Here is a 57,671-nt window from a genome sequence, read left to right on the forward strand (position 1 = left end):
CCTCGCTGAAGATACGGAACATGCTGCCGAAGTAGCGGAACTGGACGAAGCGCGAGGCGATGGTGAAGTACAGACCGAGGCCGATCAGCATCACGATCAGCAGCTTGCTCCAGATCAGGTCATTGAGAATATCGAGCATGGAGTCTCTCTCTTTCTTATATTTATCGGAGGAATAATGGTGATGACGCCGCAGCGCCGCCCGGGTAGGGCGACGCTGGCGGACGGCACGGGTGGTCCATGTGCCGGGAGCCTGTGCAGTCGGTAGGTTGCGCGGGTTGTGCGCCGACACAGGAAATCTGCGGCGGCTCATGGCACGCCAAAAGCCGCCGCAGGAGGAGCGCGGCCGAGCCGACTGAACGGGCTTCAGGCACTACGGCAGCGGGGATGGCCTGCTGCCGGGTGGAGAGAGACGACCGGGGTCGAATGCGTTCATGGGTTCACCCTGTGTGGTTACTTTTATTGGTATGCCCTGGATGCCTATGGGCATCTCGTTGGCTGCCGATTCCTGACGGCGTTGCCGCTGCACCGGGTTGGCGCAGAAGCCCCGCAAGTCCTTGTGCGGGTGTTGCTCGTGATCACAATGCCGCGTTACTCGGGGTTGGCGCTGTTGTAGATGTCCCGATCCAGTTCCTTCTCGCTGGTGCCAACCAGGGTGGTGGTCATCAGGTCGCCGGCGACGTTGACCGTGGTGCGCGCCATGTCGAGGATGCGGTCGATGCCGGCGATCAGCGCCACTCCTTCCAGCGGCAGGCCGACCGAGGTCAGCACCAGACCGAGCATGATCAGCCCGGCGCCGGGGATGCCGGCGGTGCCGATCGACGCCAGGGTGGCGGTGAGGATGATCATCAGGTACTGGCCGGCATTCAGGTCGACGCCGAAGGCCTGGGCGATGAACAGCGCCAGCACACCCTGGTAGATGGCGGTGCCGTCCATGTTGATGGTCGCGCCGACCGGCAGCACGAAGCCGGCCACGCCCTCGGACACGCCGAGGTTCTTGCGCGCGCATTCGATCGACACCGGCAGGGTGCCGGCGCTGCTCGAGGTGCTGAAGGCCACCGCCAGTGCCGGGGCGATGCCCTGGAAGAAGCGCAGCGGGCTGAGCCGTGCGAGCAGGCCGAGCAGGCCGCCGTAGACCAGCAGCACATGGGCCAGGCTGGCCAGGTAGATCACCCCGATCACTCCGGCCAGCGGCAGCAGCACCTCGGCGCCGTGGCTGCCGACCACTCCGGCGATCAGGGCGAACACGCCGTAGGGGGCGCAGCGCATGATCAGGTCGGTGAGCTTGTAGAAGGTCTCGGCCAGGCTGTCGAACAGCTTGATCGCCGGCGCGGCCTTGTCGCCGATCAGGTTCAGACTCACGCCCAGGGCGATGGCGAACACGATGATCTGCAGGATGTTGCCCTCGGCGAAGGCGGTCACCGGGTTGCTCGGCACCAGGCCGACCAGGATCTGCACCAGCGAAGGCGCCTGCTTGGCCTCGGTGGCACCACTGGCGACCATGTGCATGCCCTCGCCAGGGGTAAAGAGCGTGCCAAAGAGCAGGCCGATGCTCACCGCGAAGGCGGTGGTGACCAGGTAGATGGCGATGGTCTTGACGCTGATGCGGCCGAGCTTGGCGCTGTCCTGCATGGAGGTGATGCCGGCCACCAAAGAGACGAACACCAGCGGCACGATGAGCATCTTGATCGCATTGAGGAACAGCGCGCCGAGTGGCGCCAGGATCAGGGCATCTTGCTTGAACGCGACACCGGTGGCGACGCCGAGGGTCAGGCCAATGAGGATTTTCTGCCATAGGGGCAGGCGCCCCCAGAGGCGCCATGGGGCGGTGAGGGTCGTGCTCTGGTTCATGCGTTCTACCGTCTGTTGTTGTTATTGGGCTGACCGTCTGCGCGGTCTGGCGGGGCGGCGCTCGGCGAACCGGGCGCCGTTTCAGGCGTGGGGTCGCGCCGGGGTCAGGCCTTGAGCGGCACCAGGCGCGGGGCGATCATGTTTTCCGGGCTGAGAATGTCGGCCAGGGTGGCGTCGTCCAGCAGGTTCTCTGCGCGCACCAGCTCGAGTACGCCGCGGCCGCTGTCCAGGGCCAGCTTGGCGATGCGGGTGGCGTTCTCGTAGCCGATGTAGGGGTTCAGGGCGGTGATCAGGCCGATGGAGTTTTCCATCAGCGCCCGGCAATGCGCCTCGTTGGCAGTGATGCCGACGATGCAATGCTCGCGCAGCATGTCCATGGCGCGCTGCAGCAGGCGAATCGAGTCGAAGATCTTGTAGGCGATCAGCGGTTCCATGACGTTGAGCTGCAGCTGCCCGCCCTCGGCGGCAATGGTCAGGGCCAGATCGTTGCCGATGATTTCAAAGGCCACCTGATTGACCGCTTCCGGGATCACCGGGTTGACCTTGCCGGGCATGATCGAGCTGCCCGGCTGGCGCGCCGGCAGGTTGATCTCGTTGATCCCGGTGCGCGGACCGCTGGACAGCAGGCGCAGGTCGTTGCAGATCTTCGACAGCTTGACCGCGGTGCGCTTGAGCATGCCGGAGAACAGCACGAAGGCGCCCATGTCCGAGGTGGCTTCGATCAGGTCGGCGGCCGGCACCAGCGGCTGGCCGCTGATGGCAGCGAGGCGGTCGACGGCCAGTTGCTGGTAGCGCGGGTCGGCGTTGATCCCGGTGCCGATCGCGGTGCCGCCCAGGTTGACTTCGGTGAGCAGCTCCGGGGCCAGGCTTTTCAGGCGCGCCAGGTCTTCGCCGAGGGTGTTGGAGAAGGCGCGGAATTCCTGGCCGAGGGTCATGGGCACGGCGTCCTGCAGCTGGGTGCGGCCCATCTTCAATACATGGGCGAATTCCTCGCCCTTGGCCGCGAACGCGCCGATCAGGCTGTCGAGGCTGGCCAGCAGGGTGTCGTGACCGAGCAGCAAGCCGAGGCGGATGGCGGTCGGGTAGGCGTCATTGGTCGACTGCGCCATGTTCACGTCGTTGTTCGGGTGCAGGTACTGGTACTCGCCCTTGGCGTGACCCATGGCCTCCAGGGCGATATTGGCGATCACCTCGTTGGCGTTCATATTGGTCGAGGTGCCGGCGCCGCCCTGGATCATGTCGACCACGAATTCTTCATGGAAGTCGCCGCGGATGATGCGGGCACAGGCTTCGCTGATCGCCGCGTGCTTGGCCGCACTGAGGTGGCCTAGTTCGCGGTTGGCGTCGGCGGCCGCCTGCTTGACCATGGCCAGCGCGGTGACGAACTTGGGGTAGTGCGCCAGCGGCACGCCGGACAGGCGAAAGTTATGCACGGCACGCAGGGTCTGGATGCCGTAGTAGGCTTCAGCAGGGACTTCGAGGGTGCCAAGCAAATCTTTTTCGACGCGGAAGGATGCAGCAGCGGACATGGTGGGGATATCTCTAGGGGAATGCGGCTAACGCCGCGATGTCCCGTAGACTAAGGGTTGTGGCCGGAAACTGGCCAATGCTGTTAAGCGCTACGGTATGCATAATCGGCATAATGTCGGCGTGACGCCGAATTGTCGGCGAGCGTAGACATAGGGTGGATGACGCTTTATCCATCCACCATGGCTGGGGTGGACGGTGGATGAAAAGAGCGTCATCCACCCTACGCAGTTGAGGTGCTCTGGATGAAAAGCAGCGAAATCGCAAGGAACGACCCATGAACCTGGAAACCAAATGGCTGGAAGACTTCGTCGCCCTGGCCGCCACCCGCAGCTTCTCTCAGGCCGCGCAGAAGCGCTTCGTCACCCAGCCGGCCTTCAGTCGACGGATCCGCAGCCTGGAGAACATGCTCGGCCTGACCCTGGTCAACCGCGCCTGCACGCCGGTCGAGCTGACCGAGCCCGGCCAGCTGTTTCTGGTCACCGCGCGCAGCCTGGTCGAGCAACTGGGCGAGGTGGTGCGTCACCTGCACAACCTGGAAGGCAAGCAGGGCGAGGTGTTGCAGATAGCCGCCGCGCACTCGCTGACCCTGGGCTTCTTCCCCGAATGGATTGCCCGCTTGCGCCGTGAAGGTCTGCCGTTGAACACCAGGCTGGTGGCAACCAATGTCGGCGAGGCGGTGCACTCGCTGCGCGAAGGCGGCTGCGACCTGATCCTCGCCTATTACGACCCGGATGCCGCGCTGCAGATGGACCCGGAGATCTTCCCTTCGCTGCACCTGGGCGTGACCTCGATGCTGCCGGTGTGTGGGGTTGGCGATGACGGTCAGCCGCTGTTCGATCTCGACAGCGGTCAGAGCGTGCCGCTGCTGGCCTATACCGCCGGCGCCTTTCTCGGCCGCTCGGTCAATCTGCTGCTGCGCCAGCGCGCGCTGCGTTCGACCACGGTGTACGAGACGGCGATGGCCGACAGCCTGAAAAGCATGGCCCTGCAGGGCATGGGCGTGGCTTGGGTGCCGCGCCTGTCGGTCACCGCCGAACTGGCCCGTGGCGAGCTGGTGGTGTGCGGCGACGAACAGTGGCAAGTGCCGCTGGAGATCCGCCTGCACCGCTGCGCTCTGGTCCGAAAGGCCTCGGTGCGCCTGTTGTGGCGCAAGCTGGAAAGCGGCGAGGTCGGGCGTTGAGTGTAGGCGCGGGGGCGACGCCTAGTCCCATGCCCACGAGGCCGCTATACATCGCGCGCATGACCTGCCCCTGCGGAATAGCCATTCGACGTTTCCTCAGGTGCCGGACTTGATCCTGGTCCAGGCCCGGGTGCGGATGCGCTCGATCCGCTGCGGCAGCGGTTGCAGCACGTAGAGGGTCTGTTGCGCCGCGGCGGTCGGGGTCAGGTCGGGATTGTCGCGGATCTCCGCGGCCACCAGCGGCATCGCGTCCTTGTTCGGGTTCGGGTAACCGAGGAAATCGCTGATCGGTGCGACCACCTGCGGGTCGAGCAGGTGGTCGAGGAAGGCGTGGGCCTCGTCGACGTTCTTGGCGCTGGCCGGGATGGCGAAGGAGTCGTACCACAGCGGTGCGCCTTCCTTCGGCAGGCGCCAGTCGACCACCACGCCGTTGCCGGCTTCCTTGGCCCGGTTGGCGAACTGGTAGAAGCTGCCGGAATAGCCGATGGCCACGCAGATCTCGCCGTTGGCGATATCGGTCATGTACTTGGCCGAGTGGAAGTAGCGCACGTGCGGGCGGATCTTCAGCATCAGTTCGGTGGCCTTCTCATAGTCCGCCGGACGGGTGCTATTGGGGTCCAGGCCCAGGTAGTGCAAGGCGATCGGCAGGATCTCGTTGGGCGAGTCGAGCATGGTCACGCCGCACTGGGCCAGCTTGCTTACATATTCCTCCTTGAAGATCAGGTCCCAGCTGTTCACCGGGGCATCCGCGCCGAGGGCGGCCTTGACCTTCTCCGGGTTGAAGCCGATCAGGGTGGTGCCGTACAGGTAGGGCACGGCGTACTGGTTGCCGGGGTCGTTGACGGTCATCAGCTGCAGCAGGGTCGGGTCCAGGTGCTTCCAGTTGGGCAGCTTGGTCTTGTCCAGCTTCTGGAACACCCCGGCCTTGATCTGGGTGTCGAGGAAGGTGTTGCTCGGCACCACCAGGTCATAGCCGGAGTTGCCGGTGAGCAGTTTGGCTTCCAGGGATTCGTTGGTGTCGAACACATCCCAGGTCAGCTGGATGCCGGACTTCTGCTGAAACTCCTTGGGCACCGACGGCAGCATGTAGTCGGCCCAGTTGTACACCCGCAGCTGACGCTGCTCGGTCTGGGCCACCGCGGCAGGCAGGCTCGCGGCGCAGAAGGCGGCAGCGAGCAGGGTCGAGCCGAATAGCTGGGTGAGTCTGTTCATCGAGGTCACTCCAATCTTGTTGTAATTCAGTCGCTGCGCCCGGGAGCGCGGTATTCGCGTAGGGTGGATGACGCTTTATCCATCCACCAGGGTGGTCCCGGTGGATGAAAAGAGCGTCATCCACCCTACGTTTTGCTCGCTTCGAAACCTTCCAGCACGTTCACCGCGTTGACGCCGATGGCCTCCACTGCATAGCCACCTTCCATGACGAACAGGGTCGGCAGGCCGAGGGCGGCGATGCGCTGGCCCATGCGCAGGTAGTCCGGGCTGTCGAGTTTGAACTGGGAGATCGGGTCGTCCTTGAAGGTGTCCACGCCCAGCGACACCACCAGCACCTCGGCGCCGTAGTCGGCGATGCGCTGGCAGGCGTCGTCCAGCGCCGCGCTCCAGGCGGCCCAGTCACTGCCCATGGGCAGCGGGTAGTTATGGTTGCAGCCCTCGCCGGCACCCACGCCGCATTCGTCGGCATAGCCGAGGAAGAACGGGAATTCCTCCGCCGGGTCGCCATGAATCGAGGCGAACAGCACGTCGCTGCGCATGTAGAAGATGTCCTGGGTGCCGTTGCCGTGGTGGTAGTCGACGTCGAGGATGGCCACCTTGGTGTGGCCCTGATCGAGGAAGGCCTGGGCAGCGATGGCGGCGTTGTTCAGGTAGCAGTAGCCGCCCATCACTTCGCTGGCGGCATGGTGGCCCGGCGGGCGGCACAGGGCGAAGGCGCTGTGGGCGCCGGCGGCGATCGCGGCCTGGGCGCTGAGGGCGACCTGGGCGGCGCTGTAGGCGGCCTGCCAGGTGCCGGCGGTGATGGGCGCGCCGCCGTCGAAACTGTAATAGCCGAGCTGGCCGTGCAGGTCCCGGGGGATCACCGCGCGCAGGGTGCGCGCCGGCCAGGTGAAGGGCAGCAGGTCGCCGCTGCCGTTCTGCGCCTGCCAGCGCGCCCAGGCGCCCTGGAAGAAGTCCAGGTAGGCGGCGCTGTGGATGCGCTCGATCGGCCCACGACCGAAGTCGGTGGGGCCGCGCACCTCGCCGAGGCGGCGGTCCTTCACCCGCTGGAGGATATGGTCGGCGCGCTGCGGTTTCTCGAAACAGGGCAGCAACCGGCCATCGATCAGCTCGCAGTTACCGTGGTGCAGGTGATGGTCGTCGCTGTAGTAGGTCAGCATGCAGTTGGCTCCCAGGCTTGTTGTTCTGGCAGCCATTGTTTGCAGCAAAGCCGTTGCGAATGAACGCTGGCAACGGCCAATAGGGGATCGAAGTGGCCAAGTTTCACGGCCACCGTGCTCATGTCATAGGGGCGCCGTGTGTTCAGGGCGTGGCGCGCAAACGGCTGGTGCGCGTGGCGCACCCTACGGGCAGGTCAATATTGACGGGGCATGGATGATCAGGCGCGAAAACGACTTGGCGCCACCCCGCTCCAGCGCTGGAAGGCATGGCGGAAACTGGCGCTTTCGCTGAAGCCCAGTTCCTCGGCGATGCGGCAGATCGGCCAGTCCTGCTGGCCGAGCAGGGTCTTGGCCCGTTCGAAGCGCAGTTCGTCGAGCAGTTCCTGGTAGTGCGTGCCCAGCTCCTGCAGGTGCCGGCGCAGGGAGCGCGGCGAGCAGTGCATCTGTTGCGCCAGTGCCTCCAGCCCTGGCGGCTCGGCCAGGTGGCAGGCCAGCATCTCGCGTACGCGCTGCAGCCAGGCCTGGCGGGTGGTGAACTCGCTGTTCTGCTTGCGGCAGCGGGCGAGCATCTCCTGGTGGGTGACCGGGTCGGCCAGCGGCAGGCGCCGCTGCAGCCACTCGGCGGGGAAGGCGAAGGCATTGCGCGCGGCGTCGAATTGCAGCGGACAGGCGAAGCTGGTGGCGTAACGCTCGGCGTAGGCCGGTCGGGCATGGCTGAACTGCGCCGCGGCCAGCGGCAATGACTGGCCGAGCAGTTCGTCGCCGATCAGCCTGAGCGAGGCCAGGCACATTTCCACATTGAACTGCTCGAGCGTCTGAACATGCCGGTACTCGCTGGCGCTTACCCAGGCCAGTTCGCCTTCGACGCTCAGATCCAGCTTGAAGTAGGTACCGAGCAGCGCCGGATACTGCAGCAGCAAGCGCCAGGCGTCACCAAAGGTGGCACTCGACAGCGCGGCGTAACCGAGCAGGCCGTAGGACGACACATGCAGGCGTTGGCCCAGCGCCAGGCCGAGATCGGTGCGCAGGGCCAGGGCGTTGGCGCATACCTGCAGTTCCTGGGTGCGGGTGATGCGGTTGTCGGCGCTGGCCAGGTCGCCGGCCTGGATGCCACTGCCGGCGAGCAAGGCCTCGATCGAATCGGGCTGTTCGGCGAACAGTTCGAGCGTCAGCGAGACCACATGCAGGGTAGTCAGATTGGCGTGCAGCATCGGCGATATCCGCGATTTTAAGATCGCTGAAATAAGGCAAGAAGCATGCCGCAGCTATCGCACAGCTTCTCAGAACTGCATCACCACTCGCCCCTCGATCTTGCCCGCGCGCATCTGTTCGAACACCTGGTTGATGTTGTCCAGCTTGTCGCTGTGGATGGTTGCCTTGACCAGGCCTTCGGCGGCGAAGTCCAGCGCCTCCTGCAAATCCGCACGGGTGCCGACGATGGAGCCGGTGATGCTGATGGCCTTGAGCACCACGTCGAAGATCGGTGTCGGGAAATCCCCAGGCGGCAGGCCGATCAATGCCACCGTGCCGCCACGGCGGGCCATGCCGATGGCCTGGCCGAAGGCGCTGTTGGACACTGCGGTGACCAGCACGCCATGGGCGCCGCCGATATCGCGCTGAATCACCTCGACCGGGTTTTCCTTCAGGGCGTTGACCGTCAGGCTGGCGCCGAGCTTGCGGGCCAGTTCCAGTTTGGCGTCGTCGACGTCGATGGCCGCGACATGCAGGCCCATGGCCTTGGCGTACTGCACCGCGACATGGCCGAGCCCGCCGATGCCGGAAATCGCCACCCATTGGCCCGGTCGTGCGCCCGTCACCTTCAAGCCTTTGTAGACGGTGACGCCAGCGCAGAGAATTGGTGCGATTTCCGCGAACTCGACGTTTTTCGGCAGTATTCCGACGAAGTTCGGGTCGGCCAACACGTATTCGGCGTAGCTGCCATTGACCGAGTACCCGGTGTTCTGCTGGCTTTCGCAGAGGGTTTCCCAGCCGGTCAGGCAGTGCTCGCAGCAACCGCAAGCGGTATACAGCCAAGGCACGCCGACCCGGTCGCCTTCTTTGACGCGCTTGACGCCGGCACCCACCGCCGCTACATAGCCGACGCCCTCGTGGCCGGGGATAAAGGGCAGGCTGGGTTTCACCGGCCAGTCGCCTTCGGCGGCGTGCAGGTCGGTATGGCAGACGCCACAGGCTTCGATCTTCACCAGAATCTGCCCAGGACCGGGTAGCGGCACCTTGACCTCCTCGATGCGCAGCGGCTGGCAAAAGGCATGGACGACGGCGGCTTTCATGGTTTGGTTCATGGTGCGATCCTCGTTCGATATGCAAAGAGACAAGAACTGTGCGCCGATGAGGATGGCAGGTGTTGTTTGAGGGCAATGTTTGGGCTTGCGTAGGGTAACTCTGGACAAACGGTAGTAGTGGCTGCTCGCCAAGCCTGGCTTTACGGTATACTGCGCGGCCTTTTTCGCACACAAGCCACGCCGGTCATCCCGCGTGGCTTGTTGGTTTTTGACGCGCCGCCACAGCGACGCACACTTTTGCTGCGCCGCGAGGCGCCCAATAGAAGAGGCACGACGATGAGCGCACTGGTTGGCGTGATCATGGGCTCCAAGTCCGATTGGTCCACCCTTAGCCACACCGCCGAGATGCTGGACAAGCTGGGCATCCCCTATGAGGTCAAGGTGGTTTCCGCCCACCGCACCCCGGACCTGCTGTTCCAGTACGCCGAACAGGCCGACAGCCGTGGCATCCAGGTGATCATCGCCGGTGCCGGTGGCGCGGCGCACCTGCCGGGCATGTGTGCGGCCAAGACCCACCTGCCGGTACTCGGCGTGCCGGTGCAGTCGGCGATGCTCTCGGGCGTCGATTCGCTGCTGTCGATCGTGCAGATGCCGGCCGGTATTCCGGTCGCCACCCTGGCCATCGGCAAGGCCGGTGCGATCAACGCGGCCTTGCTGGCGGCGAGTATTCTCGGTCACCAGCACCCGCAGTTCCACGCGGCGCTCAAGCAGTTCCGCCAGGAGCAGACCGATACCGTGCTGGATAATCCGGACCCGCGTCAGGCTTGATTGCCGGCCAGGCATTTCTGGCCAGGTCAAGGCATCGCGGGCCCGCCCGCTGTCATGGGTTGTGTACCGCGCAGGCGCGTGCGGCATTAAAAGAGGTAGACGCATGAAAATCGGTGTAATCGGTGGCGGCCAACTGGGTCGCATGCTGGCCCTGGCGGGCACCCCGCTGGGGATGAACTTTGCCTTCCTCGACCCGGCGCCGGACGCGTGCGCCCAGGCCCTCGGCGAGCATATCCGCGCCGACTACGGCGACCAGGATCACCTACGTCAGCTGGCCGATGAGGTCGATCTGGTGACCTTCGAGTTCGAGAGTGTACCGGCCGAGACCGTGGCCTTTCTCTCGCAGTTCGTGCCGGTCTACCCCTGCGCCGAGTCCCTGCGCATCGCCCGCGACCGCTGGTTCGAGAAGTCGATGTTCAAGGACCTCGACATTCCCACCCCGGCGTTTGCCGATATTCACTCGCAGGCCGACCTGAATGCCGCCGCCGCCGCCATCGGTCTGCCGGCGGTACTCAAGACCCGTACCCTGGGCTACGACGGCAAGGGCCAGAAGGTCCTGCGCCAGGCGCAAGACGTGAGCGACGCCTTCGCCGAGCTGGGTAGCGTGCCCTGCATCCTAGAAGGCTTTGTGCCTTTTACCGGTGAAGTGTCGCTGGTCGCCGTGCGTGGCCGCGATGGCGAGACGCGCTTCTACCCGCTGGTGCACAATCGCCACGACGGCGGCGTGCTGGCCCTGTCCATCGCCAGCAGCGATCACCCGTTGCAGGCTCTGGCCGAAGACTATGTCGGTCGCGTGCTGGAGAAACTCAACTACGTCGGCGTCATGGCCTTCGAGTTCTTCGAGGTCGATGGCGGCCTGAAAGCCAACGAAATCGCCCCGCGCGTGCACAACTCCGGACACTGGACCATCGAAGGTTGCGAGTGCAGCCAGTTCGAGAACCACCTGCGCGCCGTCGCCGGCCTGCCATTGGGCTCGACCGCCAAGATCGGCGAAAGCGCCATGCTCAACTTCATCGGCGAAGTGCCGCCGGTGGCTGCCGTCATCGCCATCGACGACTGCCACCTGCACCACTACGGCAAGGCCTTCAAGGTCGGGCGCAAGGTCGGCCACGCCACCCTGCGCTGTGCCGACCGCGCCACCCTGGACCGGCAGGTCGCTGCCGTCGAGGCGCTGATCGGCAAGGCCTGAGGTTGCGGAAAAACGCTCACCTGCTGCGGCCTTCTCCAGGGACTCGAGCGGCGAACACCTGAACGCGTCCTCGTGACGGCGTTCGATGTTTTCACAACCGCTGAGGCCATATCTGGCGCCGTCTGCACCCGGCGCCAGAGGCTCTTGATGGAACCTCCGCGACCCCCGTCCATCTGATAGCGTAATGCCACGGTTTTTCAGCCCGGCTCACTCACCTATTCGGAGAACACCCCATGGGCATTATCGGCACCATCTTCATCGGCCTGATCGTCGGCCTGATTGCACGCTTCCTCAAGCCGGGCGACGACAGCATGGGCTGGATCATGACCATCCTGATCGGCATCGGCGGCGCCATCGCCGCGACCTACGGCGGCCAGGCGCTGGGCATCTACCAGGCGGGCCAAGGCGCCGGTTTCATCGGCGCGGTGATCGGTGCGGTGGTCCTGCTGGTACTCTATGGCGCAGTCAAGAAGGGTTGAACCCTTCGCTTCCTAGCCATCTGTGAGTCCGCCCATGCGTCACCTGCTGCTGTCCCTCCTGCTGCTGAGTAGCCTGGCCCGCGCCGAGCTGCCGGAAACCGACTGGCTCGACCTGATGCCGGCAGAAGACCGCCAGGCCCTCGAAGCCATGCCGGAAATCAGCCACGACAGCCCCGAGCAGGATGGCGCCTTCTACAACCCCGGTGGCCTCCGGCAGCAGGACAAGAACCTGCCGGCGGTGATGTACTCGGCCAAGACCGTAGCCGCCCTCGACGGCAAAGCCATCCGCCTGGGCGGCTACCCCGTCCCCCTGGAAACCGACGCCCAAGGCCGCAGCACCCTGTTCTTCCTGGTCCCCTATCCCGGTGCCTGCATCCACGTCCCGCCACCCCCGCCGAACCAGCTGGTGCTGGTGCGCTACCCGGCGGGCATCGAACTCGAAGACATCTACGCTCCGCTCTGGGTCAGCGGAACCTTGCAGGTGGAGCCGGTCAGCAACGAGCTGGCGGATGCGGCCTATGCGCTGGAGGCGGGGATGGTGCGGGTGGTGGAGGAAGAGGATCTTTGATTGGGTAGCCCTCGGGCTCTCAGGATAGGGGTGAAAAGATCGTCTCTGATTGTCCAGCGATTGATAGGCAGCGCCTGTCCGTTTTTCGTCATTTGCCAGAGCGCCCATTCGGTCCATCATTTTGGCTAGGAGCTGCGGAAATAAATGGGCGGCCTCATTTCTCATAAGCAAAAGGCAAGACCTGAGCCCCGGTTAAAGTCTTGAGAGTGCTGGCAGTGGGCATCGATACAGGCATGACAATCGAGCGGGCTGGTTGTGGGTTGTACAGTCTTCAAGCCGGGGTTTGGCGGGCAGTGTCAAATGCTGTGGAATGAGCGGTCAAAAGGATTTCTCTTATGTGCTGATTTGATCGCTAATCATATGATGTTCATAGGGGGTTTATTAAGTTGATGACATAGGTATAGGGCCTGCGTTGCGTTTCAAGGCAATTGCGGGATGCTTTTCATTGTGCGCAAAAAAAGTTCAAATTATTAGACGGGCGGTAAGTTTAGAGTTGATTGTGATTCGTGTTGGCTGTTTGTTTTGGTAGTTATTTATGATTGTTTGCTAATTATATTCATTAGGCCTAAGTTGTAGTGTCAATTATGACATTTAAATTTAAAGGGCCTCTATGAAAGCTAGCTTGATTTCTGTAGCTGTGGCGGCTGCCATTGTGGCTTGGGCCCCGATTAGTTTGGCTCGTGAGGCCGTTGCGCTTCCCGGTGTAGTCGGGGCGGAAGGTGAGCTGAATGGTGTCGACACCACGGGTGGCGCCACATTGACCATTACCGATGGTCAGAATGTCAATACTAATAACGATCTCGGCGGTGCTTTCACCACGGCTGCTCCTAGTACCGGTGAGCTTCTGTTTCTTGGTGACTCGACGGTAACCGGGTCTACCGGCCAGACAGGGGTTCTGTTTCTCAATATCAGTGCCGGTGCTACCGGTAATACGGTTGATTTTAATGGCGACGTATTCGCCACTACGACCCAGATTAGCGGGGAAGGCACGGTAAATTTCAATGGGGACGTCGAATCGGCACCTGTATTCGCCGGTGATGGTTTTCTTAATCTCGGGGCCGGCCAGTTGCTGACGGGAGCCATTACGACCAACACTGCCAATACCGGTACGTTGACCCTGAATAACGGCAGTCATGTAGATGGGGCTATTGGCGGTGCAAGCGGGTTGAAGCAAATCAATGTAGCGGGCGGTAATGCGTCCATTACCGGTGCCGTACAAGCGCAAGGATTCAATCTCGGCGCTAATACCTTGGCCATCACTGGGGCGTTGACCACTAACGCCAACGGCACTATTGCAACCTCCCTAGCCGGTAATACCGTATACGGTAATATTCAGCCGTCCGGTGCCTCGAATATAGATGCTGCCGGTATTACGGTGATTCCAACTGTAACGGGCGTGCTTACTGCCGGAACGACCTTCAGGATTGTCGGTGGCCAGGCGGGCACCAACGGGGCTACCGTAACCGTCCTCAATACCAACCCGCTTTACACCTTCTCCAGTGTCCCGACCACAACTGGCGATGTACTCATCACGGTTGAATCGGTCTCCTTGGGCGTACCTGTTGCCGATGTGGTTGCGGGGGCGCTACTAGGTTCAAATGCTCCAGCGGGTTCCGATTTGCAAGTTGTTCAGGGCGCTGTGCTGGCTCTTCCCAGTGCCGCGGCAGTCACCGATGCCCTGGCTCAATTGGCTCCCAGCAGTACCAACCTGGCAGCACCCTGGGTAGCAGGGCAGGCGACGCGCCTCATGGAGGACCTGTTGCAAGCGCGCGTGGACGAGATCCAGAACACGTGTTGCGACACCAGCTGCGGAGCCGATGAACCCCAGCAAGACGTGCGCAAGTGCAAAGGTGACGAGCAACAGAGTAATTGGTGGGCTAAGACCTTTGGTAATTCAGGTAGCCAAGGCGATGTCGACAATAGTTACGGCTACGACACTAAAACCTACGGTTTGGTATTGGGTTACGACCGACCGGTGAGCGAAAACACCCGAGTTGGTCTAAGTGCTGGTTATGCGAATAGCACAATCGACGGAAACAACTCCTCTGGTGAGACCACAATCGACTCTTACCAGCTGACGAGCTATCTCAATTACACCCCAGGTCCCTGGTATGTACAGGGCGCGTTGACTGCCGGGGTGGATCGTTATGACGGGGAACGTCAGATCAGCTTTCCAGGTGTTAATCGCGTTGCTAAATCTGAATACGATGGGCAGCAGTACACGGCTCTGGTCTCGGCCGGAAAGCATTTCTACTTTGACCAGGAAGTTACTGTTACACCCTTCGCTTCATTACAGACGTCACTTCTCAAGGTTGACGGTTATAACGAACGTGGTGCCGGTGGCTTGAATCATCGTGTGGATGACCAGGATTACAACCTGACTCAATCCGGTGTGGGCGTGAAGGTCGAGCGTGTCATTCGATCCGGCGCCAGCACCTATTCCCCTGAGGTTCATGTCAAATGGCTGCATGATTTCAGCGATACCACCACTGAGCAGACCGCAGTCCTCACCGGCGGCGGATCGGCATTCAACGTGGAAGGCATAGAGCAGGATCGGGATCTGTATAATGTTGGCGCAGGCATTACCTTCCTGTCCTGCAATTGCGATAACAGCTCCTGGACGGTCAAGGGGCAGTACGACTATAAGTGGAATGACAGCGACTACTCGTCCAATCAATTGTCACTTATAGCCAGCCTCAAATACTAATAGTCTATTGCTGGAGACTGTTCACGATTGTTCTGCGCGATGTTGCCGCGTAGCTCATCACGAACAGTTGAATACAAAAGAGGGCGGCGCTGGGCGGTGGAAATCGAAGTTAGCCAGCGCCCCGACCTCCCCTCAACTTTCCAGAACAAACAGCCCAGCCTGCGACCCCGGGCTGAGCTAGTAGCGATCCAGTTACCAGCCGTCCTCTGCGTCGAGAGGTGCATCAGCAGGCCCAGGATCTTGAGAGAATTTGAGGGGGAACCTCAGATTCCGCTCCAATCAGTCCTATTAGTCTTCTATTACTCCGGTCGCTATTTGTCTTGAAGGGCCAAGTATTTTTTAATATCACTAGCATTTTTGTAGGCACAGGTAACTGCTTTACTCTCTTCAAGGTAGAGTCCCTCATAGCAATTCTGGAGCTTGGAATCCTGAAGGTCACCTGGGAAAAAATGCAATGACAATTTCTCCCCTTCCGAAATAATAGGGAGCTCCATTACTGTGTATGAAAGCCCTTCAAAGATCCGATTTGAAACCACAGTTTTCGTCAGCACATACATCGATCGTCCAGCTCTCTCAGGAGTTTTCCAGTCGTAAAAAAACACTGAGGAAATCTGATCACCTTCCACTTTCCAAGCATACTTAAGTTCAGGTATAAGCGGTTTAACTTGGAAATAGTAAATTTCACCAGTCGCTACATGAGTATTTGCGATGCTATTTTTGAAATTACTTTTCAAAAAGAACACGGCAATTTTTTTACTTTTATCAGAAACCATTACTGGAGGATGCAGCTCTCCGACATAACGCGGATCGCTAGCGTCGGCAGCTAAAGCTTGCATCGCTGCAGACAAGGTGATCTGCAGAATAAGCACTTGCCTAAATATCTTTAAAAATTTGTTCAATTTCAAATATCCTCTTGAAGTTATCTCTACGCTTTCCGTAGCTGTCTGTAGCTTCATTTATTATTCTTGTTATTTCGTCTACAACTGAATCGGTTGCACCTTTGTCGGCCTCACCAAATAGGTTGTTAGACAGCCAAAAGTATATGCCGGAACGCACTGAATATTTATAATTTTCGTGCAGTAAGTCAGGCGTCCGAACAAAGTCTATATCCTCGCCCCAAAAATTCTTATGGTATTCTTTAAATTCAACATAGTTACTTTTGAAAGTTAGATGTTTTAGGCCGCGCCCCCTGTAGCGCCAGCCATCACCAGATGCAATGTCGCCATTATCGTATCTACTGGCGTATGCTCTATTTCCGATTGCGATCTGATTCTCAGTTGAGACAAATTTACTATTCCCTACGTATCCATAACTAGTCGCCTCTGATGGATGTAGTCTGAAATATCTGAAAGTGCCTTTCAAACCTTCTGGGCTGTATGTGAAGTCTTCAACTACTCTACATTTTGATCCAATTTCTTGTCGCACTTGTGCAAAGAAGTGACTCAGTCTCAAAGTTGTGTCGAGCTTGTATCTTTTACAGTTCTCATTGATCTGGCTGGCTATTTCACTGAGAAGTTCATCGGCCTCATTAGTGTTTATTAACCCTTCAAAAACTTTTTTTAGCATTGCAATAGTGATTTTTATCTTCCCTCTTGTATTAATAAAATTTGCCGTCATCCCCACCGCCTGAAAATGCCACGCCTTCCCATCCCCACTAACCCCATGCTTGCCCGCCAGCTCCTTCCACCAGCTCAGCTTCTCGATTCGCTGTTTTTCTATGTCCCAGATCGGATTCGGCTTGCCTGGTTCTTCTGCCAGCAGTGGGTCGAGTTCATCCCATTTGCTTTTGTTCCAGAACCACTCGCTTTCGTATTTGGTGATCAGTTGGCCGAGGACTTGTGCGTGCCAGGGTTTGCCGAGGGCAGTGCGGATTTCTGCGCTGGTCAGTACGCCGTCCTTGTCGGTGTCGACTATGTCGTAGAGGCGGGCGATGGCCAGGATAGGGCCGCCATCGGCCTTGCTGATTTGGGCGCGGTAGTTTTGTTTTTCGTCGTCGCTCAGCATGCCCCGGGCATTGAAGGTGTAGGCCAGTTTCTCGACCGGCGTTCCGGTGTCTTCGATGCACTGGAAGTCTGGCCATTCCCAGGGGCTATGGCGTGTGGTGATCAGGTCCTGCTCGGCCAGCCAGCCGTTGATGGGGTTGCCCTCTTCGTCTGCGAACAGCCCGTCCAGACGCCACCAGTGGGTGGTCTGAGGAGTGTTGCTGCCGGCCACGGCTGTGCTGACTTTGATTTTGCTGGCCGCCGGTAACCTGTCCAGCAAGGCTTGAGGAATTATCAGATCGACACCGATCCGGTTGCCGGCGTCGCTTGGTTTGGGTGGGTTATCGGCCTTGATATCGTCACGGTGGGTGATCAGCAGGCTGGCGTCCTCGTGGACTTTAAGCAGGGTTTTCTCGGTATCTGGCAGGGTACGGGCCCAGGCTTGGCTCTTGCTGATAAAGCCGGGTACGTCTTCGCAACTGAATACTTCCAGATGCAGCAAAGGCTGCGCTGCGCCTTTGTAGTTCTGATAGGTGCCCAGATGACCTATCAGGTCACCGGCCTTGATCGAGATGGCTGGGTCCAGCACCACCACGCTGTCCTTGGCTTTGGGTTCGCCCTGTGCTTTGAGCAGCTTGGCGGAAACAAAGCCGGGTAGGTTGCCCTCACTGTCTGGCGTAAGTGCCGGTTCGGCTGCACCGTTGACCGGCTCCGCTGTCCCGCTGACGATGGCTGCCAACTTACAGAAGTCGCCTTCTGTGCGGCTGATGGTGATCTGGGTACCTTTGGGCAGCACGGCCAATTTGCTCGCGTTGGCGGTAGGCTCGGCGCGTACATTGAGGCCACCGTCTTTGGTGTCGACGATGTATGTGGCCGCCTCCCAGAACCCAGGTCGGGGCAGATCCGGTTTGGCCTGATAACCGGCCCAGTCCTGCAAGTGCATATACAGGCTGTAGAGGGTCAGTGTGGGCGGGGACTGTTCGCTGGCTGCTGTGGCCCCGTTGCCGGGCTGAGGGGGCTGAAGTCTATGCTTGACTAGCACAAAACTCGTGGAAAACGGCACGCGCTTTATCTGCGGGATGGCCTCGGTGTACTCGCTGATCGGGTAGGTCTCGTTGACTCGATAGGCGATCACCTCGCCATCGGCGATACAGCGCACGCTGGACTGATCAAAGACCGTGGCGGTGCCTTTGTCGAAATGCACACCGCCATGCCACAGGCCGTTCTCGCCGGTGGGGTAGTAGCCATCGTTGGCCTTGGCCATATTGGTCAGGTACTGCAGCGGGTTGATCGCCGCGCCGGTATTTGCAAACGGATACGCCCAATTGATTGCTTTGCTGTCTGCCATGCTGTGAATTCCTAATCCTTGTTTGCGGGCGTGATGACGGCCCGCGCTTGATCCCTGTTAACCGGAGAAGTTGAGCATGCGCTTGCGCTTTGTTGGCGTACTGAGCAGTTCGTTCCCTTGCGCCTGCTCCAACACATCGCCCGCCTTGTCGCTATCGGCCGCTCCCGGCAGCACCGGTGGTTTGATGCCGATGCCCGAGCCCTTGCCCGCCGCGCCGCCGGCGTTGATTTTGGCCAGTGGGCCGCTGAGGGTGATGCCGCCGGGGTCGAGTTTGATAAAGCTGCCGCCGGCTTTGAGGGTCAGTTCGACGCCGGCTTCGATGACCATTTTTTGCCCGGCTTTGAGGTGGATTTCGCGGCCGGCTTTGGTCAGTTGGGCGGTGCCTAGCTTGATGTGTTGGTTCTGCCCGACGGTGAGGTGGTCGTCGGGTTTGACTTCGACTTTACGCTCGGCTTTGACGGTCAGGTGTTCTTCGGCTTTGAGTTCGGTAAAGCTGTTGGCTTCGACGCTGTCGTGGCGTTCGTTGCCGACGCGGATTTTCTGGTCGTGCTCGATGTTTTCGTCCCAGTCGCGCTCGGCGTGCAGGTAGATCTGCTCCTCGCCCTTTTTGTCTTCGATGCGCAGTTCGTTGTAGCCGGCGCCGCCCGGTGAGCTGAGCGTCTTGAACAGGCTGCGGGTTTTGTTCGCCGGCAGGTCGTAGGGAACGACGTGTTCCTTGTGGTACAGGCAGCCGGTGACCAGCGGCTGGTCGGGGTCGCCTTCGAGGAAGGTGACCAGCACTTCCATGCCGATGCGCGGGATGGCAATACCGCCGTAGTTGTCGCCGGCCCAGCTGTTGGAGACGCGCAGCCAGCAGCTGGTCTTGTCGTCGGCCTGGCCGTGTCTGTCCCAGAAGAATTGCACTTTGATTCGGCCGTATTCGTCGCAGTGGATTTCTTCGCCAGCGGGGCCGGTGACCACGGCGCTCTGGCTGCCGAGCACGCGCGGTTTGGGGTGTGCCAGCGGTGGGCGGTAGGGGATGTCCCAGGGGGTGGCGGTGAAGCGGTTGCGGTAGCCTTGGATGAAATCGGTGGTGCCCGCCTGGCCCTCACCCCAACCCTCTCCCGGGGGGAGAGGGGGCTGACCGCGTAGGGTGCTGGAAAAGTCGGTGATGGACTCTTCCAGCACTTGCGGTTGTTTACCCTGGTGGATGACTTCGTGCAGCAGCCAGAGGTCGTTGCAGTCCTGGCGCGGGTGGTCGGAGAGTTCGAGGAAGTGGCCGCTGAGCAGTTTCGGTTGGTCGCTGCGGCCTTCGGCCAAGCGGTAGTCGGCGCGGTGGCGTTCGAGGTGGCGTTGGCTCAGGTGTTTGCCGCGCGTACGGTCGGTGTAGCGGCCGGGGTAGTCGTAGTCTTCCAGATCCGGCAGCGGTTTGGCTTCGGGGTCGCGTTCGGCTTTGAAACCGGCCTCCAGCTGCAGGCGCGGCTTTTCGAAATCGTAGTCGCGGCGGCTGGTGCGGCTGGTGCGGGTTTCCAGGCGTACGGCGAAGCGCTTGACCACCGGATCAATGGCGGTCATGCCGTTGTCCTGCAGGTAGGCAGTGGGCTGGCCGAGTTTGCCGAAGGCGCTCTGGTCATCGCCGAAGATCAGCACATGGCCCTGCTGGCTGTGCTGGAAGTGGTAGTGGATACCTTCTTCTTCGCACAGGCGCTGGATGAAGTGCAGGTCCGATTCGTCGTACTGCACGCAATAGTCGCGCTCGGGGTAGACCGTCGGGCCGAACTGGAACTGGTAGGCGTTGGCCTGAATGCCGTGCTCCTCCAGCACCTGGGCGACTATCTGCGGCACCGTCAGGTGCTGGAAGATGCGCTGGTTGCTGCGGTGGATCAGGTAGCTGAGCTGCGGCACCAGGGAGATCTTGTAGCGGGTCAGGCGCTTGCCCGATTCGCCCTGGGCGACCTGGTAGATCAATCCGTGCACACCGAGCCCGTCGGGAGTGAAGGCAAGAAAGGCCGGCTGGTGCAGCAGGCTTTGCAGGTCGAGGTCCGGCCGCTCGCTGATCAACTCCAGCTCGAAGCGATAGGGTTGGCTGATCGCCTCGCGACCGCTGAACTCGAGCACTTGCAGGTCGTGTTCGAGGCCTTCGATGGTCAGGCTGAAGTGGGTTGCATTGGCCGGGTTGAACATGCTGATTTCCTTGTAAAAAATTCATCCATTGATGCTGCATCAGCTGAGATCAACTACGTCCCAGCCAGCGCGACCAGCGGCTCGGCGTAGGCTGGCGGAACACCGCCAGCAGCTGCGCGCAATCGATGCCGCGCTGCGCCTCCTCGAATGCCAGGGCGGTGCGCAACGCCGGCCAGCAGTGCGCCGGCAGTTGCTCCGGCCGTTGCAGTCGCTTATCCAGTTCCATCGCCTTGGCCTGTTTGGCGCTGAGGCGGCGGAACGGGTGACGGCCGCTGGCCAACTCGTAAAGCACGCAGGCCAGGGCATAGACATCGGCTGCGGCGGTCAGTGGTGCGCCGTCGAGGAGTTCCAGGGCGGCGTAACGCGGAGTCCAGGCGGTAAAGCGGTTGCGGCACAGACGCGGCAGGCCGGGCAGCAGACCTTCCACCGGCTGGCCGAGACCATAGTCGAACAGGCGCAAACCGTCTTCGGCGAGCATCACATTGCTGGGTTTCAGGTCGCCGTGCAGCACGCCCAGGCTGTGCGAATAACTCAGGGCCTCGAGCAGGGCGATGGCGATTTCCTGCAGCTCGCTCCAGGGCAAACCTTCGGGTCGCTCGCAGAGTAATTGATCGAGGGTCAGGCCCTTGAGCAGTTCGAGAATCAGAAAGGCGCGCTGGCTCGGCACATCGACCTCGAAGCCGAACAGGCGCACCACATGGGGATGGGTGAGTCGCGCGGTGAGGGCGAATTCGCTGTAGAGCAGGGCGTTGGCGTCCGGGTATTCGGCGAAGTCGTCGCTGAGGGTTTTCAGCGCAACATAGGGCTCGGGGTCGCCGAACTGTTCGCGCAGCAGGTCACGGGCGCGATACACCGCGCCCATGCCGCCGACGCCGAGCAGGCGCTCGATCCTGTAGCGCCCGCCGAGCACCTCCGGCAGTTCGCTGACTACCGGCCTGGGCGCCTTTTCCGCCGGTTTGGCGGCGGTGGCGGCCAGGGCGAAGTAGGTCAGGTTGCTGGCCTCGTCGGTTACCGCTAACGGCTCGTCGAGCAGGCGTTCGCTCATCCTTGGCTCCTCATCGGCGGATCACCACCGCACTCAGGTTGTCCCGCGCCGGGCCGTCGAGCACCCGCTGGAACAAGCGATTGAGGGTCAGCTGCGGCGACGGCAGGTTGAGCGCGGCGCCCAATTCGTCGGCCGACAGATCCTGATAGAGGCCGTCGCTGCACAGCAGAAAGGCATCGCCGGGCAGAATATCCAGTTCGAGAATCTCCAGCTTCAGCTCTTCGCTGGCGCCAATGGCACGGGTCAGGGCGTGGGCCGCCGGGTGGCGGGCGGCCTCGGCCGGGCTGAGTTGCTGTTCGTCGATCAGCTGTTGCAGCAGCGAGTGATCGCGGCTGAGCTGGTACAGACGGCTGCCGCGCCACAGGTAACAGCGGCTGTCGCCGGCCCAGATGCAGGCGGCGCGGTCGCCCTCGATCAGCAAGGCGACCACGGTGCTGCCGATCACCGGGTCCGGTTGCGCGGCGGTGACCGTCAGTTCCTGGCCGAGCCGGCGATTGAGCCCGTGCAGGCGCCTGCGCAGCTCGGCCAGGCGCTGTTGCAAATCGCCTTCGCTGGGTTCGGCCAGCGACTCGACGATCAGGCGGCTGGCCAGGGCGCCGTTCTGGTGCCCGCCCATGCCGTCGGCGACCACCCACAGGCCCTGCTCCGGCAGGGCCAGGAACGCATCTTCGTTGCGCCCCCGCACCTTGCCGGTCTCGGTGCGCGCGGCGCTACGCCACGCGCTGACAATGGCCTCCGTCATCAGAGCGTTGCCGGCAGCTTGAAGCCGCGCAGCAGGTCGAGATCGAACGGGTTCGGCGAGCGCTGGCTGTGCAGCAGGTAGTTGGCGTGCCGGCCGCCGAGGTCGGCCTTGAGCATCAGCACGTCGCGACCGCTGTGGTAGTCGACGCTCATCAGGTCGAGCAGGCGGAACAGTGACCAGGGCCCGCTGTTCATTTCGATGCCGACCTTATGCCCACCGAGTTCCTCGACCACCAGGCTGGTGCGGCCTTCGTTGGCCTTGGCCGGCCAGCTGAAGGCGGTCTGCACGATCGGCCCGTGACGGTATTCCATGCGCTTGCTGCCGAAGCGGAAGTCCGCACGGCCCAGGCTGGAATCCAGCGAGTAGGGTTCGAGCTTGAACAGCACCTTGGGCTCGTTGGGGTTCTCGGCGAAGAAGCTGCGATGGATGGTTTGCGTGTGGCTCATCTGCAACAGGAACTCGCGCGACAACGGCAAGCCGCGGCCGTCGATGCGGCGCACCTGGTAGTGGCCGGCGCTGCCACTGACGAAGGGCTTGAGGTAGCCGTCGAAGAAGCGTTCGGCGATGCCCTGGTCCTTGAAGAACTCGCGGAAGTCGGCGATCGCCACGTCGCTTTCGCTGTGCGCGCTGAACGGATAACGCTGCTTCAGCGAGCCCTTATAGGCGGCGTACAGCTCGCTCTTGTAGCGCTGGTTGAGGTAGTGGTAGGCGTCGTTGAGCACCAGCATCCAGCTGTCTTCGGCGAGCAGGCCGAGCCAGTTGCCGACCGGCTGCGGCAGGCGCGCGGCGCTGCTGCGCACCTGGTTGATGGCGTCGCGTCTGCCGCCCATGCGCGCCTTGGCCAGTTCGAACGCCGCCTGTTCCGGGGCGCTGGCGTGGGTCAGGCTGGCCAGTTGGCGTTGCAGATCGTCCAGTGCTTGCAGGGTCGCGGCCAGTTCCGGGCCGGCGCCGCCGTTGTCGTCGAGCAAGCGATGCAGCGGTTCGAAGCGCCGCTCCAGGGTTTTCCGTGCGGTGTCCGGCAGGTTCTTCACCAGGGCCGCTTGCGCCTGTTCGGCGGCGGCGCCGGCCAGTTTGGCGACCTTACCCAGCTTGCCTCTGGCGCCTTTCAGCGCCTCGGCGGCTTCGCCCGCGCTGTCCGCGGCCTCGGCCATGCCCTTGAAGCGGGTGTTGTCGCGCACTTCCACCAGCAGTTGCAGCAGCGGCGAGTTGGCGGCGGTCAGGCCGGCCAGTTGCATCGCGCCCTGATTGGCGCTGCCGATCGGCTCCAGGCTCAGCTGGGCCAGGGCTTCGCCCCAGTAGTTGGCGTAGTCGCGGAAGTACAGCTGCTCCATTTCCACCAGCAGGCGGCCGAGGTCGTTGTTGCTGAGGGTGTCGCCTTCGCCGAGTACCCAGTTGTCGCGCAGGATATCGCGCACCAGGTCGGCACCCTTGGCAGTGAAGGTTTTCTGGTAGCCGACCTGGGTGTAGAAGCCCGGGATGGCGTAATCGCTGCCGGCGAACAGCAGGGCTTGCGGGCCGAGTTTCTGGCTCAGGCGGTACTCCGGCAGGCTGCGCGCTTGTTCGCGGAGCATGCGGTAGACCACGTTGGCCAGCGACTCGCTGCGCAGCACCTGACGGGCCTGAGCCACCAGCGGCTCGTTGAGCGAATAGGGTGCGAACGACTCGGACAGCAGGCGCTCGAAGTGCTGGTTGAGACCGCGTTGGCCGGCGCTGTTGCCGGCATAGCGCAGCGACCAGTCGGCGGCCAGCCATTCCTGCAGGAGGGCCTTGTCGCGACGTTCTTCGAGGTTGAGCATCAGATAGGCGCGCAGGCTGCCCAGCAGGCGCTCGCGGTCGTTCAGGTTGGCGCGCACCTGCGCTTCCAGCTGACGGCCGACGCGCGACAGCAGCAGGTTTTCCAGCTCGCCGCGGTAGACGCGCTGCAATATCGGGTCGACTTTCTCGCCCTGATACAGACCGCCGCGTTGCAGGTAGGTCGCTTCGTCCACCGGCGGGAACACCTGGGTCGCGGCATAGCTGCTGTCCAGAGCCTCGAGGGTTTGCAGGGCGTCGTCCTGGGCGCCGATGCTGCCGCGTTGCCGGGTCAACTGCTGGGCGATATCGCGCAGCTGTTCCAGACGGTCATGGTTACCGGAGAAGCCGTTGGCCCAGAGCGCGCCGAACAACGTCAGGAAGACGAAGGCGGCGGCGTACATGGCGCGCTGACCCCAATCGATACGTCGCACTTCCTTCTGATCGAGACCGGCGAGATCCGCTTCCGGGAAAATCACCTGGCTCAGCAGGTGGTTGATAAAGCGCGCACGTCCGCTGCGGAAGGTCGGCAGGGCGCTGCTGGCCAGGCCGAGGTTGCGGCCGATGCCGCTGGTGCTCGGGTCGAGCTGGTTGTTCAGCTCCGGTGCGCTGGTCAGGTAGAAGCCGCGCAATTGGCTGGCACGCTGGTAACGGTTGCCGGTAAAGGCCAGCTCGCTGAACAGGCACAGGCGCTCGCCGATCAGGCCGAGCTGATGGGGGAAATCGAGGATGCGGCCGCGGCGCTGGGTGTCGCGCTCCTGGTGCATGCGCAGGATCACCTGGCTGTTGAGGCGGCGCAGCAGCTCTTCGAACTCCTGGCGGATCACCTGCACGTCGGTGGCGTTCTGCTCCTTGCGGAAGCTGGCGCCGAGCACCTGATCGCTTTCCTCGCGCGACAGTTGGTCGAAGAACTCGTCGAAGCCCAGCACCTTGTCGGCCTTGCTCAGCACCAGGTACACCGGTACATCGACGCCCAGACGCTGATTGATTTCATGCAGGCGCTGACGGGTCTGCCGCGCCAGGTTTTCCAGCTCGATCTCGCTGCCACCTTGCAGGTGTTCGAGGGGGATATTCACCAGCACGCCATTCAGCGGACGCGCGCGACGCTTGCGCAGCAGGCCGAGCAGGAAGTCCCAGGCACGGCCGTCGATCTGCGGGTCGGGCTGGGTCAGGTAGCGGCCGGCGGTATCGATCAGCACGGCGTGGTCGGCGAAATACCAGTCGGCGTAACGGGTGCCGGAGACGTCCTTGGTCAGGCGCTGTTGCTCGCCGCGGTTGAGCGGGAAGTCCAGGCCGGAGAAGTCCAGCAGGCTGGTCTTGCCGCTGCCCTGGGGGCCGAGCAGCAGGTACCAGGGCAGCTCGTTGCGCCACTTCTCGCTACGGCCGCGGTACAGGCTGGAACGCTTGAGGGTGTGCAACGCCTGCTTGAAGCGCTGGCGCAGTTCGATCTGTTCCTCGCCGATCCTGCCTTCGCGGCGCAGGCGCTCCTGGGCGTCGGCGTCGTCTTCCTCGGCCTTCTTGCGCGCGGTGGCCTTCCAGCTGGCGAACACCATGGCCAGGCCCCAGACCAGGAACAGCCCGCTGATGGTCAGCAGGCGGCTGGTGGTCGACTCCCAGAACTTGTAATCGTTGACCGCCAGCAACGGGCCGACGAACCACACCAGCAGCGCCAGGACCAATACCAGGCACAGGCTCCAGACCCAGGTCTTGCGGAAAAAGGCGGCTAACTTGCCGAAAAAGCTCTTCATTTCTGATCATCCATGCTTACACCCGCGGACGGGTCGAGTTGCTCGTACGGCTGCAAAATAGTCTCGCGCTGTTCGCCCAGTACCCAGGCGAAACCGCCATAGATCACGCCCAGGCACATCAGGCTGAACAGCGCCACCAGCCACCAGGGCACGATGCGCACCAGGCGCCTGCGGGTATCCTTCAGGCCCTGCCAGTGCGGCGAGACTTCCCGCGGCACGTCGCCGCGCAGTTGGCGGATCTGCCGATACAGGCTGTCGCGCACCGCTTCCAGTTCGAGCATGCCGCGCGGCAATACGCGGTACTTGCCCTCGAAACCCAGGGACAGGCACAGGTACATCAATTCGAGCATCGGCAGGTGCTTGACCGGGTTGCGCGACAGGCGCTCGAGCAGCTGGAAGAACTTCTCGCCACCGAAGGTTTCGTTGTGGAAGCTCGACAGCAGGCTCATCTGCGACCACTCGCTCTCGTTGCCCCAGGGCGTGGTCACCACGGCCTCGTCGACCACGGTGCAGAGCACGTAACGCGCGGCCATCACCTGGCTGCTTTCGGCGCCTTCATGCAGGGCACGGTGCTCGAACAGCTTGATCGCGCTGGCCAGGCGCGGGTGCAGCGCGAGCAGGTCTTCGCTGTCGAAACTGTGTTTCAGTCGCACCACTTCCGAGAGCAGATTGGAAGCCGCCGCCACCAGCGGGTTGAGGCTGATATTGAAGGTTTCCGCCGGGCGCAGACGGGCGGCGTAGATCATCCGCTCTTCCAGTTGCTCGAATTTCGGCGGGGCGGCGAAGTCGGTCAGCGGGCTGTGCGCCGGGGCATCGCCCTTGCGGTTGAGGATGACGGTTTTGTCGTCCTGGCCGTATTCCATTTCCTTGGTAGTCATCGTCAGTTCCTGATCGCCCAGAATTTCAGCTCAAGCCCGGAGAACTCGCCGGACACGTGGAAGGCGAAGCCGCCGGAGCGTTCCAGCTGCGCCAGTTCCTCGGAGCCGAGCTCCAAGGCGAAGTAGGTTTTGCCCGAGTGGAACGGGATCTGCCGCGGTGCCACCGGCAGCGGTTTGACCTTGATCCCCGGCAGGTGCAGGTTGACCAGTTGGCGGATGCTCTCCACCGGGCCGACCTTGAGGTGCGCCGGCAGGCGATTGCGCAGTTCTTCCGAATCGCACTGGGCGCTGGCGGCGAGGACGAAGCTGGAGGTGCCGAGCAGCTTGTGGTCGTGCAGCGGCGACACCTGAATGCCGTACTGACGCTGTTGCAGCAGCAGTTCGATGGCGTGCTGTTCGAGCACCATCGACAGCACCTGGCGGATCGCATCCATCAGCTTGCGGAAGCTCAGGCCCTGGTCGCTGTGCAGGTAGCGGCCTTCCAGACGCGGACGCTTGATCTCGCTGGAGAAGGTCGCCAGCTCGCCGAGCAGGCCCAGCAGTTCGCGGTAGATCTGCTCTGGGTGCACCTGTTCTATGCCCAGGTAGTGACGCAGCACCGGCTCGAAGCGGTTGATCAGCTGCAGCATCATGAAGTCGCCGACTTCCGCGCCGCCGACCTTGCCGGTGGCGCTGATGCGCTCGGCGAGGATGTCGCCGCGGTGGGCGAGCATGCTGATCACTTCTTTCAGGCAGCTGAGCAGGTAGCCCGAGGCCTGGAAGTTGACGTAGGTCGGGATGAACTCCGAGTCGAGGCTGATCACCCCGTCCGGGGTGGTGTCGAGCACGTCGCACAGCTGCAATTTGACGTAGGCCTGGTCGCGCTGCTGCTCGCCGAGCAGCAGGCGGAAGTCCGGGCGGCCGCAGCTGACCTGGCTGGAGGCGCTGTCACCGGCGTTGGAGTCGGCGACTTCCTCGTCGAAGGCGGTGAAGCGCGCCAGCACGTCCTGCTGCTCCGGGCGGCGGCTCTCGATATGGTTGCCGGTGACCAGCGGCAGGGCCAGGTATACCGGGGTGTTGCCGGTGTTCGGCGGCACGTCCAGGGCCAGCGGCTCGCGCTCGGCGCCGATGTCGAACAGGGTGCCATCGGGCAGGATGCCGCTGGCCTTGCTCACCACCAGCTTGCCCATATTGAGGAACTGGCGGTCGATCTCCAGCTCGAAAAAGCCCCAGGCGTAGCTGTCGAGCTTCTGCGTACGGGTTTTCAACTGGTAGTCGTAGTAACGGTCGTTCTGCTGGAAGTGCTGCGGACGCAGCAGCATGCCTTCCTGCCAGACCACTTTATGCATGGCCATGGCTTATTTCCCTTCCTTGGCGTTGTCGTCCAGCGCCTTGATGCCCTGGGCATCGAGTACCAGCTCGCTGCTGTTGCGCGCCTGTTCCTGCAGCGGGATCACCACGCGCCAGTTGCTTTCCGGCAGGTCGCGGTAGGCGGCCAGCACGCCGACGTAGCGGCTGCCTTGCTGCACCGACAGCTTCATTTCGCGGTGCTCGCCCGGGCGCAGCTCGAATTCTTCGAGGGTGACCATATCCGGCGCCAGGGCTTCTTTCGGTCGCTGATAGAGCGAGAAGAAATCGGCGCTTTCGAAGGCTACCGGGTGCTTGAGTTCGATCAGGCGCAGGACGATCGGCGAGGGCCGGCCATTGAGGTCCGGGTTGAGCTGTTCGCTGCCGCGGATGCTCAGGTCGAGCTTGGTCATCGCGGAATACGGCGACAGCGCCGAGCAGCCGCCGAGGGCCAGTAACGCGGCCAGCAGGGCCAGGGGGAAAAAGCGATGCATGGGGATCATCCTTGAGCGTCGTTGTTGAGGGTGGCGATCAGGCGAACCTGTTCTTCGTAGGTGTTGGCGAAGTCGCGGGCGAACAGACGGTCGCTCCAGTCGTCGTTCTGCTCCAGCGCACTGTGCAGGCGACGGTAAGCGCGCCAGCGACTGCCGGCGGTGGCGATCAACGGCTTGCGCCCTTCGCGTTCGAAACGCAGGCTCAGTTGCTCCGGCGACAGTTGCTCGAACATGCCCTTGACCGCCGCGCGGCTGGCGGCGAGTAGCGCCACCTGGTGCGCCTGCAGGTCGCGGAAGCTGCGGCTGATGGTCTGCTCAGCGGACAGCGCGCCGGGCTTGCCGCCGCGTAGCAGGGCGGTCAACGCTTCGCTGCTGTCGGCGGTGTGCTTGAGCGGGTTGTTGCCGGCGCTGTGCACCGTGGTCAGGGCCAGGCGCAGCTCGTTCTTCAGCTCGCTGCGGGTGCGCAGGCTCTGTTGCAGGCTGCCGACGCTCTGCTTGAGCAGCTTGGCGGCATGCAGCGCCAGGGCTTCACGGCCGTCGTCGTCGAGGTCGTCGAGCTTGACCCCGAGGGCCTCGCCGAATTTTTCCCAGAAGGTTGGCGGCAAGCGTACCGGCTCCGGTGCGCGCTTGGGTTGCGCTGCCGGCGTCGGCATCACCAGCTCGGGTACCTGCAGGTTTTCCTCGTCGATCTGCGCGTAATCGCGCTGCTGCGCCTGCACCGTATGCGGGCGGATGATCGCGGTCAGGTCGTCGACCTCGGCGTACACCCGCTCCTGCTGTTCGAGGGCGGTCAGCGGGTCGAGGTCGAGGAAGGCGTCGTCCGGGATGATGCTGCCGGCCGCCTGCGCGCGACCGATCTCACCGGCGAACAGCGCCGGATCCTGAATCAGCCGCGCGCGAATCTCGAACTCGCCGAAGCAGTACACGCTGCCGTGCTCGATGCGTTGCGCCTGGCCCTTGCGCAGGCTGGCGCCACTGTCTTTCAGCTGAATGCCGTTGCTGCTGGTGTCGGTCATAAAGAAGGAGCCATCGCGGTAGCTCACCTCGGCATGCCGGCTGGACAGCACGCGCTTGCGATCCGGAATCACCCAGTCGCATTCCTCCGCCCGACCAATGATGCCGCCGGCTTGCTTGAAGGTTTTGGTGGTCAATAGACCCGGCACGAACTGCTGTGCACTGACCACATCGAAGACCAGTTCCATGGTTGTTAACTCCTTGCGGTCAGTTGCCGCGTTGCACTGCTTGCGGTTCGCCCAGGGGGCGGTATTGATCGTCGCTGTACTTGTAGTTGCCGGTGCAGCCGGTGAGGGCTAGGGCGGCTAGCAGGGCGAGGGTGTAATAGCGTTTTTGCATGTGGATTTCCTCCTTGAACGGGTGAATCGAAGTAGTCATCACCAGCGTGCCGGCTAAATGACACCTGGGGCCGGGTATTGGAGTTCAATACAGGGCTCTTCAGGGGCGATCGGCTTCATGAAACGACCCTCCAGAATCCCCGAAACGAGAACCAGAGCGACAGAGCTTCGGACGTAATTGGCTGTTGGCGTCATTCGGGAATCTTCAACGCCACGGGAGTAGGGCTGTTGACTGCACAGCGGAAGCCATTTCTGACTAGGTGTCCCATATCCAATATTTCTGGGCGTCCGTAGTGCGTGAAGCTGAATGCCAAACCACTAACGCCCAGGCTTCGTACAATTTTCTCGGTACCTTTGGCCGGGCCTTGGGGGTCGGTAATTTCCGGGTGCTCGCGGTAGTAGGTGGGCGAGTACCAGTCGTTGACCCACTCCTTGGCGTTTTCGCCCATGTCATAGAGGCCGAGGGGGTTTGGTGGCAGTTGCGTGCCGACAGGGGCGCCAAACCTGTCCAGACGCTCATAGTAAGGGTCGCCGTACTCAACTGGTTTGCCGTCGTGGGTGGCGTACAGCCATTTTTCTCCACGATTACGAGCCGCATATTCGAACTGCGCGTCTGTGGGGAGATCGAAGGGCTGACCGGTCAGTTCGCCCAGCCATAGGCAATAGTCCTTGGCGTCTTGCCAGCGATCCATAGCCGGCTTCTTGATATACCACGCATCTTCAGGGTCTTGCTCGTAGGGACTCCGCTCTTTTTCTTCAAGTAAAATCCCTTCTCCCGGACTTGTCGCACGCAGGATAATAGGGCGGCCAGTGGCCAACAGAAAGGTGTCGTATTCCTCCCAAGTGGTCTCATACTTCCCTAAGGTGTAACTGCTTAGGCTTACTTGATGAGCCTTGTCTTCTTCTGCCGCTGGGGGGAAGTAAGGTCTCCAGACACCATCGTCACCGACGGCACCCCAGTCGCCCATGGTAAAAGTTCCCCCCTCAATAAAGGTTTGGTTGGCCAGTGTTTTGCGGAGTATTTCTCGTACCCTTTGCCGGGTTTCGTAATTTGCATTTGGCAGTTTTGCCGCCAATTGCTGGTCGAACTCATCTTTTGGTGGCGGATCAGCTGCCTGACAACCGGCCAATAGCAGAGTCAGTAGGTAGACTGCCGGTTTAAATTTACGCATAACGAATTCCACTGAGCTCAATATGCCGAGCAATCTGTACTGGTTGATTGGCCACGGGTTTGGTGGGTTTTAAGCGTGTCTCAATCGGCCCGATCAGACGACCTTTATATGGACGCATAAAGTCGTCAATACGCTGGCGATTTGCGTTGAAATTTCCTTTCTTGCCTTTGGTATTCATTCTGGTAACGGTTTCTTCATAATCGCGCCAGCTCTGACTGCTTTCCAGTAGAGTCAGAATGGCACTTTCGCGGGAGTTGGCGCCAAAGGTGTAGCGGTCTAGAGGCGTAAATCCGTAGTCGTAGCAGACGATATCCAGCAAACGTCCCTTTACCTCAGGCGGAGCGTGGCGTAACCAGCTGGTTTTTCCCTGTTGGGCGTCACGTAAAATATTGTCAGCGGTTTTTATAGCTAGTGTTTCACGGTCGATAGAATTTTTATGAGACTTTATAAAGTCGGTAATAGCCGCTGCAAGTTCATCAGCAGCTTTCGTGCCGAGCACAATGATTGCCGCATTAACAGGCGACCCCATTAGCAAGCTATGAACGGCGAAGTCGCACAGATGCTCAAAAGCATTTCCTTCGATGCTTTCTACATGGCGGAAATCCACTTCCAGCAAGGCGTTATAAACGCAGTGCAGCATGGTGACGAACTCACCAACATCGACCTCGGCCCCCAGTTCGCCGGAAGCCCCGGCTCCAGCCACCAGTCCGGCATGCACATTGAAATAGAATTTTCCTGACGTGGGGCTCCATTTAAGCAGTAGACGAGCTTCTGCCCCGAGGCCCAAGGCAGCCCCTGCTCCCACACCCAGAGTACAGATGGCATTCCACTCTGCGTTGCTGGCGAGGGTGTCCTGCCATTCGACGCTGCCTTCCAGTTTGCCATCGGCGCGGACACCGGCGAAGGCACTGGCTTCGAGCTTGGCGGGGCCTTCGGCGGTTTTCTGATATTCTTCGCCGCCGACGCCCTTCAGGCGCGGAATGCCGCTTTCCATGTCGATCTGTACATCGGCGGCCAGCAAGGCACTGGCGCCGGCGAAACCAGCAATTTCCAGCTCTACCTTGCAGCGAAACTTGCCAAGGGATGACTCTTGTTCCTGGCCGTTATCGTCTAGGTAGATGATTTTCCATTCGCTGTGTTCTTCCGCCGGCCAAGCGGTGCTCATGCTGCCCTTGGCTTCTACTAGGCTGGCGCTGGTGCTGGCCTGGGCGGCGATATGGGCGTTGCGCTCCAGAGGGTCGAAGCCGGAGCTCATGCTGGCGCCGATGGCGAAGCGCAGGGCCTGGGCTTCGGCCCCCACGGTGATGGGGTCCATGCCGTCGATGGGCCGCCAGCTGGCCGGGTCACTTTGCCATTCGAGCAGGCACCAGTCGGCGAACGCCTCGGAGATCGTCCAGGAAGCTTTGAGTTCGGGACTTTTCAGATCGTCAGCAATGGCACCGAGCATTTTTTCTGTATCGAGCTTGCCGCTTGCCGGGTCGTACCAGCCTTGGCGGCTGGCTTCATCCTGCGATTTGATGGCGTAGCTGCGATGGCGTTTGACCGGTTGCCAGAAATCGTCGCGGCGCACGTAGCTGTAATGCTTGTTGCCCTTTAGGCGACGGATTTCGGTCAGGCGGAACGGCTCACTGGGTTTGGCCTCGTCGATCACCCGCTCTTTTTCAAGCAAGGAAATAAAGACGGTTTTATGTTCGCGAACAGCCTCGGCAGTACCTTCCAGTCCGGCGTAAAACTGCGCGATCAGTTGTTCGAGGCGCGCTTCTTCTTGTTGAAAGGCACGCTGCATTTCCGCCGTTAGTGGGATGAATAGCTTCTCATTGGCCTGGTGCACCAAGTCGACATATTTGTCGGCGCACTCGCTGCAATCAGCGACCTGACCCACGTTGCGGGTCTGCCGTTGTTGGACTTGTTCACCTGGGAGACGAATGACCTGCTTGGGCGTAATACGGTCGGCATTCTCTATCTGCGGGTTGAGGCGCATAAGGGTGGCGACCGTGGTGTTGTGGCTGCGGGCGATCATGCCCAGGGTATCCCCGGCCTTTACCAGATAATCCATATCCAAATCTCCTTTATGCCAAGCCGAACAAGCGGCTCTCCGCTTGTTCCAGGCGTGTGTCCGCGGTCAGACTGCGGTCATTCAACAGGCTTTTCAATTCGGCTGCAGTGATGTCCTCTGGAAAGCGCCAGGCCAGCTCGAGGTAGTGCGTGCACTGGTACTCTTGGTCGAAACCTAGAATGCGCGCCTGTTGGACTAGCGTTGCCATGCGCTCACGGGCGGCAACGCCTTCGGGAACCGTTGGCCGTGGGCAGTCGAAGTGGACTGCCATGCGCTCGATAAAGCGCTGTTTTTCATCTGTCTGTAGCAGGTCGAGCTGGTCCTGGCGCAAGCAGAACCAGCCGTCATCATCCGCCAGGCGCTGCTGCCCTTTGTTGCTTGCACCCAGGCTCAGCCAGGTGCTCTGGTCATAGGCAAACCAGCGCTGTACTGGGCCAGAAAACGCTGAAAATTCCCCCTCGGTAAAGTTGCTCAGGAGGCGGTTCAGCCAGCTGGGTGCATAAAAGCGGCAATAAGCGAGCTGTCCGGATGGCAAGCGCATACTGATCAGGCTGCGCAGATGCCCGGCGAGCACGTGAATATCGGCATCGCTCTGGATGACGATGCCGCAATGGCGCCATTTATCTTCAACAGCCCAAAGGCCGCTGCCAGATGAGGGCTGGACAAGACATGGACTGACCTCAATCGCACTGCTGTGACGAGTACCGGCATAGAGCTGCTGCAATGTTGGGTTGTGGTCATGCGTGTAGGCAAACGTGGGCACCTCCAGCAGTGCGCCGTCCAAAAGGATATAAAACTGTTCGTTGTCTACAGGTAGCTGCTCGTGCCGCGCTGCATTCAAATAGTCTGGCTGTTCTTGCCACATGGGCAGGTCTCCAAGGGGCAAGTTCCGCTAGGTTGTTGATGGCACTGGGCGCTCAGCAATAAGTCGTCTTTGGCGATGGAGCGCAGGCGCATAGGGCTGTTGGCCAACGCCAGTTGCGGCTTCTCGCCCGCCTTATCCTTATCCGCCGCCCACGGAATCACCGGCGGCAGAATGCCGATCCCCGTGCCTTTGCCCGGCGCTCCGCCGGAGTTCATCTTGATCGTTGCGCCGCTGAGGGTGACGCCGCCGGGGTCGAGTTTGAGGAAGCTGCCGCCGCCTGCCGCAGTGAGTTCCATGCCGGCGTCGATCACCACTTTGCTGCCGGCGTAGTAGTGGATTTCGCTGCCGGCTTCGACGAATTGGCCGACGCCGACTTTTACGTGTTGGGTGGTGGCGACGGTCAGGTGGTCGTTGCTACGCGCTTCCACTTTGCGGTCGGCGTGGGTGGTGCGGTGTTCTTCAACCTGGAATTCGCTGTAGCTGTTGGCTTCCACCGTGTCGTGACGCTGGTTGCCGACGCGGATCTTCTGGTCGTGCTCGATGTTTTCATCCCAGTCGCGCTCGGCGTGCAGGTAGATCTGCTCCTCGCCTTTCTTGTCCTCTATGCGCAGTTCGTTGTAACCGCCGCCGCCGGGGCTGCTCAGAGTTTTGAAGACCGAGCGGGTCTTGTTGGCCGGCAGTGGATAGGGCACCAGGTGTTCGGCGTGGTACAGGCAGCCGGTGACTAGCGGCTGATCGGGGTCGCCTTCGAGGAAGGTCACCAGCACTTCCATGCCGACTCGCGGGATGGCGATGCCGCCGTAACGGTCGCCGGCCCAGCTGGAGGCGACGCGCAGCCAGCAGCTGGTTTTGTCGTTGCCCTGGCCTTCGCGATCCCAGTGAAATTGCACCTTTACCCGGCCGTACTCATCGCAGTGAATTTCTTCGCCGGCGGGGCCGGTGACCACGGCGGTCTGGCTGCCGAGCACCTTGGGTTTCGGGTGGTTAAGCGGCGGGCGATGCAGTACATCCCAGGGCGTGGCGCTGAAGCGGTTGCGGTAGCCCTGTTGGAAGCCGTCGCTGACCTGGGTGTGGCTGGTGACGGACTCTTCCAGCACCTGGGGTTGCTTACCCTGATGGAAGATTTCGCTCAGCAGCCAGAGTTGGTTCCACTCCTCGCGCGGGTGGGCGCCGAGGTTGAGGTAGTGGCCGCTGACCAGCAACGGTTGGTCGCTTTCACCAGTGGCCAGTTCGTAGTCGCTGCGGTGGCGTTCCAGGGCGCGTTTGCTCAGGTGCTTGCCGCGCTCGCGCTCGACGAAACGGCCTGGGTAGTCGTAGTCCTCGAGGTCGAGGCTGAACTCGCTGTTGAATGCCGCTTCCATCAGCAGGCGCGGTTTTTCTAAGTCGTAGTCGCGGCGGGTGACGCGGTTGGTGCGGGTCTCCAGGCGCAGGGCGAAGCGCTTGACCACAGGTTCGTCGGCAACCAGGCCGCTGTCCTGCTGGTAGGCGGTGGCCGGCAGTTTCGGGAACACCGTCTGGTCGTCGCCGAAGACCAGCACATGGCCCTGCTCGCTGTGCTGGAAGTGGTAGTGAATCCCTTCTTCCTCGCACAGACGCTGAATAAAGTGCAGGTCCGACTCGTCGTACTGCACGCAGTATTCGCGTTCTGGGTAGACGGTCGGGCCGAACTGGAAGGCGTAGGCGTTGTTCTGGATGCCGTGTTCTTCCAGTACCTGGCTGATGATCTTTTCCACCCTGAGGTGCTGGAAAATGCGCTGATTCACGCGGTGCGCCAGGTAGACCAGCTGCGGGCGCAGGGTGACGTGGTAACGGTGCAGGCGTTTGCCGGACTCGCCCTGGGCGACGCGATAGACCAGGCCATGGATACCGTTGCCGCCGGGCGCGAAGGCGAGAAACGCCGGCTGGTGCAACAGGCTTTCCAGGTCGATATCCGGGCGCTCGCTGACCAGTTCCAGCTCGAAGGCGAACGGCTGGCTGATCGCTTCGCGGCCGCTGAATTCGAGGACCTGCAGATCGTGCGCGAGGCCTTCGATACTCAGGCTGAAATGGGTCTGGTTGGCTGAATCGAACATGCTCTTCTCCTTAAGCCTTAAACATCAGCCGGGCTGATATTCAGCCGCTGCATGCGGTACAGCAGGGTGCGCCGGGGCAGGCCCAGTTCGCCGGCGGCGCTGGTCTGGTTGCCGCGGTTCTTGCGCAGGCAGTCGAGCAGCAGGCTGCGTTCGACTCGCTCCATGCGTTCGCGCAGGTTCATGCCGGTGTCGTCCGCGTTGTGGTCCTGACGCAGGTTGAAATGCGCGGGCAGCAGTTCGCCGCCTTCGCAGAGTAATACGGCGCGCTCGACCACCCCTTTGAGTTCGCGCACATTACCGGGAAAGGCATAGCCGCTGAGGTGTTCCAGGGTGCTCTCGGCCCAGCGGCAGGGGTCGCGCTGGAGCAGGGCGCTGGCCTTGTCGGCGAAATGCCGGGCCAGGGTCAGGATGTCCTGATCGCGCTCGCGCAAGGGCGGCAGCTCGATGGGAAATTGCGCCAGGCGATAGAACAGGTCTTCGCGGAAACGCCCCGCTTCCACCTGTTCACGCAGCGCGCAATGGGTCGCAGCGACGATGCGCACATCGACGGTGTGGGTTTCGTTGCAGCCCAGGGGGCGGACTTCGCCTTCCTGCAGCACGCGCAACAGCTTGGCCTGCAGGGCCAGGGGCATGTCGCCGATCTCGTCGAGGAACAGGGTGCCGCCATCGGCCGCATCGAACAGGCCCTGATGGTCGCGGTCGGCGCCGGTAAAGGCGCCTTTGCGATAGCCGAACAGCTCGCTCTCCAGCAGATTTTCCGGCAGCGAGGCGCAGTTTTGCACGACGAAGGCCTGGCTGCGGCGGAAGCCGCAATCGTGGATGGCGCGGGCCACCAGTTCCTTGCCGGTGCCGGTTTCACCGGTCAGTAGCACGCTGACCGGGTTGTGCAGCACCTTGCCGATCATCTGATACAGCTCGCGCATCGGCGCGCTGTCGCCGATCAGGCCGTAGCCGCTGGCGCAGGCCGCGACTATGCCGCTGACCGGCAGATCCACACGGGGCGCGCGCAGGCGTTGCAGCAGGTGCAGCTGGGCGATGACGAAGCCGCCGAGATGCCCCAGCGAACCGGCGAAACCTTGCAGGTCGCCGCTGATCTGGCTGGCGATCAATAGCAGGCCGTTGACCCGCTTCTGCTCGTCGAGCAGCGGCAGGCACAGCAGGCTGCGCCAGGACTGGCTCACTTCCGGCAGGAAGCCGATCTGGTGCAGGCTGCCGTCCAGTTCGTCGAGGCTCAGCACCTGGTTCTGGCACAGGCAATATTGCAGTAGCTGCTCGCCGTTGTAGTCACTGGGGAGGCTGGCCTCTGCACGGGGTTGCAGCAGGCCGTTCTGCCATTCGGCGCACAGGGTCAGGCGAGTATGGGTCTCGTCGAGCAGGTACAACTGGCTCAACGCACAGCCAGAAAGCTGCGCCGCGGCCTCGACCAGGCCGCCGAGCAGGGCATCGCCACTGGCCTCCCGCGCCAGGCCGGCGAAGCGTTCGAGCAGTGCTTCGGCGTAGCGCAGCGGCTGCGGCACCTGGTGGAACATCGGCGAGACCTTAAGCGAACTCACAGACCACCGTTCCTTCGCCGTCGAGGGTGGCGTGCACGCGCTGCAGGGTTTCACCGTTGGCCATGGCGGCCAGCAGGCGGTCGACCACCAGCGGTTGCAGGTGTTGGTCGATCAGGTGATCGATCAGGCGCGCACCGCTGTCGCTGTGACTGCAGCGTTCGGCGAGGTTTTCCAGCAGGGCCGGGCAATGGCTGAACTGCAACTGGCGACGGGCCAGGCGTTCGCCGAAGCGCGCGAGCTTGAGACCGACCAGCTCGTTGAGCACCTCGCCATCGATCGGGTAGTAGGGCACCACGCGCATACGACCGAGCAGCGCCGGCTTGAAGTGCTGCGACAGGGTCGGGCGAATCGCCTGTTCCAGGTCTTGCGCGTTCGGACGCTGGCCGCCCTGGCAGAGGCTGGCGATGCGCTCGCTGGCGAGGTTGCTGGTCATCAGGATCAGTGTGTTGCGGAAGTTGATCTCGCGCCCTTCGCCGTCGTTGGCCACGCCCTTGTCGAAGATCTGATAGAAGATGTTCATCACGTCCGGGTCGGCTTTTTCCACTTCATCGAGCAGGATCACCGAGTAGGGCTTCTGGCGTACTGCCTCGGTGAGCATGCCGCCCTCGCCGTAACCGACATAGCCGGGCGGCGCGCCGATCAGTCGCGAGACGCTGTGCTTTTCCTGGAACTCGGACATGTTGATGGTGGTGAGGAAACGCTCGCCGCCATACAGCAGGTCGGCCAGGGCCAGGGCGGTTTCGGTCTTGCCGACGCCGCTGGGGCCGACCAGCAGGAACACCCCGACCGGCGCATCGGCGCGGTTGAGGCCGGCAGCGGTGGCGCGCATCGAACGGTCCAGGGCCTCGATCGCCTGTTCCTGGCCGCGCAGACGCAAGCGCAGGTCGCTGGCGAAGCTCAGCACCTTGCTGTTGTGTTCGCGGGCCAGCTGGCTCAGCGGCACGCCCGTCCAGTGGCTGATCACTTCGGCGACCAGGCGCGGGCAGACTTCGAAGCTGACCAGGCGCTCGTTGGCCTGGGCTGCGGCCAGTTCGGCCTGCACTTCGCGCAGTTCGGCTTCCAGTTGTTGCAGCTCTGCCGCTTGCTCGGGGCTTTCTCCAATGCTCGCTGCACGCGCGCTGGCGCACTGCTTGCGTAGTTCGAGCAGGCGGGTGGCCAGCTCGCGCTGGATAGCCCAGCGGGTTTCGATCTGCTCCAGCTCGGCGCGGGCTTCGCTCAGACGCTGTTCGAGTTGCTCGAGGGCGTCGCTATCGATGTTCAGGCCTGCGTCCAGGTCGCGGCCCATGGCCTCGCCCTGGCGTTCGCCTTCGGCGATTTCGCCACGCAGGCGCTCCAGCGCTTCCGGCGCGGCGGCCAGGCTGATGCGCACCCGGGCGCAGGCGGTGTCCAGCACATCGACGGCTTTATCGGGCAATTGGCGGCCAGCGAGGTAGCGCGCGGACAGCTCGGCGGCGGCGACCACGGCGTCGTCGCGCAGGTAGATACCATGGCTCTTCTCGTACACCGGGGCCAGGCCGCGGAGGATGGTCACCGCTTCGTCGACGGTGGGTTCGAGCAGCTGAACCGGTTGGAAGCGGCGGGCCAGGGCCGGGTCTTTCTCGAAGTACTTCTTGTATTCGCTCCAGGTGGTGGCGGCGATGGTGCGCAGCTCGCCACGGGCCAGGGCCGGCTTGAGCAGGTTGGCCGCGTCGCCGCCACCGGCCTGACCGCCGGCACCGATCAGGGTGTGGGCTTCGTCGATAAACAGGATGATCGGCTTGGGCGAGCCCTTCACTTCATCGATCACGCCCTGCAGGCGTCGTTCGAATTCGCCTTTGACGCTGGCACCGGCCTGCAGCAGGCCGAGGTCCAGGCACAGCAGCTCGACGCCCTTGAGCGCGTCCGGCACTTCGCCCGCGGCGATGCGCAGGGCCAGGCCTTCGACGATGGCGGTCTTGCCGACGCCGGCTTCGCCGACCACGATCGGGTTGCTTTTACGCCGGCGGGCGAGGATGTCGATCATCTGGCGGATCGCCGCGTCGCGGCACAGCACCGGGTCGAGTTTGCCGTCGCGGGCTTGCTGGGTGAAGTTGTGGGTAAAACGCGAGAGGTTGGATTCGCCGCCAGCCGCAGGTTTCCCCGCGGCGGGTTGCGCTTGCTGGGCCATGGCGAAATCGCGCAGGCGCTCGGGATTCAGCTTGCTCAGCAGCGCCTGGTAATGGCTGCCGGCGTAACGCAGCGGGTTGCGCAGCAGGGCGAGGATCAGCGCCGCCTGGTCGACCTGGTTCTGGCCGAGTTCCAGGTTGGCGACCAGCAGGGCGTCCTGCAGCCATTGCACCAGCTCGGTGGAGAACACCGGGTTGCGCGACTCGTTGTGCTCGCCGCGTGGTTGCAGCGCGCGGGCCAGCTCGCCGGCGTCGACTTCGGCATCCTGCAGGGCGCGGCCGAGCAGGCCGTCCGGGCACTCGAGCAGGCCGAGCAGCAGGTCTTCGACCAGTATCTTGCTGCCGCCACGTACCACGCAGCGCTCGGCCGCGAGTTCCAGATCATTCTTGGTGGCGGCGTCGAGGGCCTGTACCAGCTGTTGCAGATCGACGTTGATCATTGCTCTCTCTTTCCCTAGTGAGTTTTGCTGCCGAGGGTGACCACGCCGTCGGCGTTATCGCGCCCGAGCCAGGTGGTCCAGCCCAGCAGGCAGGGGTTGTCGGCGCCGAGGCGCAGTTCGCGAATTTCGTCCTGGCGCAGTTCCAGGCGTATGTCGTAATCCAGCGGGTCGCGCAGGGTGAAGCGCACCAGCGCGCACAGCGGCTGATAGCCGTTGCCGGTCGGCAGGAATTCGTGGAAGCGCTCCCAGTTGAGCTGCTGCACATGGATGCGGAATTTGCCGCCGCGATCGCGCACGAACTCGCCGAGCACCAGGCTTTCGCCCAGTTGGCTATTGGCCAGGCCGAGGCGGTTGCGCTGCTCGCCGAGAATCTCGACCTGGCGTTCCAGGCATTGTTCGATAAACAACTCGGCGTGCTTGAAGTAGTAACGCAGCACCGACTCGATCAGCGCCGCCGAATGGGCGCGCAAACTGAGCAGGCCGAGGTAGGGCAGCAGGCGCTTCCAGTTCAGCTCCGAGGCGGCGCGGATCTGCGCACCGCCGAGACCGATCAGGGCGAACAGCTGCTCGGAGAAGGGGTCTAGCGCACCGCTCTGGAAGCGTGCGTGGTAGCGGTACTTCTGCCGGATAGGCAGCAGCAGGCGCTGCAGGCGGTTATTGAACAGGTCGAGGAAATCCCGCGTGGGGTTGCCGTCGACGCTGTCGCCCAGGGCCTGCTCGCCATAGAAGGCCGGCAACGGCGAGCCGGCGCCGAACAGGCTGACCAGGTTGATGCGCAGGCGCGCGCGCAGTTCGCCGTGCTCCTCGAAGAACTGCACGCGATCGATATCGCTGCCGGGAAAGCCCAGACTCGGATTGGCCTGCAGTTCCAGGCGCTGATACAGCGCCTCCTCATCCAGTTCGGGATGGGCGGCCTGCAAGCGATCCAGCACCAGCTGCACACCCTGGAACAGGCTGTATTCGCGGATGCCCCGGCTCAAGCGGCTTAGAGCAGGGGCTGTTGCCCCATGCGCGGCGTCCATTGGTACACCTCTCCCTGTGTGCTCTGTACGCGCAGCTCGTGGTACGAGTTCAAGCTGGCATACAGGGCGAAAAATTCATTGAGTACGGTGGCGAAGAGAAACAGATCGCCCTCACCGACATAGCCCTCGGGGTTCATGGTCAACTGGGTGCGCACGCCGCGCACCGGTAGGCCGCGGTGCAGGCGGTCGACGTGCTGGTGGCTGATGCTTTTCAGGCCATTGAGCAAACGCTTGCTGACCTTCTCCGCATGCTGGTCGTAATAGCGCGGCAGATCGTAGGTCTCGAGGATCACCTTGAGCGCTTCGACGTTGGCCAGCGACAGGTAGTTCAGCGACATGTTGCTGATCAGCTTCCAGAGGAAATCGCGGTGCAGCGGCGGCGCGTAGCTGGGCGTCACCGCGCTGATATTGCGGAAGGTGAGGAACTCCGGGGTGTCTTCGCTGGGCAGGCAGATATCGCCCAGGCCCAGTTGACGAGGCAGATTCTGGTTGGTGCAGGTCAGTTCGATCGACAGCGTCTCGTGCTGATCGAGGTTGCGCAGGCCGAAGCTCAGGTAGGTCTCCAGGCCGTCGCCGAGCATCGAGGGCTGCTGGCGCACGCTGTAGTGCGGACGGGCATGGGGCACGTCGAAACTGGCGTCGTGTTCGAAGGACTCGAACGGCACGTATTCTTCGTAGCCCTTGCCGCCGGGCTTCCAGCCGGTGACGCGATCGACCGAGAACACCCCGCAGTGCTGCGAATCGAGCTCGGACGGCAGCAACAGGTACTGGTCCTGCTTGCCGTCCAGGCGGATCGGGATGGCGTCGTGGGCGAACAGATTGACCACCGGCGTGCAGTACAGGCGCACGTTATCCAGGGTCGGCCGGATGCGCTGCCCCCCGGCCTTGTGGATATCGAAGCGCAGCTCGATGCCGCGGGCCTGCTTGAGCAGATCCGCCGGCAGACGCTTGAGCGCATCCAGGCCCTTGAGGTCGACGAACAGGAACTTGTCCTGGAAGGCGAAGTATTCCTGCAGGTAGCGGTAGCCGCGGAAGGTATTCAGCGGATAGGGAATCAAGGCTTCGTCTTCGGCAAAGCCCACCGGTTGCACGTTGCTGGCGGGTAACTTCAAGGCCGCGACCGGCTGATCGAAAGCATCCACCAGCGGCTTGCCGGCGCCATCGAGCAGCACCAACTGGATGCCGCCCAGGTGATTCAGCAGGCTCAGGTAGAGCAACTGGCTGATATAACGCTCGCCGGCCAGGTGCAGGCGCAGTTGCTTGAGGTCGAGATCGCCCAGATGACCGTCGGCGCTCATCGCCAGACGCAGGCTGAGCAGCGCGCCGTCGCCCTTGACCGAGTAATCCAGGCCGGTGAGCGCCAACGGCAGCACTTCGGTGGCGAAGGCGGTGCGGAATCGACAGGTCACGCCCTGGATCGGCTTGGACTCCACCGGCGTATGGCGCGGCACCGGCAACGCCGGCCCGGGGCGCTGCAGAGGGTCGAACTGCAGCATGCTGAAGGCCGGCAGCGGACGCATATAGTTCGGCCACAGCAGGTGCATCAACGAATGGGTCAGCTCCGGCAGCTCGTCGTCGAGCTTCTGCCGCAAGCGCCCGGTAAGAAAGGCGAAACCCTCCAGCAGCCGCTCGACATCCGGGTCGCGCCCGCTCTGCCCAAGAAACGGCGCCAACGCCGGGCTGCGCTCGGCAAAGCGCTTGCCAAGCTGGCGCAGGGCGGTGAGTTCGCTCTGGTAGTAGTGGTTGAAAGACACTGACTGATTCCTTTCAGTACGTACCGTCACAGGCGGGGATACCTGACGCCGGAAGCGTCCTGTATTCACTGGAACTGTGCTTGGGAATGAGTGGAATATTGGCAAACGCAGGCATGGATTGACCTGAGCACCAACGCGTCGAACCCCAGGTGCAGTTACGGGCTTTATAGCCGGATGCCTCGATGGTCAGCGTGGTGGCGCAGAGTGGCGCATCTGCCAGCATGGCGATCAGGCGATAGTCCGAATGATCGGCAAAGGCAAAGCGCCCAGTCTTGTCACTGATGGTTCTGTAGGTTCGTGACATATCGCTGTAGATACGTAGCGTCACGTCGGCATCGGCAATTGGAGCACCGCTTTCGACCGACACCAGATTGCCCTCGACAGGCGGAGTGACCGGCACCGTATGCGGGTAGATCACGCAGGCGTTCAATAGCGAGCTGCACCCCAATATCGTGACGACCCTTGATAGGCCTCGATAGCGTAGATGCATATCCCTGCATGCTTCGCCGATCATCAAGGGGATACTTCCTGATTATTTATGCCATCGTGAAACTCGATGAACTCACGCCATTCCGCGGGACAGTCGAAACGGCCGAGGAAAGCGATTTGCTCTGATTTTTCGAGGCTGTTCCAGAACGGAGCCCAGTAGGTGTTCCACCAATACGCCATTTCGCCTTGAGGGCTGCCTAGCGACTCGGGGTCGACTTCTGGGAAAACTTCCCAGGGAGTGGGCGGCGCAAGATCTATCTGACGCAGTGCCGTGATGAGCTGCACGCTGTTAGTAATAAGGATCAGAGATACGTTGTTGAATTCGGTCTGTTCGCAGAGCGACACAGTCTTACCGGCCGGGTTGCGCAACGATAGGAATCGCGCTGATTGCTGCACTTCATGCCGGAAGTCTTCGTGCTCAATAACGTTGCGTAGTTCAGCCAAGCTGCTATCACGCGGCATCAGGCTCATATGGTAGGCAGCAAGCCCGAATGGTTCGAGTGTAGTGACCAAGGGAAAGCTTGAGGTTGAGGCTGATGCAGGCAGAGGCTCGACCGGGTACAGAGCGACCAATTCCTGAAGCTCATTTCGCACCGCAGTGGTATGGACGACGGAAGCATCCTTGCCTGCTTTAGCTTTTCTGAAGAATGGGAACATGTCTGTGCCTTCAATTCTCATAGATGTGGTCAGCCACCCAGTCCGCGCCAAAATAGCCAGCGGCGCCGAAAATGATGCCGCCGATCAGGCCTGTCGCAATAGCTCCCGGACCGCTTTCTATGCCTACCGCCGCACCGGCTACTCCACCTACCTTGAAGCCGGCCCATGCCATTCCCCAGCCGCCTGCTTGTCGAACCAACTCGGCGGAAATGGGTTTGGCACTACCAATTTCAATCGATTCTCGGCTGGCTTGAGTAAGGTCATAGGCGGTGAAAGCAACTCCTAGAACCTGAACCACGCGTGCAGACCTTACTAGAGCATTGGTCACACTGAGCGACTGCTGGTTGAACACGGCACTCGCCGGGACCTTCTTGCCGTCTATTAGTATTTCTTTATCTATTTCTCGGACATAACTCGCGATCTTGTCCACGCGCTTAGCCAGATGGGGGTGTTGCGCTTTGTACTGATTAAGATCGGCGAGTATTTCCTCAGTTGAAACGAGCCTGGCGCCCGCACGCTTAGCTTTTTCAATATCAATAAAAATGCTTCGGCCATCGAAACGAGGTGAGCCCTCAGGAAAGATTGAACTAGTAGAGAGGAATTGAGAGGAATTTTTCCCCATGACATGTTCAGCGATGCTCACTGATGCATTTGGATTTTTTGGCATCATTCCATACCGCTCAGGGCTTACTTCCGAAAGCGCCTGTAGCGGGGAAAGCTGCATATTGGCTAGGTAAGGGCTCTTAATTGATGCGTAGATTTTGCGCACCAAAAAACCGTCTTTGCCTACCTCTTCAACAACAATAAAGAAGAACGCACGGGCAGGCATAAGATAGCCAGGAACATCACTCACCGACCCAGGTTGTTCATTCGTTTCGGCGGTACATTGGAATTCGCTCATGCGCTGTCCCACTTTTCGAGGGCAGCCACACCAGTGGTTATCTCAAGCGTTTCCTTTGCTGCGGTGCGAATGCGCTGTGTTTGCCCTGCGCCATCTGAGAAGCCTTGATAAATATTCCCGGATTGGTCTTTGATGTGAAAAGGAACGTTGGCAAGTGGCTTTCCTTCACCATCGATGATACGAAATTGCTCATCGAACACTGCCGCGACGGTCATTGCCGAGGGCGCCGTAAACCCGGCCCCGCCCCCACTCATCCCAATAATCACCGTCCCGGAACCCGCCGTCACTGTATTGCCATGGCTACCCACGGTGCCGACGGTGGTTGCTGGCATGCCGTTGATCAGGACGGTGGGAATTACCGCGCTGGCCAGGGCGCCGCCGCAGGCCGAGGCGTCGCCCATGCGGGCGGCCGGCAGGCCGTCGAACAGCACGTTGGGCGAGCCGGCGGCGATCGGGTTGCTGCCGTGGCCGGGAATCGGGCAGGCGGTGGGATCGCCGAGGCGGGCGGCGGGTTTACCTGACATGGGGCTCTCCTTAATTGACCTTGACCTGTCCGCTACCGTTCAGGCTCGCGGAGAAACTCACTTGGCGTTTGCAGCCTTCGATTTCCAGCAGGCCTTCGATGGCGAAGCACAGGCTGAGCGGATCGTGGTGGCGGGGCAGGGAAATCACCCGCACCTCGCGCAAACGCGGTTCGTACGCTTCGATAAAGCGTTCGATGGCGATACGCGCCTGTTGCAGCGAATCATGCAGCGACAGGCGCATATCGTTGAGATCGGGCAACCCGTAGTCGGGCAGCGTTTGCACGCTGCCCGCCCGGGTGCTGAGCATTTTGGCCAGGTGGGTCGCCACCGACGCCATGGCGGCGACCTCGCGGCTCCAGCCAGCACGTTGGCTGGCTTCGCCGCCGAGGCGTTCGAATAGACTTCCGTACCCGGCCACGGCTGCTTACTCCTTATCCAGCTTGCCAACCAAGGACAGGGTGAAATCGGCACCCATGTACTTGAAGTGCGGGCGCACGTTGAGGCTGACGCGGTACCAGCCAGGTTCGCCTTCGACGTCACTGACGATAACCTGGGCGGCGCGCAGCGGACGGCGGCCACGGATTTCTGCGCTGGGGTTTTCCTGGTCGGCGACGAACTGGCGGATCCACTTGTTGAGTTCCAGTTCGAGGTCGGTGCGCTCTTTCCAGGCGCCGATCTGTTCGCGCTGCAGCACTTTCAGGTAGTGGGCCAGGCGGTTGACGATGAACAGGTAGGGCAGCTGGGTGCCGAGCTTGTAGTTCAGCTCGGCGGTCTTGCCTTCTGCGCCGGTGCCGAAGAACTTCGGCTTCTGCGCCGAGTTGGCGGAGAAGAACGCGGCGTTGTCGCTGCCCTTGCGCATGGTCAGGGCGATAAAGCCCTCTTCGGCCAGTTCGTATTCACGACGGTCGGAGACCAGCACTTCGGTGGGGATCTTGGTTTCGATCTCGCCCATGCTTTCGAAGTGGTGCAACGGCAGGTCTTCTACCGCGCCGCCGCTCTGTGGGCCGATGATATTCGGGCACCAGCGGAACTTGGCGAAGCTGTCGGTCAGCTTGGAGGCGAAGGTGTAGGCGGTGTTGCCCCACAGGTAATGCTCGTGGCTGTTGGCGACGTTTTCCTTGTAGACGAAGGTCTTCACCGGGTTGTCTTCCGGGTCGTAGGGGGTGCGCAGGAGGAAACGCGGCACGGTCAGGCCGACGTAACGGGCATCTTCCTGCTCGCGGAAGCTCTGCCATTTGGCGAACTGCGGGCCTTCGAAGTGGTCTTTCAGGTCTTTCAGGTCCGGCAGGCCGGTGAAGCTTTCCAGGCCGAAGAACTTGGGGCCGGCCGCGGCGATGAAGGGCGCGTGGGACATGGTGGCGACGCTGGCGACGTACTGCAGGGTCTTGATGTCCGGGGAGCTCGGGTCGAAGAAGTAGTTGGCGATCAGGGCGCCGACCGGCTGGCCACCGAACTGGCCGTATTCGGCGGTGTAGATGTGCTTGTACAGGCCGGATTGGGTGATTTCCGGGCTGTCTTCGAAGTCGTCGAGCAGATCCTGCTTGGAGGCGTTGATGATCTCCAGCTTGATGTTCTCGCGGAAGTTGGTCCGGTCCACCAGCAGTTGCAGGCCGCGCCAGGATGATTCCAGGGCCTGGAACTCGGCGTTGTGGAGGATTTCGTCCATCTGCTGGCTGAGCTTGGCGTCGATTTCCGCGATCATGCGGTCGACCATGGCCTTTTTCACCGGCTCGTTTTCATTCTGCGGTTTCAGCAACTCTTCGATGAACGCCGACACGCCGCGCTTGGCGATGTCATAGGCTTCGTCGTCCGGAGTCAGTTTGGTCTCGGCGATGATGCGGTCGAGAATGCCGAGCTCGTCGGCGCTGCGACCGCGTTCTACTGCTGCACTAGTGCTCATGAATCAGCTTCCTTGTTAATTGGGATCAGGAGTCCAGCTTGCCTTGGGCGGCCAGGCCAAGCTCACCGAGTACACGTTCACGCGAGTCGTCGTCGGCGAGTACGCTTTCGATTGCCTTGCGGAAGGCCGGGGCATTGCCCAGCGGGCCTTTCAGTGCCATCAGGGCGTCGCGCAGTTCCATCAGCTTCTTCAGCTCAGGCACTTGCTCGACCAGGCTGGCCGGGTTGAAGTCCTTCATCGAGTTGATGTTCAGCTGCACGGCCAGTTCGTCGTCGCTCGGTTCGTCCTGCAGACGGTTGGGTACGCCGAAGGTCAGGCTGAGTTCCTGCTTGGCCAGGACCTCGTCGAAGCTGTTCTTGTCGATGGCGATCGGTTTGCGGTCTTCGATCTTGCGTTCGTCGGCGCGCTGGGTGAAATCACCGAGTACCATCAGTTTCAGTGGCAGTTCGATCTCTTCCTGGGCGCCGCCGGTGGAAGGTTTGAAAGTGACGTTGATGCGTTCCTTGGGGGCTACCGAGCCTTCTTTGGCCATGGTCATTCTCCGTTACGGTTATGGCCCGAGGGCCTAGTCCAGTACCACTTCAAGATCGAGGTGGCACAACCTGCGGTAGATCTCTTCCTTGCTTTCACGCACCGCGTGGTTCTGCGGCAGCAACTCACAGCAGCTGTGCAGCATGCGCAGTACGTCCAGGGCGAGATCGGGTTCCCAGTCGCCGAGGCCGGAGGCCTTTAGCGTCTGGTCGAGCGATTCGAGCTGAGTCTTGGCCAGCTCGTACTTCTTGGCGCTGTAGCAGAGGCGCGCCAGGGTCAGTTGCCAGAAAAAACGTTCGCGGCCGCCGCGGGCCTTGGCCAACCCCTTTTTAATTTGTTGCACGGCGGCTTTGAGGCCGTCCTTGCGCAGCTTCGGCAGCACTTCCTGCAGGGCGATGTCCCAGGCTGGCTGGCTGTCGCCATCGTTGGCCGCCGGGGCGCTGGCAGTGACCGGGGCCTGCAGGTGCGGCATGACATGGGAGCTTAACCAGGCGCGGGTCTGGGCATCGGCGAAGGCGCTGCCATCGTGAAAGCGCAGTTCTTCCAGGCCGCTCATGCGCTGCATGAACAGCGCCAGCTGGATTTCCACTTCGCGCATCGCCTGTTCGGCATTCAGGCCTTCCAGGCACTGCCAGGCCAGGTGCTGACCGTCGAGCCAGAAGGGGGCGCGGGCAATGCTGGCTTCCAGGTCGACCAGCAGGTCGGCGTACTGGTCTTGCTGATAGCGTTCCTGATAGCTGGCCAGTTTGTCCACGGGCAGGCCGCGCAGAGCGGTGATCTGCTCGGCGTTGCGCTCCGGCAGGCTGTCGATCGGTAGCCACAGCAGGGTGCGGGCCAGGCGCAGGGCGCGCAGATCGCTGGCTTTCTGCTTGAGCCAGTAGGCGCACAGTGGCCGGGCCTGGTCCTGCAGGCTGCGCAGGCTCTTGTGCGCTTCTTTTTCGTTTTCGACAGGGGCGCCGGGCGCGAGCATCTGGCTGGCGACCTGTTTGACCTGGGCCAATGCGGCGCCAACGCTACCCGGCTCTGGCTGGCCCTGGCTGGCGCGCTTGACCAGGTCGTCGAGGCGCCGGCACAGCGGTAGCAGCAGTGGCGCCTCTACGCCCAGGTGTTCGGACAGGCAGGCTTCGAGAGCCCGCAGTTGTTCGGCCAAACTGCGGAACAGCGCCAGTTGCTCGCCAATCGGCACGTGTTCGGCCAGCGCCTGTTCCAGGCGTGGGATCAACCAACTGATGGCGGCGGCACGGGTGCGCGCCTTGCGTGGGTGCAGCTCGTCCCAGTGGTTGAGGCACAGGTAGTGCAGCAGGCTCAAGCCGGCTTGCAGGCCGGGGAAGGATTCGCGCTGATAGAGGCCCCAGATCAGCCAGGCGGCGACGCGCAAATCCTTGGAATGGGCGCTGAGCAGTAGTTCGCTGTTTTCGCGGACTTTTTGCCAGTCGATGGCCGCAGTTTCATGCAGGGCGGTGGCCTTGCCCAGCTCGATTTCCAGAACTTCATATTCACTGGAATAGCGCACGTCGCTGCCGGCAAAGTCCCCTTCATTAATGGGCAGTTTGGCCAGTTGCAAATAATGGGCAGTGAGCTTATTTGAGTAGGTCATTCCATGACTCAATGATTGATCCGGTAAATCGGAAGTAAGCGAGCCCATGTCCGGCGACGCGCTTTGATTTGCCTGAGTTGCGCAACTTGTTGCGCACTTATATGTGCAACAAGTTGCGCAAATTCCCTGTGAGGCCGGCATCCTAGCCCCATGATGGCTATGGGGCAACCTTTGAAAGTGTGAAGTGCATTGCAGTGACGAAGATTGCAGGAGTTATCGCCGGGGCAATAGTTCCCCTTGTTTTTGCGAGCCAATACGCAAGTTTAAAAGTGTTTTATGCACGTGCGAGATAATGATCGTTTCGTGTAGGCGATAACTTACTGGCAAAGTAGTGGCGCATCACAGAAGTTGAAATTCATAGGTTCATTTATGTGAGGGATGTAGGGTTTTTGCTGCGCTATTTATGCAACGCGAGGCTTATGCGCGCGCGTTATGCAGCGCGAGGCGCCGCCAACGGCAATCAAGCCGTCAGCGGCTTGTCGTCTCAGCCAGGCAAGGCTTCGCTCCACAGGCTGACGCTGAGCTGGTGCAGGGCGCCGGGGGCGAGCAGCACGGTGTCTTCCAGGACGTTGGCGTGCTCGATGCAGAGCATGCCTTGCCAGGCGTCTTCGGCGAATTGCGAGAGGCGTCGGGCTTTGTCGATCCAGGGGTTCCACAGCACGGCCGAGGCTGAGTTACTGCTGCGCAACTGGATGCGTCGCTGCCAGGCAGGGTCGACGATGCTCAGTTGCGCCGGGGTATCCAGGTAGATGCGGTCGGTTTCGCCGTGAAAGCTCAGGGTGTCGCTCTGTTGCCGTTCCAGCCAGTTGTCCAGGGTGTCGATGTAGCGGCAGCCCCTCAGTCCCTCGACGCGCACCTGGCGAATATCGCTGACCGCGAAGTAGCTGTGCAGGGCCTGGCTGAAGGCCAGGGGCGTGTCGCCGAGGTTGCGCGTCTCGAGGTCGAGGTGTAGCTGGTCGTCGAGGCGGATGCGCAGCTTCAGCTCGGCGGCATGCGGCCATTCTGCCTGCGGCTGTTCGACACTGTTGAAGGCGAATTCGAGGACGACGCCGTGGTCCTGGCTGTCGATGCCGAGCAGCTGCCAGTCCAGCGACCGTACCAGGCCATGGGCCGGCACTATCATCTGCCCGGGCTGATGCATGGCCTGCACCTGCTCCGGGTTGCGCCGCAGGTCGCCGAACCAGGGCCAGCACACCGGCACCCCGCCGCGCACGCCTCGGCCTTGCTTGAATTCGGCCTGCTCGCTGAGCCAGATCAGCGGCTGCTCGCCATCGCGTTGGTAGCTGAGAATCTGCGCACCCTGTTGCGCGACCAGCAGTTCGGCGTTGGCGGTGCGCACGCGCCAGCAGGCCAGCTCGTTGATGTCCACCCGCTCCACCTGTGGACGTTGTTCGGTTCCGTTCATGACTGCGCTCCTCGATTGCTCTTCATATGGAAAGTGTGAACCGCTGTGTCGGCAAAGGCCAGACCGCCCGATTCACTGACTTGGCGCATTGTTGCCCGGTTCCCTCTGGCCTAGGCTGAACGCGAGCGAAGGGAGGCTGCGATGCGCAAATTGTTGCTGGCTGTACCGCTGTTGCTGGGCGTGGCGGCGGCGTTCTGGTGGTGGAGTCGACCGCAGCCGCTGCCGGTGCGCCTGGTCACGGTGCAGCGCGGCCCGGTCGAGGCCCTGGTGGCCAATACCCGCGCCGGTACGCTCAAGGCCTGTCGGCGCACCCAGCTGTCGTTCAACCTGGGCGCCCAGGTCAGCGAACGCCTGGTCGAGGAGGGCCAGCGGGTGGAGGCCGGTCAGGTGTTGATGCGCCTGCGCCAGGACGAATTAAAGGCCCGCGTGCGCGAGGTCGAGGCGCGCCTGGATGGACTGGGCAATCAGCGCCAGCAGCGTTGCCTGCAGGCGGATCTGGAGCGCCGCGACCATCAGCGTCTGGCAAGCCTGCAGGCGCGTCAGTTGGTGGCCGCGGATCGGGTCGATCAGAGCGCCACCCGCGCGCGCCTGTCGGCGCTGGCCTGCAGCGCCGCCGCCATGACCATCCGCGAGACCGAGGCGAACCTGGCCCTGCAGCGCGCGCTGCTCGATCAGGCCACCCTGCGCGCGCCGTTCGCCGGCATCATCGCCGAGATCAACGGCGAAGTCGGCGAGTTCGTCACCCCCTCGCCACCGGGTATTCCGACGCCGCCGGCGGTGGATCTGATCGATGACAGCTGCCTGTATGTCGAGGCGCCGATCGACGAGGTGGATGCGGCGCGGGTCAAACCGGGCATGCCGGTACGGATCGGCCTGGACGCCTTTCGTGGCGAACATTTCCAGGGCAGGGTCAGCCGTATCGCGCCCTTTGTCCGCGACCTCGAACGCCAGGCGCGCACCGTCGATGTCGAGGCGCACTTCGACCCGGTTCCGCTCGATCTGGCGCTGCTGACCGGTTACAGCGCCGACGTGGAAGTCATTATCGAGCAGCGCCCGCAGGCCCTGCGCATTCCGACCGAAAGCCTGCTGGAAGGACGCCGGGTGCTGCGTTATGACGCCGTGGCCGGGGTGCTGCGCGAGGTGCGCCTGAGCACCGGACTGAGCAACTGGCGCTGGACCGAGGTGCTCGAGGGGCTGGCCGAGGGCGAGCGGATTCTCGCCAGCCTGGAGCAGGACGGCCTGGCCGATGGCGTGGCGGTGATTGCCGAGGGTGAGGGCGGGCCATGATCCGCCTGAGCGGGGTCAGCCGTTGTTTCATTCTCGGCGATCAACAGGTCAAGGGCCTGGATCGGGTCGATCTGCAGGTCAGCCCCGGCGAGTACCTGGCGGTGATGGGGCCGTCCGGCTCGGGCAAGTCGACCCTGCTGAACATCCTCGGCCTGCTGGATGCACCGGACAGCGGCGAGTACTGGCTGAACGGCGAGGCCACCGCGGCGCTCGATGAGAACCGTCGGGCCGAACTGCGCAGCCGGCATATCGGCTTCGTCTTTCAGTCCTATCATTTGATCCCGCGCCTGACCGCCCTGGAGAACATCGAACTGCCGATGCTCCTGGCCGGGCTCGAACCCGCCGAGCGCAGCCGGCGCAGCGCGCGCCTGGTCGAGCGGCTGAACCTCGGCGATCGGGTCAAGCACCGCCCGGCCGAGCTGTCCGGCGGCCAGCGCCAGCGCGTGGCCATCGCCCGGGCCATGGTCATGCAGCCGGCGCTGCTGCTGGCGGACGAGCCCACCGGCAACCTCGACAGTCATTCCGGCGCCGAGGTGGTGGCACTGCTCGAGGAACTCAACGGCGAGGGCCTGACCCTGCTGGTGGTGACCCACGACCCCGCCATCGGCGGCCGGGCGCGGCGGCGCCTGAGCATGCGTGACGGCCAGATCATCGACGACATCCAGCAGGGCTCTGGCGATGCGCGCGGCTGACGGCCTGGGGCTGATGCTCGGCGCCCTGGGTGGCCACCGCTCGCGCAGCCTGATGCTGCTGCTGGCCATGGCCATCGGCGTGGTCGCGGTGAACCTGCTCACCGGCCTGGCCGAGGGCGCGCGGCAATTCGTCATCGGCGAATTCTCCCTGCTCGGGCGCAACACCCTGATCGTGCTGCCGGGACGCAAGGAAACCAGCGGCGGCATGCCGCCGATCACCGGCCTGGCCACCCGCGATCTGACCCTGGGCGATGCCGAGGCCATCGGCCGCCTGCCTAGCGTACGGCGGGTCGCACCGCTGCAGGCCGGACAGGTCGAGGTCAGTGTCGGCAACCGGGTGCGCGAGGCCTTCACCCTGGGCACCAGCCACGAATTCTTCGCCATCCGCCAGCTCGATGTGGCGCAGGGGCAGATCCTGCCGGCGCTGGCACTGGATCAGGCCGAGGCGGTCTGCGTGATCGGCCTCAGCCTCAGGCGCGAGTTGTTCGGCGCGCGGCCGGCCCTGGGCGAGTGGCTGCGCGCCGGCGACCGGCGCTTCCGGGTGGTGGGCATTCTCGGCGAGCGCGGCGAATCGCTGGGCATGGATTTCGGCGAGATGCTGATCATCCCGGTGGCCAGCGCCCAGGTGCTGTTCAACCGCGAGGGGCTGTTCCGGGTGTTCGCCGAACTGCGCGGTCCGCACTTCCTCGACAGTGGCAAGCGGCAGATCCTCGAGACCATCAAGGCCCGTCACGAGGGCAAGGAGGACGTCACCCTGATCAGCCAGGACTCGATGCTCGCGGCGTTCGACGACATTCTCGACGTCCTCAGCCTAGCCCTGGCAGGGATCGCCGCGATCAGCCTGCTGGTGGCCGGTATCCTGATCATGAACGTGACCTGGATCGCGGTGAACCAGCGCACCGCCGAGATCGGCCTGCTCAAGGCGCTGGGCGCACGGCCGGCGCAGGTGCGCGCGTTGTTTGTTGGCGAGGCGGCGTTGCTGGCCCTCGCCGGTGGCCTGATCGGTCTGGGCCTGAGCGAGGCACTGCTCTGGTTCGGCCGGCAGCTGTGGGAAATTCCCCTGCAGACGCCGGTCTGGGCCCGCTTCGGTTCGCTGCTGTTGGCCCTGCTCGCCGCCCTGCTGTTCGCCTGGCTGCCGGCCAACCAGGCGGCGCGCATGGAGCCGCTGGCGGCATTGCGCCCGCCGGGGGCGCGGGCGTGAACGGTGGGACAGGCTCCGTAGGCGTGGCATGGGGGCCGCCGGACACGCCGGCGAGAGGCCATGGTGCGCGCGGCGCACCCTACGGGTTAGGCGCGCTGTCCGAGGTGAACCGCCGTATACCTTGCGTAGGAGCGGGCCATGCCCGCGATGCTCTTGTGCCGTCTGATGTTCGCGGGCATGGACCTAGGTTGCCCCCCGCGCTTCTGCGGACGTCCGGGGTGTCCGGACGCGCGCAGATAAGACACCCTGGTGCGCATGGCGCACCCTACGGGTTGGGCGTGCGGTTTGATGTAGGCTGCGCCGTGCGCACCAATAGCCCGTCCATAAGGTCACTGCCATGATGCGCTGGCAGGATGGCCTGCACCTCACCGCCACGACCCTGATCAGTCGGCCGTTGCGCAGCCTGCTGACCCTGCTCGGGGTGGCGATCGGCATCGCGGCGGTGGCGCTGCTCACCGCCATCGGCGAAGGCATGCGGGTCTATGTACTGGATAACTTCTCGCAGTTCGGCACGCGAATCATCGCCGTGCATCCGGGCAAGACCCAGACCGGCGGCATCGGTGGCATTCTCAGCAGCGTGCGCCCGTTGAGCCTGAGCGATGCCGATGCCCTCGGCCGGTTGGCGCATGTCGAGGCGGTGGTGCCGATTATTCAGGGCAGCGGCGACATCCAGTACGGGGTGATGAGCCGTAACAGCGACATCATCGGCGGCGGCCACCAGCTAGCCGAGGCCTGGGGTTTTCGCCTGGCCCTCGGCCAGTTCCTGCCGCCGGCCCGCGACGGCCGCTCGCCGCCCTATGCGGTACTCGGGCACAAGCTGCGCCAGGAGCTGTTCGGCGAGGTCAGCCCGCTGGGTGAGGCAGTGCGGGTCGGCGGCATGCGCTTTCGGGTGATCGGGGTGATCGAGGAGAAGGGCCAGTTGCTCGGCTTCGACCTCGACGACATCGCCTACATTCCGGTGGACTGGGCGCAGAGCCTGTTCAACCGCGACGGCCTGATGGAGATCAACGTGATGTTCAATGCCGGCATCGGTTCGCGGGAACTGAGCGAGCGGATGCGCCAGGTGCTGATCGAGCGCCACGGCCGCGAAGACTTCAGCCTGACCACCCAGGACGACATGCTCTCCAGCCTCGACCGCATTCTCGGCACCCTGACCATCGCCGTCGCCGCCCTCGGTGGCATCTCGCTGCTGGTGGGGGCCGTGGGCATTCTCACCATCATGACCACCACGGTCGGCGAACGCACCGCCGAGATCGGCTTGCTGCGCGCCATTGGCGCCACGCCGCGGCAGGTGCTGGGGCTGTTTCTCGCCGAAGCGGCGTTGCTCTCGCTGGCCGGCGGGGTGCTCGGCCTGCTGTTGATGGGGCTGCTGCTGGCGATTGTGCATTTGAGTCTGCCCGCCCTGCCACTGGAGCTGGCGCCCGGTTTCCTGCTGCTGGCGCTGCTGTTGTCGGCGCTTATCGGCCTGTTCGCCGGCATCGCCCCGGCCCGCCGCGCCGCGCGCCTGCATCCGGTGGATGCGCTGCGTAGCGAATAGCGACAACGCACCCGGGATCAAACGGGTAGGGCGGACATGCCGGCATGCCCGCCGCCGCTTTATTTGCCGTACACCAGCTCCGGCAGCCAGGTGATCAGGCCGGGGAACATATAGGCGATTACCAGCAAGAACAGCTGGATCAGGATGAACGGCAGCACGCCCTTGTAGATGGTGCTGGTGGGCACCGAACTGGGTGTGACTCCGCGCAGGTAGAACAGGGCGAAGCCGAACGGCGGGGTGAGGAAGGAGGTCTGCAGGTTCAACGCGATCATCACGCCGAGCCAGACCGGATCCAGCCCCATGGCCAGCAATACCGGGCCGACGATCGGCACCACCACGAAGGTGATCTCGATAAAGTCGAGGATAAAGCCGAGCAGGAAGATCACCACCATCACCAGGAAGAAGGCGCCGAGTACTCCGCCTGGCAGTTGGGCGAAAATGTCCTCGATCATGGTCTCGCCGCCGAAGCCGCGGAACACCAGGGAGAACAGCGAGGCGCCAATCAGGATCATGAACACCATGGCGCTGATCGCGGTGGTGCCATAGGCTACTTCACGCAACTGGCCAAAGTTCAGCTTGCCCTTGTACAAGGCCAGCACCATGGCACCCAGCGCCCCGAGGGCAGCTGCTTCGGTGGGGGTGGCGTAACCGGCGAGGATCGAACCGAGTACCGCGCCGATCAGCAGCAGTGGCGGCACCAGGGCATTGATCAGCTTGCCCCATTCGATCGGGCCAAGTTCTTCCTGCGGCAGCGCCGGCAGTTTCTTCGGCTGGAAGATCGCCACGCCGATGATGTAGAGGATATACAGGCTGACCAGCAACAGACCGGGCAGCAGGGCGCCGACGAACAGGTCGCCGACCGAGACGGTTTTCGGCGAGAAGATACCCATCTTCAACTGCGCCTGCTGATAGGCGCTGGACATCACGTCGCCCAGCAGTACCAGCACGATCGACGGCGGAATGATCTGTCCCAGGGTGCCGGTTGCGGCCAGGGTGCCGGTGGCGATGGCCGGGTCGTAGCCGCGCCGCAGCATGGTCGGCAGAGCCAGCAGGCCCATGGTCACCACGGTGGCGCCGACGATGCCGGTACTGGCGGCGAGCAGCGCACCGACCACGCACACGGAAATCGCCAGGCCGCCGCGCAGGGTGCCGAACAGCCGCGACATGGATTCGAGCAGGTCTTCGGCGACCCGCGACTTCTCCAGCATCACCCCCATGAACACGAACAGCGGCACCGCCAGCATGGTCTGGTTGTTCATGATGCCGAACAGGCGGTTGGGCAAGGCGTTCAGGTAACTGCCATCGAAGGTGCCGGTGAGCATGCCGATGCCGGCAAACAGCAGGGACACGCCGCCGAGGGTGAAGGCCACTGGATAGCCGGCCATCAAGGCCGCGCAGATGCAGATGAACAGCAGGATCGCCATCAACTCAACCATGCTTCACCTCCGGCGCAGGCAGGCGACCGGCGAGGATATAGGCGGATTTGATCAAATCGGAGATTCCTTGCAGCACCAGGCTGATGACCAGCACCAGGATGATGCTTTTCTGTAGATAGACGAACTTCAGGCCACCAGACTCGCTCGATCCTTCCAGGGTCGCCCAAGAATTGCCCACGTAATCCCAACTGCTCCAGCCGAGGAACAGGCACACCGGCAGGAGAAACAGCAGGTTGCCGAGGATTTCCACCAGCGCCTGGCGGCGGCCACTGAACTTCTGGTAGAAAATATCCACGCGCACATGGCCGTTGCGTTGCAGCACCCAGGCGGCGGCGCCCATAAACACCAAGGCGTGGGCATAGAGCACGGCTTCCTGTAGCGCGGTGGCGCCAATGCCGAAGCCATAGCGCAACACCACCACGGTCGCGGTGCCGATAACCAGAAACAGGGTGAGCCAGGCGCAGGCCTTGCCAAATCCGGCATTGATCGCGTCGAGCAGGCGCGCTAAGCCGAGCAAGGGAGGGGGATGATTCGACATGGCAGATCCTTATTGTTATGGCCAGGAAACCCGGGGATTCTAGGCGGCTGGGTAAGCGCGTCGCAACCGGCAGTACTACGTACGT

At 62.4% G+C, this 57,671-nt stretch carries 46 protein-coding genes; 10 read left to right on the plus strand and 36 right to left on the minus strand.

Translation table 11 applies throughout. From position 1 onward, the window contains the following. Nucleotides 1-588: 588 nt before the first annotated feature. Together R3355_RS18015 and R3355_RS18020 are read right to left on the minus strand one after the other, a co-directional pair. Nucleotides 589-1,848 carry a dicarboxylate/amino acid:cation symporter gene (locus R3355_RS18015; protein ID WP_318962450.1) on the minus strand — a complete coding sequence of 420 codons (1,260 nt, stop codon included), beginning with the start codon at nucleotides 1,846-1,848 and terminating at the stop codon, nucleotides 589-591. A 104-nt stretch (nucleotides 1,849-1,952) separates the two neighbouring features. Next, nucleotides 1,953-3,377 carry an aspartate ammonia-lyase gene (locus R3355_RS18020; RefSeq protein ID WP_318950092.1) on the minus strand — a complete coding sequence of 475 codons (1,425 nt, stop codon included), beginning with the start codon at nucleotides 3,375-3,377 and terminating at the stop codon, nucleotides 1,953-1,955. A gap of 275 nt (nucleotides 3,378-3,652) precedes the next feature. Here R3355_RS18020 and R3355_RS18025 point away from each other — a divergent pair, with 275 nt between their 5' ends. Continuing rightward, nucleotides 3,653-4,558, plus strand: coding sequence for a LysR substrate-binding domain-containing protein (locus tag R3355_RS18025; RefSeq protein ID WP_318962451.1), 906 nt, complete (start codon nucleotides 3,653-3,655; stop codon nucleotides 4,556-4,558). Between the two features lie 96 nt (nucleotides 4,559-4,654). On the opposite strand, the gene R3355_RS18030 is transcribed toward R3355_RS18025, so the two are convergent. The 4 genes from R3355_RS18030 to adhP form a co-directional block, all read right to left on the minus strand. Then, entirely contained in the window at nucleotides 4,655-5,770 is a 1,116-nt protein-coding gene (locus tag R3355_RS18030; protein WP_318962452.1) for a polyamine ABC transporter substrate-binding protein, read from the minus strand. Nucleotides 5,771-5,895: 125 nt separating this feature from the next. Then, entirely contained in the window at nucleotides 5,896-6,930 is a 1,035-nt protein-coding gene (locus R3355_RS18035) for a histone deacetylase family protein (RefSeq protein WP_318962453.1), read from the minus strand. A gap of 218 nt (nucleotides 6,931-7,148) precedes the next feature. Continuing rightward, the gene (locus R3355_RS18040; protein WP_318962454.1) at nucleotides 7,149-8,141 is read right to left on the minus strand and encodes an AraC family transcriptional regulator; all 993 of its coding nucleotides are present in this window, start codon (nucleotides 8,139-8,141) and stop codon (nucleotides 7,149-7,151) included. Between the two features lie 69 nt (nucleotides 8,142-8,210). Then, nucleotides 8,211-9,233 (minus strand): alcohol dehydrogenase AdhP, encoded by a 1,023-nt coding sequence (gene adhP / locus R3355_RS18045; protein ID WP_318962456.1) that lies wholly within the window; start codon nucleotides 9,231-9,233, stop codon nucleotides 8,211-8,213. 276 nt (nucleotides 9,234-9,509) lie between these two features. On the opposite strand from adhP, the gene purE reads away from it, so the two are divergent. From purE to R3355_RS18070, 5 genes are all read left to right on the plus strand, one after another. Next, nucleotides 9,510-10,001: a 5-(carboxyamino)imidazole ribonucleotide mutase gene (purE, locus tag R3355_RS18050; protein ID WP_318950104.1), complete on the plus strand. Its 492-nt coding sequence runs from the start codon at nucleotides 9,510-9,512 to the stop codon at nucleotides 9,999-10,001. A 103-nt stretch (nucleotides 10,002-10,104) separates the two neighbouring features. Next, nucleotides 10,105-11,190: a 5-(carboxyamino)imidazole ribonucleotide synthase gene (locus R3355_RS18055; protein ID WP_318962458.1), complete on the plus strand. Its 1,086-nt coding sequence runs from the start codon at nucleotides 10,105-10,107 to the stop codon at nucleotides 11,188-11,190. 233 nt (nucleotides 11,191-11,423) lie between these two features. Further along, nucleotides 11,424-11,669: a GlsB/YeaQ/YmgE family stress response membrane protein gene (locus R3355_RS18060; protein WP_318950106.1), complete on the plus strand. Its 246-nt coding sequence runs from the start codon at nucleotides 11,424-11,426 to the stop codon at nucleotides 11,667-11,669. Between the two features lie 34 nt (nucleotides 11,670-11,703). Continuing rightward, entirely contained in the window at nucleotides 11,704-12,237 is a 534-nt protein-coding gene (locus R3355_RS18065; protein ID WP_318962460.1) for a DUF3299 domain-containing protein, read from the plus strand. A gap of 610 nt (nucleotides 12,238-12,847) precedes the next feature. Further along, complete coding sequence (locus R3355_RS18070) at nucleotides 12,848-14,944, plus strand: autotransporter domain-containing protein (RefSeq protein WP_318962461.1); 2,097 nt, start codon at nucleotides 12,848-12,850, stop codon at nucleotides 14,942-14,944. A 311-nt stretch (nucleotides 14,945-15,255) separates the two neighbouring features. Here R3355_RS18070 and R3355_RS18075 read toward each other — a convergent pair whose 3' ends face one another. The 28 genes from R3355_RS18075 to R3355_RS18210 form a co-directional block, all read right to left on the minus strand. Then, nucleotides 15,256-15,843: a hypothetical protein gene (locus R3355_RS18075; protein ID WP_318962462.1), complete on the minus strand. Its 588-nt coding sequence runs from the start codon at nucleotides 15,841-15,843 to the stop codon at nucleotides 15,256-15,258. Then, entirely contained in the window at nucleotides 15,818-18,274 is a 2,457-nt protein-coding gene (locus tag R3355_RS18080; protein WP_318962463.1) for an SH3 domain-containing protein, read from the minus strand. The genes R3355_RS18075 and R3355_RS18080 overlap by 26 nt, the downstream gene beginning before the upstream one ends. 57 nt (nucleotides 18,275-18,331) lie before the next feature. After that, nucleotides 18,332-20,437 carry a type VI secretion system tip protein TssI/VgrG gene (tssI, locus tag R3355_RS18085; RefSeq protein WP_318962464.1) on the minus strand — a complete coding sequence of 702 codons (2,106 nt, stop codon included), beginning with the start codon at nucleotides 20,435-20,437 and terminating at the stop codon, nucleotides 18,332-18,334. Nucleotides 20,438-20,486: 49 nt separating this feature from the next. Further along, complete coding sequence (locus R3355_RS18090; RefSeq protein WP_318962466.1) at nucleotides 20,487-21,482, minus strand: serine/threonine-protein kinase; 996 nt, start codon at nucleotides 21,480-21,482, stop codon at nucleotides 20,487-20,489. 10 nt (nucleotides 21,483-21,492) lie between these two features. Next, nucleotides 21,493-22,224 carry a PP2C family serine/threonine-protein phosphatase gene (locus R3355_RS18095; RefSeq protein ID WP_318962467.1) on the minus strand — a complete coding sequence of 244 codons (732 nt, stop codon included), beginning with the start codon at nucleotides 22,222-22,224 and terminating at the stop codon, nucleotides 21,493-21,495. Beyond that, entirely contained in the window at nucleotides 22,224-25,763 is a 3,540-nt protein-coding gene (tssM, locus tag R3355_RS18100; protein ID WP_318962468.1) for a type VI secretion system membrane subunit TssM, read from the minus strand. The genes R3355_RS18095 and tssM overlap by 1 nt, the downstream gene beginning before the upstream one ends. Next, a complete protein-coding gene (gene icmH / locus R3355_RS18105; protein WP_318962469.1) occupies nucleotides 25,760-26,641 on the minus strand; it encodes a type IVB secretion system protein IcmH/DotU in 882 nt (293 codons plus the stop codon). The genes tssM and icmH overlap by 4 nt, the downstream gene beginning before the upstream one ends. A gap of 2 nt (nucleotides 26,642-26,643) precedes the next feature. After that, nucleotides 26,644-27,975 (minus strand): type VI secretion system baseplate subunit TssK, encoded by a 1,332-nt coding sequence (gene tssK, locus R3355_RS18110; protein ID WP_318962470.1) that lies wholly within the window; start codon nucleotides 27,973-27,975, stop codon nucleotides 26,644-26,646. 3 nt (nucleotides 27,976-27,978) lie between these two features. Further along, complete coding sequence (gene tssJ, locus R3355_RS18115; protein WP_318962471.1) at nucleotides 27,979-28,461, minus strand: type VI secretion system lipoprotein TssJ; 483 nt, start codon at nucleotides 28,459-28,461, stop codon at nucleotides 27,979-27,981. Between the two features lie 5 nt (nucleotides 28,462-28,466). Further along, a complete protein-coding gene (gene tagH / locus R3355_RS18120) occupies nucleotides 28,467-29,663 on the minus strand; it encodes a type VI secretion system-associated FHA domain protein TagH (RefSeq protein ID WP_318962472.1) in 1,197 nt (398 codons plus the stop codon). A 19-nt stretch (nucleotides 29,664-29,682) separates the two neighbouring features. After that, on the minus strand, nucleotides 29,683-29,814 hold the full coding sequence (locus R3355_RS18125; protein WP_318962474.1) for a type VI secretion protein: 132 nt from the start codon (nucleotides 29,812-29,814) through the stop codon (nucleotides 29,683-29,685). A 190-nt stretch (nucleotides 29,815-30,004) separates the two neighbouring features. Next, entirely contained in the window at nucleotides 30,005-30,985 is a 981-nt protein-coding gene (locus tag R3355_RS18130) for a formylglycine-generating enzyme family protein (RefSeq protein ID WP_318962475.1), read from the minus strand. After that, nucleotides 30,978-33,041 (minus strand): LysM domain-containing protein, encoded by a 2,064-nt coding sequence (locus R3355_RS18135; RefSeq protein ID WP_318962476.1) that lies wholly within the window; start codon nucleotides 33,039-33,041, stop codon nucleotides 30,978-30,980. The genes R3355_RS18130 and R3355_RS18135 overlap by 8 nt, the downstream gene beginning before the upstream one ends. 13 nt (nucleotides 33,042-33,054) lie before the next feature. After that, complete coding sequence (locus R3355_RS18140) at nucleotides 33,055-33,906, minus strand: DUF4123 domain-containing protein (RefSeq protein ID WP_318962477.1); 852 nt, start codon at nucleotides 33,904-33,906, stop codon at nucleotides 33,055-33,057. Next, on the minus strand, nucleotides 33,879-35,978 hold the full coding sequence (locus R3355_RS18145) for a type VI secretion system tip protein VgrG (protein ID WP_318962478.1): 2,100 nt from the start codon (nucleotides 35,976-35,978) through the stop codon (nucleotides 33,879-33,881). Before R3355_RS18145 ends, R3355_RS18140 begins: the two co-directional genes overlap by 28 nt. Nucleotides 35,979-35,995: 17 nt before the next feature. Continuing rightward, nucleotides 35,996-37,507, minus strand: coding sequence for a sigma-54 interaction domain-containing protein (locus R3355_RS18150; protein WP_318962567.1), 1,512 nt, complete (start codon nucleotides 37,505-37,507; stop codon nucleotides 35,996-35,998). A gap of 10 nt (nucleotides 37,508-37,517) precedes the next feature. Further along, entirely contained in the window at nucleotides 37,518-40,115 is a 2,598-nt protein-coding gene (tssH, locus tag R3355_RS18155; RefSeq protein WP_318962479.1) for a type VI secretion system ATPase TssH, read from the minus strand. A 14-nt stretch (nucleotides 40,116-40,129) separates the two neighbouring features. Next, entirely contained in the window at nucleotides 40,130-41,137 is a 1,008-nt protein-coding gene (gene tssG, locus R3355_RS18160; RefSeq protein WP_318947992.1) for a type VI secretion system baseplate subunit TssG, read from the minus strand. After that, complete coding sequence (gene tssF, locus R3355_RS18165) at nucleotides 41,101-42,891, minus strand: type VI secretion system baseplate subunit TssF (RefSeq protein ID WP_318962480.1); 1,791 nt, start codon at nucleotides 42,889-42,891, stop codon at nucleotides 41,101-41,103. Before tssF ends, tssG begins: the two co-directional genes overlap by 37 nt. 13 nt (nucleotides 42,892-42,904) lie before the next feature. After that, complete coding sequence (locus tag R3355_RS18170; RefSeq protein ID WP_318962481.1) at nucleotides 42,905-43,309, minus strand: carboxypeptidase-like regulatory domain-containing protein; 405 nt, start codon at nucleotides 43,307-43,309, stop codon at nucleotides 42,905-42,907. 95 nt (nucleotides 43,310-43,404) lie between these two features. Beyond that, a complete protein-coding gene (locus R3355_RS18175; protein WP_318962482.1) occupies nucleotides 43,405-44,037 on the minus strand; it encodes a hypothetical protein in 633 nt (210 codons plus the stop codon). 10 nt (nucleotides 44,038-44,047) lie between these two features. Further along, entirely contained in the window at nucleotides 44,048-44,938 is an 891-nt protein-coding gene (locus R3355_RS18180) for a glycine zipper family protein (protein WP_318962483.1), read from the minus strand. Next, nucleotides 44,935-45,462 carry a PAAR domain-containing protein gene (locus tag R3355_RS18185; RefSeq protein WP_318962485.1) on the minus strand — a complete coding sequence of 176 codons (528 nt, stop codon included), beginning with the start codon at nucleotides 45,460-45,462 and terminating at the stop codon, nucleotides 44,935-44,937. Before R3355_RS18185 ends, R3355_RS18180 begins: the two co-directional genes overlap by 4 nt. 10 nt (nucleotides 45,463-45,472) lie before the next feature. Then, a complete protein-coding gene (gene tssE, locus R3355_RS18190; RefSeq protein WP_318962486.1) occupies nucleotides 45,473-45,880 on the minus strand; it encodes a type VI secretion system baseplate subunit TssE in 408 nt (135 codons plus the stop codon). A gap of 6 nt (nucleotides 45,881-45,886) precedes the next feature. Further along, the gene (tssC, locus tag R3355_RS18195) at nucleotides 45,887-47,362 is read right to left on the minus strand and encodes a type VI secretion system contractile sheath large subunit (protein WP_318962488.1); all 1,476 of its coding nucleotides are present in this window, start codon (nucleotides 47,360-47,362) and stop codon (nucleotides 45,887-45,889) included. 25 nt (nucleotides 47,363-47,387) lie between these two features. Further along, nucleotides 47,388-47,894 carry a type VI secretion system contractile sheath small subunit gene (gene tssB, locus R3355_RS18200; RefSeq protein ID WP_318962489.1) on the minus strand — a complete coding sequence of 169 codons (507 nt, stop codon included), beginning with the start codon at nucleotides 47,892-47,894 and terminating at the stop codon, nucleotides 47,388-47,390. Nucleotides 47,895-47,927: 33 nt separating this feature from the next. Continuing rightward, nucleotides 47,928-49,490, minus strand: coding sequence for a type VI secretion system protein TssA (gene tssA / locus R3355_RS18205; protein WP_318962490.1), 1,563 nt, complete (start codon nucleotides 49,488-49,490; stop codon nucleotides 47,928-47,930). Nucleotides 49,491-49,974: 484 nt separating this feature from the next. Beyond that, nucleotides 49,975-50,895, minus strand: a complete 921-nt coding sequence (locus tag R3355_RS18210) for a D-hexose-6-phosphate mutarotase (protein ID WP_318962491.1) — start codon at nucleotides 50,893-50,895, stop codon at nucleotides 49,975-49,977. A gap of 141 nt (nucleotides 50,896-51,036) precedes the next feature. Here R3355_RS18210 and R3355_RS18215 point away from each other — a divergent pair, with 141 nt between their 5' ends. The 4 genes from R3355_RS18215 to R3355_RS18230 all read left to right on the plus strand — a co-directional run bounded on the left by R3355_RS18215 (nucleotide 51,037) and on the right by R3355_RS18230 (nucleotide 55,612). Beyond that, nucleotides 51,037-52,182, plus strand: coding sequence for an efflux RND transporter periplasmic adaptor subunit (locus tag R3355_RS18215; RefSeq protein ID WP_318962492.1), 1,146 nt, complete (start codon nucleotides 51,037-51,039; stop codon nucleotides 52,180-52,182). After that, on the plus strand, nucleotides 52,179-52,874 hold the full coding sequence (locus R3355_RS18220; RefSeq protein WP_318962493.1) for an ABC transporter ATP-binding protein: 696 nt from the start codon (nucleotides 52,179-52,181) through the stop codon (nucleotides 52,872-52,874). Before R3355_RS18215 ends, R3355_RS18220 begins: the two co-directional genes overlap by 4 nt. Next, nucleotides 52,861-54,075: an ABC transporter permease gene (locus R3355_RS18225; protein ID WP_318962494.1), complete on the plus strand. Its 1,215-nt coding sequence runs from the start codon at nucleotides 52,861-52,863 to the stop codon at nucleotides 54,073-54,075. The genes R3355_RS18220 and R3355_RS18225 overlap by 14 nt, the downstream gene beginning before the upstream one ends. A gap of 340 nt (nucleotides 54,076-54,415) precedes the next feature. Next, a complete protein-coding gene (locus R3355_RS18230; RefSeq protein ID WP_318962568.1) occupies nucleotides 54,416-55,612 on the plus strand; it encodes an ABC transporter permease in 1,197 nt (398 codons plus the stop codon). Between the two features lie 59 nt (nucleotides 55,613-55,671). Here the strand turns inward: R3355_RS18230 and R3355_RS18235 are convergent, their stop codons facing one another. Together R3355_RS18235 and R3355_RS18240 are read right to left on the minus strand one after the other, a co-directional pair. Beyond that, nucleotides 55,672-57,048, minus strand: a complete 1,377-nt coding sequence (locus tag R3355_RS18235; RefSeq protein ID WP_318962496.1) for a TRAP transporter large permease subunit — start codon at nucleotides 57,046-57,048, stop codon at nucleotides 55,672-55,674. Next, nucleotides 57,041-57,586 carry a TRAP transporter small permease subunit gene (locus R3355_RS18240; protein WP_318950329.1) on the minus strand — a complete coding sequence of 182 codons (546 nt, stop codon included), beginning with the start codon at nucleotides 57,584-57,586 and terminating at the stop codon, nucleotides 57,041-57,043. Before R3355_RS18240 ends, R3355_RS18235 begins: the two co-directional genes overlap by 8 nt. Between the last annotated feature and the right edge of the window lie 85 nt (nucleotides 57,587-57,671).

This window comes from Pseudomonas sp., assembly GCF_033723075.1.
GTDB lineage: Bacteria > Pseudomonadota > Gammaproteobacteria > Pseudomonadales > Pseudomonadaceae > Aquipseudomonas.

What these genes read in the sequence shown, in the direction of transcription:
- R3355_RS18125 (WP_318962474.1), bottom strand. Translation starts at nt 29,814, where the DNA reads ATGCAAAAACGCTATTACACCCTCGCCCTGCTAGCCGCCCTAGCCCTC.
- tssJ (WP_318962471.1), bottom strand. Translation starts at nt 28,461, where the DNA reads ATGCATCGCTTTTTCCCCCTGGCCCTGCTGGCCGCGTTACTGGCCCTC.
- R3355_RS18230 (WP_318962568.1), top strand. Translation starts at nt 54,416, where the DNA reads ATGCGCTGGCAGGATGGCCTGCACCTCACCGCCACGACCCTGATCAGT.
- R3355_RS18150 (WP_318962567.1), bottom strand. Translation starts at nt 37,507, where the DNA reads ATGTTCCACCAGGTGCCGCAGCCGCTGCGCTACGCCGAAGCACTGCTC.
- tssA (WP_318962490.1), bottom strand. Translation starts at nt 49,490, where the DNA reads ATGACCTACTCAAATAAGCTCACTGCCCATTATTTGCAACTGGCCAAA.
- R3355_RS18220 (WP_318962493.1), top strand. Translation starts at nt 52,179, where the DNA reads ATGATCCGCCTGAGCGGGGTCAGCCGTTGTTTCATTCTCGGCGATCAA.
- R3355_RS18210 (WP_318962491.1), bottom strand. Translation starts at nt 50,895, where the DNA reads ATGAACGGAACCGAACAACGTCCACAGGTGGAGCGGGTGGACATCAAC.
- R3355_RS18070 (WP_318962461.1), top strand. Translation starts at nt 12,848, where the DNA reads ATGAAAGCTAGCTTGATTTCTGTAGCTGTGGCGGCTGCCATTGTGGCT.
- adhP (WP_318962456.1), bottom strand. Translation starts at nt 9,233, where the DNA reads ATGAACCAAACCATGAAAGCCGCCGTCGTCCATGCCTTTTGCCAGCCG.
- R3355_RS18175 (WP_318962482.1), bottom strand. Translation starts at nt 44,037, where the DNA reads ATGTTCCCATTCTTCAGAAAAGCTAAAGCAGGCAAGGATGCTTCCGTC.
- R3355_RS18020 (WP_318950092.1), bottom strand. Translation starts at nt 3,377, where the DNA reads ATGTCCGCTGCTGCATCCTTCCGCGTCGAAAAAGATTTGCTTGGCACC.
- R3355_RS18055 (WP_318962458.1), top strand. Translation starts at nt 10,105, where the DNA reads ATGAAAATCGGTGTAATCGGTGGCGGCCAACTGGGTCGCATGCTGGCC.
- tssC (WP_318962488.1), bottom strand. Translation starts at nt 47,362, where the DNA reads ATGAGCACTAGTGCAGCAGTAGAACGCGGTCGCAGCGCCGACGAGCTC.
- R3355_RS18025 (WP_318962451.1), top strand. Translation starts at nt 3,653, where the DNA reads ATGAACCTGGAAACCAAATGGCTGGAAGACTTCGTCGCCCTGGCCGCC.
- tssH (WP_318962479.1), bottom strand. Translation starts at nt 40,115, where the DNA reads ATGATCAACGTCGATCTGCAACAGCTGGTACAGGCCCTCGACGCCGCC.
- R3355_RS18080 (WP_318962463.1), bottom strand. Translation starts at nt 18,274, where the DNA reads ATGGCAGACAGCAAAGCAATCAATTGGGCGTATCCGTTTGCAAATACC.
- tssK (WP_318962470.1), bottom strand. Translation starts at nt 27,975, where the DNA reads ATGGCCATGCATAAAGTGGTCTGGCAGGAAGGCATGCTGCTGCGTCCG.
- R3355_RS18035 (WP_318962453.1), bottom strand. Translation starts at nt 6,930, where the DNA reads ATGCTGACCTACTACAGCGACGACCATCACCTGCACCACGGTAACTGC.
- R3355_RS18135 (WP_318962476.1), bottom strand. Translation starts at nt 33,041, where the DNA reads ATGGATTATCTGGTAAAGGCCGGGGATACCCTGGGCATGATCGCCCGC.
- R3355_RS18240 (WP_318950329.1), bottom strand. Translation starts at nt 57,586, where the DNA reads ATGTCGAATCATCCCCCTCCCTTGCTCGGCTTAGCGCGCCTGCTCGAC.
- icmH (WP_318962469.1), bottom strand. Translation starts at nt 26,641, where the DNA reads ATGACTACCAAGGAAATGGAATACGGCCAGGACGACAAAACCGTCATC.
- tssI (WP_318962464.1), bottom strand. Translation starts at nt 20,437, where the DNA reads ATGTTCAACCCGGCCAATGCAACCCACTTCAGCCTGACCATCGAAGGC.
- R3355_RS18030 (WP_318962452.1), bottom strand. Translation starts at nt 5,770, where the DNA reads ATGAACAGACTCACCCAGCTATTCGGCTCGACCCTGCTCGCTGCCGCC.
- tssB (WP_318962489.1), bottom strand. Translation starts at nt 47,894, where the DNA reads ATGGCCAAAGAAGGCTCGGTAGCCCCCAAGGAACGCATCAACGTCACT.
- tssG (WP_318947992.1), bottom strand. Translation starts at nt 41,137, where the DNA reads ATGGACGCCGCGCATGGGGCAACAGCCCCTGCTCTAAGCCGCTTGAGC.
- R3355_RS18095 (WP_318962467.1), bottom strand. Translation starts at nt 22,224, where the DNA reads ATGACGGAGGCCATTGTCAGCGCGTGGCGTAGCGCCGCGCGCACCGAG.
- R3355_RS18215 (WP_318962492.1), top strand. Translation starts at nt 51,037, where the DNA reads ATGCGCAAATTGTTGCTGGCTGTACCGCTGTTGCTGGGCGTGGCGGCG.
- R3355_RS18180 (WP_318962483.1), bottom strand. Translation starts at nt 44,938, where the DNA reads ATGAGCGAATTCCAATGTACCGCCGAAACGAATGAACAACCTGGGTCG.
- tagH (WP_318962472.1), bottom strand. Translation starts at nt 29,663, where the DNA reads ATGGAACTGGTCTTCGATGTGGTCAGTGCACAGCAGTTCGTGCCGGGT.
- purE (WP_318950104.1), top strand. Translation starts at nt 9,510, where the DNA reads ATGAGCGCACTGGTTGGCGTGATCATGGGCTCCAAGTCCGATTGGTCC.
- tssM (WP_318962468.1), bottom strand. Translation starts at nt 25,763, where the DNA reads ATGAAGAGCTTTTTCGGCAAGTTAGCCGCCTTTTTCCGCAAGACCTGG.
- R3355_RS18040 (WP_318962454.1), bottom strand. Translation starts at nt 8,141, where the DNA reads ATGCTGCACGCCAATCTGACTACCCTGCATGTGGTCTCGCTGACGCTC.
- R3355_RS18185 (WP_318962485.1), bottom strand. Translation starts at nt 45,462, where the DNA reads ATGTCAGGTAAACCCGCCGCCCGCCTCGGCGATCCCACCGCCTGCCCG.
- R3355_RS18140 (WP_318962477.1), bottom strand. Translation starts at nt 33,906, where the DNA reads ATGTGGCAAGAACAGCCAGACTATTTGAATGCAGCGCGGCACGAGCAG.
- R3355_RS18060 (WP_318950106.1), top strand. Translation starts at nt 11,424, where the DNA reads ATGGGCATTATCGGCACCATCTTCATCGGCCTGATCGTCGGCCTGATT.
- R3355_RS18145 (WP_318962478.1), bottom strand. Translation starts at nt 35,978, where the DNA reads ATGTTCGATTCAGCCAACCAGACCCATTTCAGCCTGAGTATCGAAGGC.
- R3355_RS18130 (WP_318962475.1), bottom strand. Translation starts at nt 30,985, where the DNA reads ATGCGTAAATTTAAACCGGCAGTCTACCTACTGACTCTGCTATTGGCC.
- R3355_RS18065 (WP_318962460.1), top strand. Translation starts at nt 11,704, where the DNA reads ATGCGTCACCTGCTGCTGTCCCTCCTGCTGCTGAGTAGCCTGGCCCGC.
- R3355_RS18225 (WP_318962494.1), top strand. Translation starts at nt 52,861, where the DNA reads ATGCGCGCGGCTGACGGCCTGGGGCTGATGCTCGGCGCCCTGGGTGGC.
- R3355_RS18090 (WP_318962466.1), bottom strand. Translation starts at nt 21,482, where the DNA reads ATGAGCGAACGCCTGCTCGACGAGCCGTTAGCGGTAACCGACGAGGCC.
- R3355_RS18235 (WP_318962496.1), bottom strand. Translation starts at nt 57,048, where the DNA reads ATGGTTGAGTTGATGGCGATCCTGCTGTTCATCTGCATCTGCGCGGCC.
- R3355_RS18015 (WP_318962450.1), bottom strand. Translation starts at nt 1,848, where the DNA reads ATGAACCAGAGCACGACCCTCACCGCCCCATGGCGCCTCTGGGGGCGC.